The sequence below is a fragment of the Roseobacter sp. AzwK-3b genome, assembly GCF_000170875.1.
Lineage (GTDB): Bacteria > Pseudomonadota > Alphaproteobacteria > Rhodobacterales > Rhodobacteraceae > Roseovarius > Roseovarius litoreus.
Map to the genome: position 1 here is coordinate 1 of NZ_ABCR01000003.1, position 55749 is coordinate 55749.

A 55749-nucleotide genomic window follows, 5' to 3' on the forward strand; every position below is an offset into this window, starting at 1 on the left:
CGAATTCAACGATCTGCCCCATGCCATGCGCTTCGGTCGCACTCCAAGGCAGTTTGTCGACCTGTTCACCCAAACGTTGGATGGAATAAAATCGCAACCGGCCGAAACGATCATTCTCGACATCTTTGCCCATGGCCATTGCTATGGCCGTCCCGCCGCGGCTTGGGCAATCGACGAAATTTCCCGGGTCTGCAAGCAAGACGCAACGCTCTGGCTCACAACGCGTTCAGAGATTGCGTCGTATTGCACTCACGCCGGCCAGCAGGCCGCTTGAAGCCATTGAAGCGATCTGCGCTAGGGTTCGACCACTGCGCAGGGACGATGGGACTTTTCAGGGCTTTGATCCAGGCTTGGGATCAGGCGGGCGGCATTGGTTTCCAGACGGCACATAAGCAATCTACGCAGACCTGATGTCGCAGTTTCAGCGCCAGACCAATTCGCGTGGAGCTGGCGAAAAGATCCGCTTTGATGCAAGCGACGAACCGGCGTTGACCATCTTTCGACGTCTTATCAATGCCAATCCCCGCACCGGCAACCACAGCCTCCAGATGCGCGCGCGGCAACGCACATGGCGGAGGCACTCAAATACAGATGACTGTGGCGAGGATGGCGCGCACCAAGGGTGCGGTGACTGCCATTTCGGACAGTTGGAAGGCAATGGCACGGGTATCGCGGCCAAAACGTGTCCGCGCAGGACACGCGCTCCGGCACGTGTATCTTCAATTTCAAGACGGTGTCTGGCCCGGCTGAGGCAGGACTTTGCCACCGATCGGATATTGCCTCTCCAAAGATAGATGGGACCAAACCTGTTGCTGGTCTACCCAGTTTGCGAACTCGAAAGGCCGATATGTATTCGATCCGCACACGAGCACAGCCACTGGCACACACACCGAAGCCGGCCCTGCAAGCTGGGTCCGCAGCATGTCTGGGTCATGCAAGACCGGACGGGATAGCCCTTGCCGCGGGTTGACACCCACAGAGCGCCCCTACCCCACCGTGCCTTTTCTCTGAGCGCGGTCACAAGCCTTGTTACTATGCGTGGCACCGCGCGGGCGGTCGGGGCCGTGCCGCTGGAGGCGCGCGACGCCAGCGTGGCGCGACTTGAACGGTTGCTTGGCCGTGGATGATCTTGGAGTGATGACGCGTGCCGGGATCGCCGAGGCGCGCCCGTTCTGGCCCAGCGATTATTCCGGGCTGATCGTCCGGCATCTGATGCGGCATCCTGGCCTTCTCCATGGGCGTCAGGTCCTGGATCTGGGCACCGGGTCGGGGATTCTGGCTGGAACTGCGTTGCAGCTTGGGGCGGCGGGGGTCGTGGCGACCGATCTGGATCACGATGCATTGCATCTTGCCGACGACAGGTTGGCGCGGATCGCGCCCGAGGCCAGTGTGCAGCTTTGCCAGGGCGCCATGTGGGAGGCGGTCGCATCGGACGCCCGGTTCGATCTGGTGCTGGCCAATCTGCCCAATTTCCCCGCAAGGCAATTAGAAAGTGGAACCCGCGCCGCGTTCTGGTCGGTGGGCGGTGCGGATGGGCGCAAGGTGCTCGATCCGTTTCTGCTCGGGCTGCCAAGGCGGCTGCGGCAGGGAGCCAGCGCGGTCTTTACGCAAAACCGCTGTGTCGGGCTGCGGATGACGCTGGAACGTCTGGCGGCGGCGGGCTGTGCCGCGCGTGTCGAGGAGACCGCGCTGGTGCCAGTCGGGCCGGACAAAATCACGGCACTGTCGCGGGTCAACCACGAGCCGGAGGGCGTGATCGAGATGGCGGGTTTCGTGTTCCTGGAGGTGGCGTTGATCGTTGTGGAGAGCGAAGAGCCAGGGAGCCGGTCAATATAGGGACGGGAGAAGACAGGATGAGCAGGCTTCGAGGGTTTCGCGCGCTTTGCATGCTGGCGGCGCTGATATCGGTGGTCGCGCCGTCGCCGGGCGCGACGCAGACCACCGGGCTACCGGCGGTCGAGGCCCTGCATGAGAGTGTGACCCCAGGCTGTGAGACCCAAGCCGGCGAGACCCGGTCGGTGGAGGAACGGGTGGTATGCGAGCGCCTTCTCCGGGTCGGGCTGCGTGGGGACTATCCGCGCTTCGCCGAGATCGGTCCGATTGGCCACAGCGGGTTCGAGGCCGATATCGCCCGCGAGATCGCAGCGCGACTGAACGTGGCGTTGAAGGTTGTGCCGGTCACGCCGGTGAACCGGATCTCGAAGCTGGGCGAGGGAGAGGTCGATCTGGTCATCGCCACCATGGGGCATAACACGCAGCGCGATCCCACGGTTCATTTCCTGCGCCCGCATTATTTCCAGAGCGAGACGATCCTCCTGGGCGCGGCAGATCAGAACCCTCTGACCTGGAAGGATCTGGAGACCCGTCTGGTCTGCACGACAGTGGGGAATTATTCCAACGTGATCCTCGCGCCGGATGTGGGGCGCCTGATGCTGTTCTCGCGGTCACAACAACTGATCGATGCGCTGCTGAACGAGATGTGCCCCCTGATCGCGCAGGATGACACGCTGCTGTTGCCGCTGATCTCGTCCGAGACCGAGCCGAGCCGGTTCGAGCGCAAGCTGGGCTTTGCGCCGGTGCCCTGGGGGATGGCGATGCCCTTGGGGATATCCGCCGAGATGGCGACGGCGATGTCGGAGATCCTGAAGGAGATGCACCGCGACGGCAGCTTTCTGCGGCTTGCCCGCAAGCATGATGTGCCGGTGGCGTTCCTGACCGAGGAACAGGCGCGCTGGCAATCGGTGGAGTGTCGCGCCGCGCCTGAAACCTGCCTGTCGCCACCGCTGAACGTGCAGCTGGTTCGGAGCCCTGTGGCGGGTCTGGGCACGACAATCGAGAACGCGTTGAAGGCGCGGCTGGGGATTGAGGTGCGTCTGGGGTTCATGGAAAGCGATGTGGCGTGGCGGATGTTTCTGGGCGGTCTGGGGACATCCATGCTGGCAGTGTGCCTTGCGCTTATCTCGACGGCGCTGATCGGCCTATCGATCGGCAAGATGCTGGTCAGCCCGGTCTGGCTTCTGCGGGTGCTGGCGAAATCGGTTTTGACGATCTTTCAGAACGCGCCGGTCATGCTGGTGCTGGTGGTCATGGGGACGCTGACCGTCTGGACGTTTTCGTATTCTTACAGTTCCGCCATGTTGGCGGCCATTCTGGCGATTGCGGGGATTAACGGCAGTTTCGCCGGTGCCGCCGTGGCCGAAGCCTACAGGATCACCCACGCCCACGAGGGCACATCGCGGTTCATGCGCGCGCTCAGCCTGTCGTCGGCGCAACTGGACAGTTACCTGATCAACGCGGTGCGCGGCATCTCGGCGGCGAGCGTCGTGGGCGTGCCCGATCTGGTCAACGCGTTGAATGGCATTACCGCGTTTTCCGGGTCGCAGACGTTCTATTATTGGCTGTTGGTGCTGTTCTACATCGCCGCCGTGCTGTTCTCGGCACAGCTGACGCGGCGGGGGCTGGCGCGGCTTCTGCCCAAGGAAGGAGCCGTCACATGATGCTTTTGGAGGCGGTGTCGCCGGATTTTCTTCTGGCGTTCCTGAGGGGATTTTCCCTGAACCTGGGCGCATCGGTGCTGGCCCTGATGATCGGTCTGCCGCTGGCCTTCGTGACGGCGTTGGGGATACTGTCGTCGGCCAGGACCGTGTCGCGCTTGTTCAGAACCTATAACCGGCTTTTGCACGCGCTGCCGGTCTTCGTGGTCCTGTTCTTCTTGTCGGGCCTCTTGCCGAACGGGGGCACGTGGCTTGGTCCGATTTCCGAGATACGGCCGCTGGTTTTGCTGGTTCTCGGCAATATCCCCTACGTGGCGGCCTATGGCGCCGATCAGTTCGTCGCGATGTTCCGGCATCTGCGTAACGGTGACAGGCGCGCGGCGCTGCTGGTCATTCCCAGTTGCGGGCGAGCCTTGCAGATGGTGATCTCGACATCCTGTCTGGGGGCGGCGATCGGTGTGCCCGAGGCGATGTCGGTGGTGATCTTCACCGCCGAGCAGATGGCGGATGAGGCTGCGCGGCTGATGTTCTTCGTGGTGGTGGGCCTTCTGTTCGTCGTGGCGCAGCGGATTTGCGTCACGCCCTTTGTCATCCTGCACCGGGTCGCGGACCGGCGCGCCCTGTCGGCCGAGGTGACCGCGGACGCCGCCCGATGATCCGGCTCACGGGCGTATGGTAACACTGCAGACTGGCCAACGGACCGGCCAGCATGGCCATGGATGCTTAGCCATGCCTCAGTCCACGCTGCGCCCTGCAACGTTGCTGTGAAGTCGCCCTCCCCGAACCGTTCCTTAATCCAGCATTTGCCCGGAAGACTCGGTCAGTCTCCAGCGCTTGGTCCAGATCGAATCGTTTACAAAACTAGTATTGTAGTTATTTTAATCCAATGACCACGACCAGCCCCAATGCCCGTGCCCTTGCCGCTCTCGGCCATGATGCCCGCCTGTCGATCTTTCGGCTGTTGGTGAAGGCCGGGGACGACGGCCTGCGGGTCAGCGACATCGGCGAGCACCTGGGGCTTGCCCCATCGACGCTGGCGCATCACCTCTCGGCGCTGGTCGATGCGGGGCTGGTGCTGCAGGAGAAGCAAGGGCGGGAGGTGTTCAACCGCGTCGATTATCCCGCGATGCGTCGCTTGATGGATTTCCTGACCTCGGAGTGCTGCGCCGGCGTCACGATCAACTCTTCGGAGGATGCAACGTGAGATGCAAGCGCCCTATTTCTTGCCTTAAAACAACTGCAATTCCGGAATTTTAGAGATGACTGATACAAGCCTTTCAGCACCCGCCCCCCGGTCCTTGCTGCGCCACGTATTGCGGAACCAGCGGGTTTGGCTCGCCTCGGCGCTGATCCTTTCGACGCTGGCGGTGGTCGACACATCACAGGCTCTGGCAAGCACGCTCTTCGCAGGCGGCGCACTCCTGAACACGACGCCGTTTCTGATCCTGTCCATCACCATTGCCGCCTGGGCCAACGCCACTGGCGCCGACAACATGATCGCCAAGGCATTCACCGGCGCCCCGCTTCTGATGATCGGGCTCGGCGCGCTGGCCGGAGGTATTTCGCCCTTCTGCTCCTGCGGGGTGATCCCGCTGATCGCAGCGCTCCTTGCCATGGGCGTGCCGCTGTCGGCGGTCATGGCCTTCTGGCTGGCCTCACCGATCATGGACCCGTCGATGTTCGTGCTGACAGCTGGCATGCTCGACCTGGAGTTCGCGGTCGCCAAGACGTTCGCCGCCATCGGGCTGGGCGTCTTTGGCGGCACGGTGGTGCATCTGCTTATGAAAGCCGGGGCCTTTGCAGATCCGCTGCGCGAAGGGATCGGCAATGGCGGCTGCGGTGGCGCAAAGATCCGCGCGCCGAAGCCCGTCGCCTGGCGCTTCTGGGCGGATGCCGACCGGCGGGCGATGTTCGGCAGGACGGCGATGAGCACGACGCTGTTTCTGGCGAAATGGCTGACACTGGCCTTTATCCTCGAAAGCCTGATGCTGGCCTGGATCCCGGCCGAGACCGTGACCGCGAACTTGGGTGGCGAGGGCCTGTTACCGATCCTCACTGCGACGCTGGTGGGCGTGCCGGCCTATCTGAACGGCTACGCGGCCCTGCCGCTGGTCGGCGGGCTGATCGATCAAGGCATGGCGCCGGGCGCGGGCATGGCCTTTCTCGTCGCGGGCGGTGTCACCTCGATCCCGGCGGCCATGGCAGTCTGGGCGCTTGCGCGACCGCAGGTGTTTGCGGTCTATATCGGCCTGTCGCTCAGCGGGGCCTTCGCGTCGGGACTGCTGTTCCAACTCTGGGCCTCAATGACATGAAGCGTCGCGTCCGGGCACACAGGCCTGATATTCTGATCGACGCATCATCATGATTTCACGACTGTCGTCAGCGCGGCGCGGGCTGATCGTCACCGCGCTCGGATCCTCGCTCACCGTAAGCTGGGCCTCGAGCTACTATATTCCAGCAGTCCTGGCCGTGCCCATGGCCGAGGAGCTCGGCCTGTCCCCTGTCTGGGTGTTCGGCGCCTTCTCCATGGCGATGGTGGTCTCGGCCATGGTTGGACCCTGGGCCGGTGCACGGATCGACGGCGTCGGCGGGCGCGGGGTTCTAATGCTCTCGAATCTCGTCTTTGCGGTGGGGCTCGGGCTGCTCGCACTGGCTCCGACGCCTGTGATCCTGTTCGCCGGCTGGGCTGTGATCGGGCTCGGCATGGGGATCGGGCTCTACGAGGCGGGCTTCGCCACGCTCGCGGGGATTTATGGCAAGGACGCGCGCGGGCCGATCACCGGCATAACCCTGATTGCAGGATTCGCAAGCACGGTCGGCTGGCCGCTCTCAGGGCTGATGTTGGCAACATGGGGCTGGCGCGAGGCCTGCGTCGGCTGGGCGCTGATCCATCTGGTCGTAGCCTTGCCACTGAACGCTTGGCTGCCCAAGGGCAGCGAAAGGATCGTCGCCCCAAGCCCCCCGGAAGAAGACGGGCCGCCGCCTTCACGCCTCGCGCTCTGGCTCCTCGCCTTTGTCTTCGCCGCCACTTTGTTCAACTCAACCGCGATGGCTGCGCACCTGCCGGGCCTCCTGCAAGCCGCCGGGGCGAGCACGGCCGTGGCGATCGCGGCGGGAGCCCTCATTGGCCCGGCGCAGGTCGCCGCAAGGGTGCTGGAGTTCGGCCTGCTGCGCCGGTTCCATCCGCTGATCTCCACGCGCGCGGCTGCCGCAGCGCATCCGGTGGCCGCCGTAGCACTGGTGATCTTCGGCGCACCGGCGGCCTACGCCTTCACGCTTCTGCACGGCGCGGGGAACGGCATTATGACCATCGCCAAGGGCACGCTTCCTCTGGCCCTGTTCGGCGCGGCGGGCTATGGACGGCGAACCGGCTGGCTCAATGCCCCGGCCCGCATCCTGCAAGCGGCCGCACCGCTGATCTTCAGCGCCGCGCTGACGGACTGGGGCCTCTCGGCCATATGGCTGACGGCTGGCTTAGGCGTCGCCTCATTCATCGCCCTGCTGATACTCAAGCGCAGCTAAGTCGCCCAGTTTCCAGTCCAAAGACCAAGACTACAGGTTTTCCGTGGCCTTGCGCCTCGCCTCATGAGTCCCTGCCCCACTGTGCAGACTGAGCAAAACAAGATCATGATCCTGTGCAAATACCGCCTCGCCAACACCCCTGCCCGCGGCAGTGTGGCCGCGGGGCTGGTCAACATGTTCGCGCCCTCGGGCGGTGGTCAATGGGCCGTGCAGGGGCCGATCATGATCCAGGCGGCGCAGGAACTGGGCGCCGACATACCGAGCGTGGCGCTTGGCCTCGCCTGGGGCGAGGCGTGGACAAACATGATCCAGCCGTTCTGGACCCTGCTGCCCATGCTGGCCATCGCGGGCTTGGGCATTCGCGATATCATGGGCTATACGGCTGTTGTGCTGCTGGTCAGCGGTGTGGTCATTGGTGGTATCCTGCTCGCAGTCTGAGCATCATCGGGGTGCCTGTTCAACAGGTGTCCCCCCCGAAACCCGAGGATAAGCCGTGCCCCATACCGATGACATCACCCAGCTTTCCGCCGTGGAGCTTGCCGCGCTGATCCGGGCTCGGCGCATCAGCTGCCGCGAAGTGACTGGCGCCTTTCTCAACAAGATCGAGACGCACAATCCAGCGATCAACGCGATCTGCACGCTGGATGCCGACCGCGCGCTGGACACGGCTGATGCGCTTGATCGTGACATCGCGGCGGGCCTTGGCGCGGGGCGCAGCCTTATGGGCCTGCCCATCGTGCTCAAGGATCTCACGCCGACGGCAGGCATCCGCACGACACGCGGCTCGCGGCTTTTCGAAAACTGGGTCCCGTCCGAGGATGCGGCCCTCGTCACCCGGCTCAAGGATCAGGGCGCCGTTGTTCTGGGCAAGACCAACACGCCCGAATTCGGGCACAAGGCAATCACCGACAATGCGATCTTCGGCCCCACGGCCAATCCCTGGCGGCGCGACCGGATCGCAGGAGGGTCAAGCGGCGGATCGGCAGCGGCCGTGGCGGCAGCCCTCGTGCCTTTCGCCGAAGGCAGCGACGGGGCCGGATCGATCCGCATTCCCGCCAGCATCTGCGGCACTGTGGGCTTCAAGCCCACCTTCGGGCGGGTGCCGGATGTGGCGCAAAGCTTCTTCAGCCACACGCCCTATTTCCACAACGGGCCGATCGCGCGCAGCGTGGCGGATGCCGATCTGCTGTACCGCGCGATGCTCGGCCCCAGCTCCGGCGGCATCTTCTCGCTCCCTGTCGAGCAACCGAACGGGCTTGCGCAGAAACCGCTTTGCGACATCCGCGTGGCCTTCAGCCCCGATCTCGGCCTCTTTCCCGTGCGCGCCGATATCGTGCGGGCCTGTCGCAAGGGTGCCGAAGTTTTCGAGACGCTTGGCTGTCAGGTGGTCGAGGCCGATCTGACGCTGCCCCCGGACACCGAAGCGGCGTTTCTCGATCTCTGGCGCGCCAAGGTCGCGGGCCTTTATGGAGACCTCGGCGCGGGCGATCTCGATCTTCTCGAACCGGTCGTCCAGACCCTGATCGAAGAAGGGCGCGCCATCGACATGGTGCGCTTCGGCAAGGCCCTCAAGACCCGTGACCGCGTATGGCAGGCGATGACCGCACTTTTTGACAAGGTCGATATCCTGCTCTGCCCCACCACCTGTGTCACGGCTTTCAGCCAGTCGGACGGCCCGCCGGCCAAGATCGCGGGACAGCTGGTCAATCCGCTGATCGGCTGGTTCCTGACCTACCCGATGAACATGACAGGCCACCCGGTGATCTCGGTGCCCTGCGGGCTCTGCGACGAGGGGCTGCCCGTCGGCCTGCAGATCGCCGGACGCAGGCTCGAGGATGATCTCGTGCTCCGACTTGCGGCGCATTTCGAAGCCGCGCACCCTTGGCCCAAGATCGCACCGCTGTAACAATGCCACGGGACCGGATCACGGTTCTTGCCCCCTATGATGTCATCGGCATGGTCGCGGCAATCGGCCACGAGTTCGGCAGCTGCGCATTCCATCTCGATGCCTATAGCGATTCCCGCGATATCGTGGATCTCTTCCACAAGCACCGCGCCTCGTCCGACGCGATCCTGATCGGCGGGCCTCTCGCCCATGATTACCTCATGCAGCAGATCACCGGCCTGCCGCGCACCAACGATGTTCCGATCGGCTTCGTGCCCTATGACGAGACGGCGATCTTCCGCGTCCTGTTCGAAATGGCGCGCGACCGCTCCGACATCGATCTCGAGCCCATGCGCATCAGCATCGACCACCCCGCGGGCGATCATATCCGCGAATGCGTCGAGGAAATCGATCTTGGCGTCGGCAACACCTTTTGCAAGGAATGCTCCTCCGCCGAGAATGTCGCCGCACTGACCGCGTTTCACTCGTCCCTTTGGCGCGAAGGCCATGTCAGCGCCGCCCTGACCAGTGTGCATTTCGTATACGAACGACTTCGCGAGCTGTCGGTTCCGGTCTACCGGATCCAACCCTCGAAATCCGCGATCCGCACCGCCATCACGGCACTCGAAGACCGCCTTCGCGAACGGCAGCTTCAGGACCGGCAGATCGCCCTTGTCGCCATCCGCTTCAAGGATGCGGCATCCGGCTCAGGGCGCGTGGATATCCGCAGCAACCTCGACCGGCGCAGATTGCCGGTCGAACGGCGCCTGAATGCCCTGGCCGAACGGTTGTCCGGCGTCGCGCAATGGGTCTCGCCCACCGAGGTCCATATCCTCACGACACGCCACCATGTCGAGCAGGACGGCTGCATCGCCCAAACCGCCCGTCTCGCCGCGGATTTACGGCGCGATTACGGGCTCGATACGGCCATCGTCGCCGGCATTGCCGATGCCGCGAACGACGCCCTGTCGCTGGTTCGACATACGCTGGCGCGCAGAGCTGACCCACCGGACAGGGATATCTGGATCGTGGATGCCGACCGCATCGTGCAGCATGACAGCACCTCCGATACCTGCCTGCGCTATGACACCGCAAGCAGCGACCCCACCCTCCTGAAAAAGGCCGAAGGCGCGCATATAGGGATTGCATCGGTCAACCGCGTGCTCGCCTGTCTGACGGACAACCAGATCGACCATTTCTGTACCGATTATCTGGCAAAATGGCCCGGCCAAAGACCGATGATACGGGCATAAACCTTAGTCATATATCGGGGTTCATTTAGTCATTCCGACTTCAGTCCAATGGCTTTCCACAGCCTGACGGGAAACATGTCCGACAAACGAGGCACGAGCAGCCTCCCGTTTGCGGAGATATGACATGCAAACCACAATTGCCGAAGATGGCGACCCGGCAACCCAACCCCTGTTTGACGCCGCCGTGCTGCATATCGTGCGCAGCTACAAACAGGCCTTTTGCGCCGACAACCGGACGCGGCCCTCGCGTCTCGTAATCACAACGACCCGTGCCGGGGACGTGGCCTGCGCCACCAGCATATCGTGCCACTCCGAAGGGTTCTTTTCGCAGCAATATCTCGACGCCCCCATCAGCCAGTTGCTCGCCGGGCGGACCGGCCTGAACGTCGCCCCAGAAACCATCCTCGAAGTCGGCGGCCTGGCCTGCACCTCGCCCTTCGCGGCCTATCCCACCTTGCGCTCCGTGTTCCAATGGGGACGCGAGCGTGGCATCGGCTGGGGCATCTTCACCGCCACAACCGAGGTCCGGCGCCTGATCACGCGCGCGCGGATCACGCCTCTCATGCTTGCCCCCGCCCAGGCCAGCCGGGTGCAGGACCCCGCGCAATGGGGCGATTACTACGAGCATGATCCATGGGTCTGCGCCTTTCGCGACCCGGCTCAAGCGACGGACGCCCCCCTACCCGCAGCCGAGACAGCCTGATGACCGACCGTGTGTTCAACGCCCTTTCGCGGCATGCCGCCCAAAGCCCCGAGAAAACCGCGCTGCGCTCCGGCACAAGATGCATCGCGTATCGCAGCCTTGCGGCCTTTCTTGCGCAGAATGCAAAGACACTGACGGGACCTGCGCGGGTCATCGGCATCAGCACAAGCGACCCGCTGGACGCCGCCTTGGCCGATCTCGCCCTGACCTATAGCGGCCATGTATCGGTTCATGTCCCGCCGTTCTTTTCAGCGTCCCAACAGGCGCATCTTGTCGAAGCGGCCGGTGTCGAGACGGTCATCGGCACCTCTCAAGCGCCCGTGACACCGCTGGATCTCTGCCCGCCCGAATCCTGTCCGCGGCTAGCCGCGCCGCTTGATCCGCCCATGGCAGGCGCGCGCCGGATCATCTTCACCTCGGGGTCATCCGGCACCCCCAAGGGCGTGCTGATCGGCGAACGTCAAATGGCCGCCGCACTCGCCGCGCTTGAAAAGGCGATTGCCCCCGTCCGCGAGGATATTCATCTCTCCCTTCTGCCCGTGGCGCAGTTGCTCGAACAGGTTGCCGGTCTCTATCTTCCGCTTCTGGCCGGGGCCGAGGTTCATTTCTGCCCCGAGGCGCTCGCTGCGCTGTTCGGCGGGCCGATGGCGCCCATCGTGGCGGCCATGGCCTCGGCACGCCCCACAACAAGCATCCTTGTTCCCGCACTCCTGTCGCGCCTCGTCTCGGAGCTCAGGACAACCGCGACGCAAGGCCCGGCCAGCCTGCGCCTGATCGCTGTGGGCGGCGCCAGAACCTCCCCGGCCCTTCTGGCCGAGGCCGAGGCCCATGGCTTGCCCGTCCATGAGGGGTACGGCCTGTCGGAATGTTGCTCGGTCGTGTCCCTGAACGGGCCGCTTGACGCGCGTGCAGGCACGGTGGGCCGGGTTCTGGACGGGGTCGAGGTCCGTATCGACGATGGTGAAATCGTCGTGTCCGGCCCGACCGTCATGGAAGGGTATATCGGCCATCCCCCCGTCACCGGAGAGTGGCGCACCGGCGATTTGGGCCGGTTCGAAGAGGGCCGGCTGATCGTCGAAGGCCGCAAGGACTGGCTGATCGTCACGCCGCAGGGCCGCAACATCAACCCCGAATGGGTTGAGGCCGCTCTGTGCGCCGACCCGCGCATCCCCGCGGCGGGGCTTTATCTTGCGCCCGATGACCAGCTCGAGATCATCGCCGTTCTCGCCGCCCCGGTCGCGCCTGCACAGATCGACGCCCTTCTGTCCGACCTGCCCCCATATGCGCGCCCAAGCCGGGTGCGTTTCGCACCCGCCTCGCAAGCGGGGCTTCTGAAACCCGGCGGTGGCATCGACCGCAGCCAACTGGCGCAGCTGTCCGGAATCCTCCCATTTTTTCCACTTTCCCATGACATGAAGGACTGCGTCGCATGACCACCTCCCCTCCCAAAGCCCTGATCACCGGGGCCGGTTCCGGCATCGGTCGTGCGCTCGCCATCGAGGCCGCGCGCTCGGGCCATGATCTTGTGCTGGTCGGTCGCAGACAGGCCCAGCTCGAAGACACGGCGGCCCTTCTGGGCCATGCCCCGGTCCGCCTTGTCGCCGCCGATATCACGACCCCCGAGGGGCGCGCAGAGATCGTTGCCGCCACCGGCACCCGGCTGGATGTACTGGTGAACAATGCCGGGCGGCTGGCCGTCGGGCGGCTCACCGATCTTGACGACGCAGAAATCGCTGACACCGTCAGCACCAACCTCACCGCCGCCGTGCAACTGACCCGTGACCTCGTCCCGGCGCTTTGTGCCACGCAAGGGCGGATCGTCAATATCGGCTCCATGTTCGGGCTGATCGCCTTTCCCTATTTCTCGGCCTATTCGGCCACGAAATTCGCCATGCGCGGCCTTTCCGATGCCCTGCGCCGCGAATTGGCGGAATTCGGCATCTCGGTCACCTATGTCGCCCCGCGCGCCACACGCACCCCGGCCCAAGGCAGCTTCGCCCATCTGGTCGAACCCTTCGGAATGGCCCTCGACGATCCCGACCGCGTGGCCCGACGCGCATGGCACGGGATCATGGCGGGCCGCAAGATCATCTATCCGGGGCTGGGCGAACGGGTCTTTGCGCTGCTGCAGGCCCTTGCCCCTTCGATCATCGACATGGCGTTGACCCACAAGGCAGGCACCGCCAAGGCGCAGGCCGCGCTCAACAGCTATACAAAACAGAAAGAGGCTTGATCCATGAGCTACAACATCATTCGCCCCACCGCCGAAGCGCAGCCCGTCACCGACCCTGCCGTGGTGGCGCAAATTCGCACCAACCTGTCCGAGGATGGCTGGACGCTGCTGCGTGGCTTTCGCCCCGACATGACCGCGTTCAGCTCCCTGACCACCGCCCTTTGCCGGAAAATCACCTTCGACCCGGCGCGCGACTACGGCGATGAAAACACCCAGAAGGTCGACGCCGGAACCGGCCCGATCGGGCTTCATACGGAAAACGGCAATACGCCGGTCTGCCCCGATATCGTCGCCTTCTACAGCCCCGTCGCCGCCTTCGAGGGATCGCAGACCACGATTTGCGACGGTCGCGCCGTGTACGAGGCGATGACCGACGCGCAAAAATCCCGCTGGCGGCGTGACATGGTCGTTGAACGCTACCTCCCCGAGCAATTGTGGAAACGCTATCTGGCCAACGAACACCCCGCCATTTCCAGCCCCGAAGAGGTCACCGCGCGCCATGTCGAAGAGTTTCGCGCCGCGATCCCGAACCAGGATTTCGACATGCTCGAGGATGGCGGCATCACCTATCGCCTGACCCTGGCCCCGGTGCGCGCCTCCGCCCTGTCGGGTGGCGAGGGGTTCGCCAACGCGGTGCTTGGTCCCTCACATAACTACGCACCGCCGCGCTATCGCTTCGGCGACGACGATGTCGTCAGCCAGGACGAGATCGAAGAGCTTCGCGACCTGGCCGAGGCCTCTACGCACGAGATCAACTGGCAGGACGGCGATATCGCGGTTCTCGACAACACCCGGATCATGCATGGCCGCCGCGCCATCGTGGACACCAACCGGCAACTCTTCATCGGCATGGGCAATCTCTGATGCGGCCCGACCGATCCAGTCCCGACCATCTGACGGAGAAAAAGACATGAAACCTATCGCAAGCCTCTTCCTTGTGGCCCTGTTCGCCGCCGGCCCCGCGCTGTCCGACCCGATCGAAGGTCTATGGCGCACGGCACCGGACGATCACGGCGATATCGGCTATATCCGCGTCGCCTCCTGCGGCAATACCTATTGCGGCGTGCTGGAGCGCGCCGAAAATCAACAGGGCGAGGCGATCCAGCCCGACACGCTGGGGCGCAAGATCGTCTGGAATCTGAAACCCTCAAAGTCCGGGGAATACGAGGGCCGGATCTATGCGCCGGACCGCGACAAGGAATACATGTCGAAATTGGAGCTGTCGGGAAACCGCATTTCCGTCAACGGCTGTATCTTGGGCGGAATGATCTGCCGCAACGGCGGTCACTGGTCTCGGGTGCAATAACCCCAACGCCGCATCCGCGTCTGGATGCGGCCCCCCGGCACCACCTTTCAGGCCCCCGATCAAGGGGGCCTTTGCGCTGCGTCCCCGCCCTCAGGTTGGCATTGCCTTTGGATCGCACTTGTTCTCTTATGGGCACCGTAACCCGCAAGGATATGTCCCATTCAGCACATAGGCGCCATGCAGGCCAGCACCCTGAAATACGTGACACTGTTCCTGATCGGCAGCGTCGTCTTTTTCGTGTTCGACGTTGCCAGCGATATTTATGAACGTGTGATTGCAAACAGCGCGCCGGGCTTTCTCGACGCGATCCACCTGTGTTTCGAGGTGTTCTCGGCCGTGGCGCTGGTTCTGGCGATCCGCATTCTTGTCCAGCAGCTGCGCTGGCTCGAAGCGCGCAACAGACAACAATCCGAGTCGCTGAGTTTCCTGCGCGGCGAAATGGACAGTTTCGTACGCGGCAAGTTCGAAGAATGGAACCTCACCTCAGCCGAGCGTGATATCGCGATGTATATGCTGAAAGGCTTGAGCATCGCCGATATCGCCGCCGCACGGTCCACCGCCGAAGGCACCGTCAAGGCGCAGACATCGAACATCTTCCGCAAGACGGGCGTTGCGTCGCGCATGGAGCTGATGAGCCTTTTCATGGACGAGTTCCTCGATGTCGGCATCAGGCTTGGCGACGGTCAGAAATCATAAGACGCGCCGCCTGCCGCCTGTGTGAGCGGTGCTTCTCCGGTGACGTAAAAGTGCCGCTTGCCGCGACAGTCAGAGCGAGATCACCAACCCGTCTTCCGCTTTTTCGAACTGCCCAGCAAGATCGCGTGACAGCATGTCCTCGTTCATATGGGTCAGGATCAGGCGTTTTGGCGCCAGACGCGGAAGATGCGACCCGAGCGTCACGAGATCGAGATGGAAAGGCACTTTCTTTTCAAAGAAATACGCCTCGGCAATCAGACAATCCGCATCGCTGCACACATCATAGAGCGTATCCACCCATTCGGTATCGCCGGTATAGGCAAGGCGCTTGCCCTCCACCTCAAAGCGATATGCCAGGAATGGCCCGTCCACGGGACCATGCCGCACCCGCGCCGCCTTGACCGTCACGGACCCGATCACAAGCGGCTCTCCCGGTTGCAGCTCGATCAGCTGCAGGTCGAATTTCGGCACCGTACCGCTCGAGCCCGCAAAGGCCGTTTCCATCACCTGCACGAACGCCTTTTGCAGACCTTCGGGGCCGACAATGGTCAGCGGCGCCCGGCGCTTGGCGAAAAACTGCGCATCCAGCATGAAATACGGCAGCCCGCCGAAATGATCCCCGTGAAAATGGGTGATGAATATGGTGTCGATCGCGGCGCGGTCGATCTGCATGGCCTTGAGCGCAATCATCGACGACGCCCCGCAATCAATCAGAAAACGGGTCTCTTCGGTGGCCACATGGAAGCATGTATTGAAGCGTCCCCCACTGCCGAAAGCGTCGCCCGTCCCTACGAATGTGATCTGCATCTGGTGCCTTTTCCAGTGTCTCGCCCCGGCGGAATACAAGCTCCAGATCGTTTGAGTGTCAATTGACGGCCAGAAGACCGCCTGAAGAAACACCCGCAAGCAGTTGTTTATATGAAATAAACAAAAACCGCCCCTCCACCGACAGCGACCGAACTCTTCCAATCCCTCAATATTCCACATATTGGAACACTGTACTGAATATCAGAATACATTTGCCCCATCCAAAATGTTCTGCTATTCAGGCTGCAATTCCAAATAACGGGACGATTCATGGACTCGACCGTCGTCAAAGCCTTCTCCCTTCTGGAGATCCTCGCCCAAAGCGACCAGCCACTCGGCGTGACCGATCTGGCAGGTCGGCTGGGCCTGGGCAAAAGCAACGTCCATCGTCTTCTGCAGACCCTCATCGCGCTCGATTACGTCCAGAAAACCGACGGCGCGGGCTATATCGCGACGCTCAGAATGTGGGAGTTCGGCAGCAGAATCGTGTCGCGCATCGTCTTGCGCGACGTGGCACAGCCCACCATGCGGCGCCTCTCGACGCTCACCAAGGAAGCGGTGCACCTGTCTCAATACGAACACGGCGAGGTCATCTATCTCGACAAGATCGAAAGCAAGGAACCCGTGCGCGCCTACACGCAACTCGGTGGCCGTGCGCCCGCCTATTGCACCGCCACCGGCAAGATCATGATGGCCTACCTCCCCGAGACCGAGATCCGGCAGGTCTATGACAGCGTCGAAAAATGCACGCCGAGCACCGTCACGGACGTGGAAACCTTTCTGGCGCAATGCTCCGAGGCCCGGCTCCGGCGCTACGCGCTCAACACCGGCGAATGGCGCTCGGACGTGATCGGCCTTGCCTCACCCATCGCGGACCGCAGTGGCGTGGTCGTATCGGCCATCGGCATCTCGGCGCCCGCAAGCCGTCTCGGGGCGGGCGAGATCGAACGCTACGCGCCCGAACTGGTCGCGGCGGGCCGCGACATTTCCCTGCAACTGGGCTGCACCGCCGACCTCTGGGACCGGCTGGGGGCCGTGCAATGACCCTCCGCCGCGCGCCGACACCCGACTGATCCCTCAAATATCAAGGATTGAACCAGACCATGTCCTCACTGAATGGCATCAAAGTCATCGAGTTTTGCGAAATCGCGGCCGGCCCCTTTTGCGGGATGCTGCTGGCTGACATGGGCGCCGATGTTATAAAGGTCGAGCGTCCGACCGGCGATGCGATGCGCACATGGCCGCCGCTCAGCGACGGCTACAGCGAAAATTTCGCCTCGGTCAATCGCGGCAAACGCTCGATCTGCCTGAACCTGAAGGATGCGGACGACATTGCCCACGCGCGCCGGTTGATCCTTGGCGCGGATGTGGTGCTCGAAAATTTCCGCCCCGGCGTGATGCAGCGCAACGGCCTCGATTACGCCACCATGTCCGCGCTGAACCCCGGCCTCATCTATTGCTCGATCTCCGCCTTCGGTCAAACCGGTCCCCGGTCCAAGGAAGGCGGCTTCGATCTCACCATGCAGGCCATGAGCGGCGTGATGAGCGTCACCGGCGAACCGGGCGGCGCGCCCGTGAAATGCGGCGTGCCCCTGTGCGATTTCGTCTCCGGGCTTTACGGGGCCTATGGGATCGCCGCGGCCCTCAATGCCCGCGCAAACACCGGCAAAGGCCAGCATATCGACGTTTCCATGCTGGGGGCGACGCTTGGGGTCTCGGCCCTCCAGACCAGCGAATTCTTCGGCACCGGCAAAGCCCCCCGCAAGCTGGGATCGGCCCATCCGCGCAACGCCCCCTATCAGGCGTTCGAGGCCGAGGATGGCCATTTCGGCATGGCGGCGGGCAATAACGGCCTCTGGGCCTCGGTCTGCCGCGTCGTGGGGCGCGAAGATCTTGAACAAGATCCCCGCTTCATCGACCCCACAACCCGCGCACAAAATCAGGACACGCTGCGCGATCTGCTCGAGGCGATCTTCCGCACGAAACCCATCGCGCATTGGATCGCGGCCTTCAGCGAGGCGGGCGTTCCCTGCAGCCCGATCAACACCTATCCCGAAGTTCTGCAGGACCCACAAGTGGCGCATATGGGCTGGGTGCAGCAGATCGAGCTGCCCAACGGCGTGAACACCCAGACCTTCGGCCCGGTCTTGCGCATCAACGACGCGGCGCAGTCGGTCACCCGCAGACCCCCGGCCCTTGGCGAGCATACCGACGAAATACTGGCCCAACTGACAGCCAGCGGCGAGGCATAGAACAACCGATGACCGCTCCCGCCCCCAAACTTCTGGTCGATCAGCACGAGGATGTGCTCACCCTCACGTTCGACACTCCGACCAAGGCGAACGCGCTGGCGCCCGATGTCGTCGAGCAGATGATCGACACGCTCGACACTGCACAAGGCGTGCGCCTCGCGGTCCTCCGGGGCAATGGCAGGAATTTCTGCGCGGGCTTCGATCTCTCCGGTCTCGAAGACATGAGCGACGGGGATCTTCTGTGGCGCTTCGTGCGGATCGAGATGCTGTTGCAGAAGGTGCACAAGGCGCCCTTCCCCACCCTTGCCCTGGCCCAGGGCCAGGTGGTCGGCGCAGGCGCGGACCTTTTCGCCGCCTGCTGGAAGCGCATCGCGACCCAGGACACCAGGTTCCGTATGCCCGGCTGGAATTTCGAGCTGGCGCTCGGCACAAGGCGGCTGGCGCAGCTGATCGGTATGGACGGCGCGCGCGACATGCTGATCGACACCCGCGCCGTGTCCGCCCCGGAAGCCGTCTCGCTTGGGCTGGCCACGGACATCGCCGAGCCCGCCGACTGGCCCGCGCTGATCGACCGCCTCGCCGCCCGCGCCCGCAGCCTGCCTGACGGCGCCACCCGCGACATGCTCCGGCTCACAAGCCCCGACACCGATGATCTCGACCTCGCGGCAGTGGTCCGAACCGCCGGACGACCCGGCCTCAAGGATCGCATTCTCGCCTATCGACGACGGATGGAGGCCAAAAGCAAAGAGAAACCCGCGGCATCCCCTGCAGGGTGACACAGCCGCGACCGCAGACACATCGCTCGGGCGTGAGGCCCGACGATGTCGAGACTGCCCCGGAGGAGGAGCACAGGTGACGGGCGCTGCCCGCCACGCAACGAAGGAGGAGACACCATGACCAAGACCTTGTTGAAATTCGCCATATCCGGCACGTTCGCCGCCCTGATGAGCACAGCCGCCATCGCAGAAGAGATCAAACTGGACAAGCCCGCAGGCTACGGCAACCGTCCCTTGACCGTGATTGTGCCCTATGGCGCCGGAGGCGGCTCCGACCAGCTGTCGCGCGCCATGGTCAAGGCGGTCGAGGAAGAAACCGACCTGACATTCCAGATCGTCAACAAGCCCGGCGGCGGTGGAACGGCCGCGATTCCCGACTTCATGATCGCACCTGCGGATGGGCATACCATCATGCAGCATATCGACACCGCCGTGGCCGCCTATGCCAAGGGCGATATCCGCGAGAACCCAGCAGAAGACTGGATTCCGCTCTGCACCACGCAGATCACCTTCAGCCAGATTTATATCCGTCCCGAAGAAGACCGCTACACCGACTGGGAGAGCTTCTTGGCCTATGCCCAGGAAAAACCGGGCGAGCTGTCGATGGGCCTTCTGGGTAAGGTCGGCTCGATGGAGCTGGTGACGATGCGGCAGCTTTCCTCGGCTCTGGGCCTCGATCTGCGTCAGGTGACATTCGACAAGCCCGCGGAAACCTATGGCTCGCTGATCGGCGCACAGGTCGACGTGCTGTTCGAGCAGCCCGGCGACGTCCGCAGCTTCCTTGATGCCGGTCAGATGAAACCGATCTTGACCATTCTGAACGAGCGTCCCGCAGCCTTCGCCGACGTGCCAACGCACCGCGAAGTCGGTGCCGATTTCGACCCTCTTACCCGCTTCCGCGGCTTTTACGTGAAGGCAGGAACGGCCCCCGACCGGGTGGAATATCTCGAGAATGTCTGCAAGGTCGGTTTCGCCAACGAAGGCTACGCCGCGTTCAACGAATCCAAGTACATGAACCTGATCGACAGCTTCCGCGACAGCGAAGGCTCCAAAGAGCTCATCGCCAAGACCATCGAAAGCTACCGGACGATCTACAAGGAAATCGGCCTGATCCAATAAGGCAGGCGCCTCGCAATGCAGGTCCGGAGTGCGCGCCACTCCGGGCCAGCACCCGCCTTTGCCAGCCGCCGTTCGCCTCGGGAGATAAAGCCAGATGAGTCACTCAGACCAAGCCGCCCAAGCACCGGCTCCATCATCGTCGCGCTACATGCGTTTCATCGCGGAATGGTGCTTTTGGGCCGTGCTGATCGGGATCTACTATCAGCAGACCACGTATTTCGAGAACCATATCGAAAACTACAATTTCGGCGCCGCAGGCTGGCCACGCGTCATCGCGCTTGCGGCCCTCGCAGGCGCGACATTCCAGCTTGTGTTGCAGGTGCATACGCTGCGCTCCGGCCTGCCCTTCGAGGAGAGCGCACAGATCTCGCTGAATATGCCCGCCCGCGACTGGATCCATCGCATCGCGATCTTCTGCTGGCCCTTCGTGTTCCTCTATGCCACGCCACGCATCGGCGCTTACGTGTCGCTGCCCCTGTTCATCCTGGGCCTTCTGTTGCTGCTCGGTGTGCGCCGGATCAAGCCGCTCGTGCTGGTTCTGGCGGTGGTCTACGGGCTGATGCTCATCGTCTTCACCCGCTACTTCTATGTCGCCCTGCCCGTCGGGGCCGAGGGCATTTTCTACAACATCAATATCGCGATCATCGAGTTCGCACGCATGGGAAGGTAATTTGATGCTCGAGCAGTTCATTCAGGGCACACTGACGCTCTTCGGCAGCGGCACCTCGGTGATGATCTTTTTCCTCGGCCTGATCGGCGGGATGCTGTTCGGCGCCATTCCCGGCGTCAACATGCTGACCTTGGGGGCGGTGCTCCTGCCCTTCACGGTCGCGATGAGCCCCGACAACGCGATCATGCTCTTTTCGGTCATCTATTGCGCAGGCGTGTTCGGCGGCGCCATAACGGCGATCCTGTTCAATATCCCCGGCGCCCCCGAAAACGCGCCCACCTGCCTTGATGGCTACCCGATGACACTCAACGGGCAGGCCGGCAAGGCCATCGGCGCGGCGGTGAGTTGTTCGGCCATCGGCGGGACCGCCTCGGCGGTGGTGATGATGCTCTTTACCGGGGTCGTGGCCTCTTTCGCCGTGCGTGCCTTCGGTCCGCCCGAGATCTTTGCGCTCATCATCTTCGGCCTCACGGTTTCGGCCTCGATCGGCGCCAAGACGCTGTGGAAAGGCTGGCTGTCGGTCTTCGCGGGCCTGATGATCGCCGCCGTCGGAACCGATCCGATCGGTGGAACGCCGCGCTTCAGCAACGGCAACATCCTCGGGATGGAGTATCAATCCTACTACCTCTCCGCAGGCGTGCATTTCATCCCGATGATCCTCGGCTTCTTTGCGGTCTCCGAAGTTCTGGGACAAGCGATCGCCATCTCCAAGGGCGAACGCAAACGCCCCAAGGCGAATATCGAATTCCCCACCATCGCCGAATTCGTGGCAGTGCGCTGGACGATCCTGCGCTCCACGCTGATCGGCATGTTCGCCGGTGTCCTTCCGGGGATCGGCGCCACGCTCGCAGCCTTCCTCGGCTACAGTCAGGCCAGGCAATGGTCCAAGAACCGGGCCAATTTCGGCAAGGGCGAGATGGAAGGCGTCGTGGCCTCCGAAACCGCCAACAACGCGGCGACCGGCGCGGCCATGATCCCGCTTCTGGCGCTCGGCCTGCCGGGCGGGGCGCTCACGGCCATGATCATGGGCATCTTCCAGATCCATGGCATGGAGCCGGGTCCGCTGATCTTTATCACGTCGGGCGATCTTGTCTGGGTCACCTTCGCGGCGATGTTCTGGGCCAATATCCTCATCATCTTCCTGGGCTGGCTGCAGACCAAGACCGTGGTTCACATTCTTCGGGTGCCCTTCCGGTGGCTCGCACCGGGCATTCTCGTGCTGGCGATCATCGGCTCTTATGCGCTGCGCAACCTGTTCATCGACGTGTGGGTGATGTTCCTGGCCGGTGTGATCGGCTACATGCTTCGGACCACCGGCTATTCCGCGGCAGGCGTCGTGCTCGGCCTCATCCTCGGAGGCATCGGCGAGTCGGCCTTTGCCAAATCGATGCAGTTGCTCGATTATCAGGTCCTGGAATTCTTCCAGCGTCCGATTGCGGCAACCCTGCTGATCTTGTCGATCGTCATGCTCGTGGTCAGCGTCGTCAGCGAATGGCGACAAGGGCGCAAGACGCAACCCATCGAGATCTGACGCCACACACGCGTACGGCCCGCAGCCACACTAGGCCCGGGCATGACACGAGCCAAACACAAAACACTCCCGGCCTCACCGCCGGGAGTGTTCCATTTCGGAAAACGCGAGTCCCGCCCGCGCCGGATCGCAGCCCACTTTTTCGCACATGCGTGATTGATGCGTACAGGTCTGCGCAACTCCCTCCCCGCACGCCATCCCGGAAAAAGACAAGCAACAGCGTCCCACCCATAAAAAGCGGACGCATGTGGACACATCAGGACAATGCGGATTTCGGATGGTGCCCAAGGTGGGATTCGAACCCACACGCCTTGCGGCGGGGGATTTTGAATCCCCTGCGTCTACCGTTCCGCCACTTGGGCACAGTATCCGTCTACCCAAGCCTCGCGCCCTCGTCCAGAGCCACTGACGGAAATTTGCACAACTCGTGCTTGACCGCCCGGCCCCTGCATGCTCAGACGCCCTCACCCCGGCAACAGGATGCCCCATCATGCTCAGACGGCTTTATGACTGGACGATCCGCATGTCCGACCACCCCCGCGCACTTTGGGTGCTGGCGGCGGTGTCTTTCGTGGAAAGCTCGGTCTTCCCGATCCCGCCGGATGTGCTCATGATCCCGATGATCCTGGCGCGGCCCTCTCGGGCATGGCTGATCGCTCTGGTCGCCCTTGTCAGTTCCGTACTCGGCGGGATCCTGGGCTATGCGATCGGCGCGCTCGCCTATGAACAGGTGGGCCAGCCGATCCTCGAATCGCTCGGCAAGGGCGACGCCATGACCGAGTTCAACACCCGCTTCAACGATTTCGGCTTCTGGGCGGTGCTGACCGCCGGGATCACGCCGTTTCCCTATAAGGTCATCACCATCATGTCCGGCTGGACCGGGATGCCGCTGGTCACCTTCATCGCCACCTCGATTCTCGCGCGGGGCCTTCGGTTCTTTCTCGTCGCCGCCCTGCTGTGGAAATACGGCGCGCCGATCCGCGATTTCATCGAGCGGCGTCTGGGCCTGATGGCCATCCTTTTCATAGCGCTGCTGTTTGGCGGCTTCTATCTGGTGCGGCACCTGTGATGCCGTCGCGCCGCATATGGATCCTGCTCGCGGCGGGCGGGTCGGCGGCGCTGATGCTGGGCGCCCTCGGCTTTCAGTATCTCGGTGACATGCCCCCCTGCAAACTGTGCTACTGGCAGCGCTATCCCCATTGGGCCGCTATCGGCATCGGCGCGGCAGCCCTGCTGGTGCCGATTGCGGCGCTGACGCTGCTTGGCGCGCTCGCCGCCCTCACCACCGCCGCCATCGGTTTTTATCACACCGGGGTCGAGCGGGACTGGTGGGAAGGCCCGGCCTCCTGCTCTGCCGGTGGCGCCTCGGGGATGAGTGCCGATGACCTCTTCGCGCAGATCATGGCCGCCCCCCTCGTGCGCTGCGACGAGGTGCCCTGGCAGATGTTCGGCCTCTCCATGGCCAGTTGGAACACGCTCGCCTCACTGGCGCTTGTCGCCTGCTGGATCATGGCCTTCCGCCGGGCCTGATTTGGGTCTGCCGGGCCGCGTTGTGTACAAGATGGACACAAATTGCGCCAAACGGATCCCGGTTCGTCCCAATCGCGTGTAGGTTTCGTACAAATCCTACACATCGCCCCCCGATCAGTTGCCGGATTTGCGGGTGTTGAGCAAAAGGCTGGTTTCCGAGCTGGCAATCCCGTCAAATCTCCGGATTTGCCCCAGAATCGCGTCGAACCCTTCCAGCGTCTCGGTCCCGATCTCAACAATCAGATCCCATCGCCCATTCGTGGTATGCACCGCCCGAACCGCGCTCAACCCATTGATCTGACGTATTATTCTATCCGTGCCGCGACCTTCGATCCCGATCATCATCAGCCCTCGCACCGGGTCTCTGGCGGTATCCGCCTTCAGGACGACTGAAAAACCAAGGATCTCCCCCGAGGCTTTCAACCGCTCGATCCGCCCCCGCACCGTGGTCCGCGACACCCCCAGCATCATCGCCAGATCCGACAAGGACGCCCGCGCATCATGCCGCAGCGCCGAAATCAACTTGCGATCCGTTTCGTCCATATCGTCCGTTCCGGCTGTCATTTCGGAGATTATACCATCTAAATGTGCAATTTGACCGCTGTAAATCAACCCATATCGGCGAAATATTTCCCAAGTCTTTATATGGGATTTTCCGTACCATGCCTCGAAACTGCGTTCTGATCGGCGCCCCGGTGGATAGCGGCAAACGCCGCCAAGGCTGCCTCATGGGCCCCGACGCCCTCCGCATCGCCGGTTTGCACGATGCCCTGACAGGCCTCGGCCACCATGTCACCGACCTTGGTAACCTCTCCCCGCGGCCTGTCGCTGAACCCTGCGACATGCCGGCCCATATCCACGCCCCGCACCAAACGAAGTCTTGGGCGCAAGCCATTGCAAACGCAATAGAATCCATCTCCGCAGATGACCTGCCGATCTTCCTTGGCGGCGATCACAGCCTGTCCTTGGGGTCAGTCCCCGGCATGGCCCGCCACGCCGCCGCACAGGGCAAACCCCAATTCGTGCTCTGGCTCGACGCCCATAGTGATTTTCACACACCGTCAAGTTCGACCTCCGGGAACCTGCATGGCACCCCCCTCGCCTATGCCACGGGAAAAAAAGGATTTTCCGGTTTCCCACGGGTGCAGCCCCCGGTCCCCGAGGACCATATTTGCATCCTCGGCCTGCGCTCGGTGGATGCGGCGGAACGTGACATGCTGCAAGCCTCCGGCATCCGCCGTCACGATATGCGCGACATCGATGAGACCGGCATCGCCCGCCCCCTCGCCGCCTTCCTCGACACGGTCGCGCAGGCAAATGGCGCGCTGCATGTCTCGTTCGACGTGGATTTTCTGGACCCCGGCTTCGCCCCCGCCGTCGGCACCACCGTCCCCGGCGGCGCCACCATCCGCGAGGCGCATCTGGTCATGGAGATGATCTGCGACAGCGGGTTGATGAGCTCTCTGGACCTTGTGGAGCTCAATCCGTTTCTCGACGAGCGCGGCCGCACGGCACAGGTGATGGTCGATCTCGTGGCCTCGGCCCTTGGTCGCCGCGTCTTTGACCGCCAGACACAAGCCTTTGGATAAAAGGAAAAAAACCATGACACATTCTGCACCTTCAGCCAAAGCTCTAGTGCCCTTCGTCTCGGTCGAGGCGATGATGAAGCTTGTTCATCACATCGGCATCGAGCCGATGCTGCGCGGTCTGGCCGACTATATCGAACAGGATTTCCGCCGATGGGAGCTTTTCGACAAGACCCCCCGTGTCGCCAGCCATTCCGCCCAAGGTGTGATCGAACTGATGCCCACCTCCGACGGCGAGGTCTATGGGTTCAAATATGTCAACGGCCACCCCGGCAACACCCGTCAGGGGCTGCAGACCGTCACCGCCTTCGGTCTTCTGGCGGATGTCGGCAATGGCTACCCTGTGCTTTTAAGCGAGATGACGATCCTCACCGCGCTGCGCACCGCAGCCACCTCGGCGATGGTGGCGCGGCACCTTGCGCCGAAAGGCGCAGACACGATGGCGATGATCGGCAATGGTGCGCAGTCAGAATTCCAAAGCCTCGCCATGAAGGCGATCTGCGGCCTCAGATCGGTGCGCCTGTGGGATATCGACCCCGCCGCGACACACAAAGCAGCAAACAATCTCAAAGGCTTGGGGCTAGATGTTCATGTGTGCAACAGCGCCGAAGCCGCGATCGAAGGCGCGCAGATCATCACCACCTGCACCGCCGACAAGCAATACGCGACGATCCTGACCGACAACATGGTCGGCGCCGGTGTCCATATCAACGCGATCGGCGGCGACTGTCCCGGCAAGACGGAACTGGCCCCCGCCGTCCTTCTACGCAGCGACATCTTCGTGGAATATCCCGACCAGACCCGGATCGAGGGCGAAATCCAGCAATTGCCCTGCGATCACCCCGTCACGCAGATCTGGGAGGTCATCGCGGGCCGCAAACCGGGGCGCACCAGCACCGGGCAGATCACGCTTTTCGACAGCGTCGGCTTCGCCATCGAGGATTTCAGCGCCCTGCGCTATCTGCGGGACGCGATCAAGGGGACCGATCTTTACATGGAGCTGGATCTACTGGCCGACCCCGATGATCCGCATGATCTGTTCGGGATGCTGCAGCGCGCGGCCCCCTGAACGCGTTTCGCTTATGCTCAGATCAAAGGCGGAACGCTTCAGGCCGCATCCCTCATCAGCGCCACCAGATCCGCCACCTCCAACGGCACCGGATTGCCCTTCATCGACGAGGACCCAACCGCTGCCTGCGCCAGATCCTTGTGATCCGCTGCCCGAACGCCCATTGCCGCAAGGCCGGGAAGACCCGCGGCCTCGGCCCAGTGGACAAGCCGATGGGGCGCCTGATCGGCGGTGCCGCCCAAGGCATCGGCGATCCATTCCGACACTTGCGCCAGACGCCCGCTTGCATCCCCCGTCGCACGCTCGGCATTGCACTCCAGAACGAAGGGCAGCAATCGCCCGCAGACCGCACCATGCGGCGCCCCGGACATCCCACCGATCGGCCCGGCCAGCCCATGCACCGCCCCAAGCGCCGCGTTCGCCAGCGCCAAGCCGCCGTAAAGACTGACCAATGCCATCGCGTCACGCGCCTCCGAGGACTCCCCCTCCTGCAGACGGCAGAGGGCCTGCAGACCACGCGGAATGGCATCCCGGCAGAGCGCATCGGTCAGGGCATTGGCCTTGGGGCTGACATAGGGCTCGATCACCTGCGTTACGGCGTCCAGTCCACTGGCAAGGGTCACGGCCCATGGCGTGCCATCTGTCAGAGCCGGATCGACAATCGCCACATCCGCGATCATGCGCGGATCACGCAGCGACACCTTGCGCCGCGCCTCCGGCACGGCAATCACCGCATTCTTCGTCACCTCGGCCCCAGTTCCGGCCGTTGTGGGAATCGCGACGAAGGGCAAGGGCGCATGATCCAGCGGAAGGCCCTGCCCGACCACCTCGAGATGCTCGAGCATGGGCCGTGTCGCAGGCACCAACGCCGCGATGGCCTTGCCCGCATCGATTACAGATCCACCGCCACAGGCGACGATCACGCGCGCGCCGCATCTGCGCGCTGCGGCCACCCCCGCCTCGATCAGGACGACATCGGGCTCTTGGGGAACGGCAAACCCCTCGACCTGAACGCCAGATGCGGCCAGATCATTGCGCAACCACGCGACACGGTCGGCAGCGGCCCCATGCACCAGCAAGACGCGATCAGCCCGCTGCGCGATCCGCGACGCCGCCTGTTGCGCCATGCCCCGCCCAAACAGGATTTCCCCCGGCGACAGGAACGAGAAAGCGGCAAGCGTCATGGTGATGGTCCTTTTCATGGTGCGTGATCCTGTCTGTCACAGGGTTAGCGCGCAGAAAAGCGTCTGCTGGCCGATGCGCGCAAGAAAAAAGGGGCGCCAGCATGGCGCCCCTGAGGTTCACGAGATCAGGCTCACTCTTTGTACCGCCCGGTTTCTGCCTGCGGCCTGATCCGCGTCGGGGACGAGCGCACTCGCCCCGGAACACGATGAGTCGAAGCTGGTTCGCCCCCACCCTGTTTCTGTGACCTCACAGGACCACCCGGCCCCGTGCTGTCCACGCGCCCCCCGTCGGGGGCGCGATCTCCTTAGCTACAGCCCGAGGTGGAGCCGCAGGTGTTGCACTTCATGCAGGTGCCGTTGCGCACCAGCGTGTAGTTGCCGCATTCCCCGCAGGCTTCGCCCTCATAGCCCTGCATCCGCGCTTTGGACGCCGCATCCATCGACACCGACCCTGTCGCATAGGTCGCCGTCATGGTGGTCGTGGTGGACGCCATCGCAGCCCGTGCTGTGGAGGTTTCGGGCACCGGGGTCTGCAAGGTCTGCACCGGATCGCCCGATGTCTGATAGGCCATGGCCCCGGCCTGTCCGCCGTTCAGCACCACCAACTCCTGCGGCAGACGTTTGCGCAGATAGCCCGTCGAGCTGATCTGCTTGAGCACCTCCAGCGACCGCGAGGCGGCGGCATCGCTCATCTCGCTGACATTGGACACGCCCTCTTCCTCGCCGCGTCCCAGATCGTCGAAGGACGCGCCCTGCGGCTTCACATGCGCGAGGTCCGTGCGGTCCAGATAGCTGACCGCCAGTTCCCGGAAGATGTAGTCGAGGATCGATGTGGCATTCTTGATGCTGTCATTGCCCTGCACCATGCCTGCCGGCTCGAACTTGGTGAAGGTGAAGGCATCAACGAACTCTTCCAGCGGCACACCATATTGCAGGCCAACCGACACCGCGATGGCGAAGTTGTTCATCATCGCGCGGAAGCCGGCGCCTTCCTTGTGCATGTCGATGAAGATTTCGCCAAGTTGCCATCCTCGTATTCGCCGGTGCGCAGATACACCTTGTGCCCGCCCACGATCGCCTTCTGGGTATAGCCCTTGCGGCGTTCCGGCATTTTCTGGCGATGCGATCTGATGATCTCCTTGACGATGACCTTCTCGACGATCTTCTCGGCCAGAACGGCGGCCTTTTCCTGTGCCGAGCCGTTTTCAAGGATCTCGGCGGCGTCCTCGTCATCCTCGACAAGGCTTGCGGCGAGCGGCTGGCTGAGTTTCGAGCCGTCGCGGTAAAGCGCATTGGCTTTCACCCCGAGCGACCAGCTCAACTCATAGGCCTTCTGGCAATCCTCGATCGTGGCGTCGTTGGGCATGTTGATCGTCTTAGAGATGGCCCCCGAGATGAAGCTCTGTGCCGCGGCCATCATGTAGATGTGGCTGTCCACGCTCAGATAACGCTTGCCCTTCTTGCCGCAGGGATTGGCGCAGTCGAAGACGGTCAGATGCTCTTCTTTCAGATGCGGTGCACCTTCCAGGGTCATCGTCCCGCAGACGTGATCGTTGGCCGCGTCGATATCGGCTTTCGAATAGCCCAGATGCGCGAGCATGTCGAAGGTCGGATCGTTGAGTTTCTCCGCCGGAATGCCCAGAACATTGGTGCAGAATTCTGCGCCAAGCGTCCACTGGTTGAACACGAAGCGGATATCGAAGGCGCTGCCAAGGGCGGCATCGACCTTCTGCAGCTCGTTCGGGCCAAACCCATGCCCCACAAGCGAGGTATGGTTGATCCCCGGCGCATTGCCAATCGTGCCATGACCGACAGCATAGCTGACAATCTCTTCGATTTGCGCCGACCCATAGCCCAACTTTTCAAGCGCCGCAGGCACCGAGTGGTTGATAATCTTGAAATAACCACCCCCGGCCAGCTTCTTGAACTTGACCAGCGCGAAGTCCGGCTCGATCCCGGTGGTGTCGCAATCCATCACCAGGCCGATCGTGCCGGTGGGCGCGATGACGGTGGCTTGCGCATTGCGATAGCCGTGCTTTTCACCAAGGCGCAGCGCCTCGTCCCAGCTGGCCATCGCCAAATCCACCAGCCGCGCATCCGGGCAGTTCTTCTGGTCAAGGGGCAGCGGTTTGATCGCCAGCGCCTCGTACCCGTCCGAATTGCCATAGGCCGCGTTGCGGTGGTTGCGGATGACCCGGAGCATATGTTCGCGGTTACGCTCATAGCCCGCAAAGGCACCAAGCTCGCCCGCCATCTCGGCCGAGGTGGCATAGGATACGCCCGTCATAAGCGCGGTCAGTGCACCGCACATCGCGCGGCCTTCGTCGCTGTCATAGCCAAGGCCCATATTCATCAGCAGGCCGCCGATATTGGCATAACCAAGCCCGAGTGTCCGGAACTCGTAGCTGAGCTGCGCGATTTCCTTGGACGGGAATTGCGCCATCATCACCGAGATTTCCAGCGTCACGGTCCACAGCCGGGTGGCGTGGACATAGCTTTCCGCATCGAACGCGCCATTGTGGAAGAATTGCAGAAGGTTCATCGACGCAAGGTTGCAGGCCGTGTCGTCAAGGAACATGTATTCGGAACACGGGTTCGAGCCACGGATCGCACCATCCTCGGGGCAGGTATGCCACGCATTGACGGTGTCGTGATACTGGATGCCCGGATCGGCGCAGGCCCATGCCGCATGGCCCACCTGCTCCCAAAGATCGCGCGCCTTGATGGTCTTGGCGACGCCGCCATCGGTGCGGTTGATCAGCGCCCAGTCCTCGTCCTTGCGCACCGCTTCGAGGAACGCATCGGTCACCCGGATCGAGTTGTTCGAGTTCTGGCCCGATACGCTCGCATAGGCCTCGCTGTCCCAATCGGTATCATAGGTCGGGAACTCGATGCTGACATAGCCCTGCTTGGCGTAATCCAGCACGCGCTTGACATAGGTTTCGGGGATCTGCACCTGCTTGGCGCTGCGGATCGCAGCCTTCAGGCTAGGGTTCTTCTTGGGGTCAACAGCGTCTTCGCTGCTGCCGTCCCATTCGCGAATCGCTGTGAAGATCTCGTTCAGCTTCTGCTCGTGCATCTTGGAGCCCGCGACGATCGACGCCACTTTCTGCTCTTCGCGCACCTTCCAGTTGATGAACTCTTCGATGTCGGGGTGGTCCGCGTCGCAGATCACCATCTTGGCCGCCCGGCGCGTGGTGCCGCCCGACTTGATTGCGCCCGCCGCGCGGTCGCCGATCTTCAGAAAGCCCATCAGGCCCGACGACTTGCCACCGCCCGACAGTTTTTCACCCGCGGCGCGCAAGCTGGAGAAGTTGGTGCCAGTGCCCGAGCCGTATTTGAACAGGCGCGCCTCGCGCACCCACAGATCCATGATGCCGCCATCGCCCACCAGATCATCGGCGACCGACTGGATGAAACACGCATGAGGCTGCGGGTGCTCATAGGCGCTGCTCGATTTGGTCAGTTCGCCCGTCTGGTAATCCACGTAGTAATGACCCTGGCTGGGGCCGTCGATGCCATAGGCCCAGTGCAGTCCGGTGTTGAACCACTGCGGGCTGTTGGGCGCCGCCATCTGGCGGGCCAGCATGTAACGCATCTCGTCGAAATAGGCGCGCGCATCTTCCTCAGTGGTGAAATATCCACCTTTCCAGCCCCAATAGGCCCAAGCGCCGGCCAAACGGTCGAACACCTGCTTGGCGCTGGTTTCGCCTTCGAATCCAGTGTTGTCATCCGCCGGAACCGAGCGCCACAGGAACTTGGGAACGCCCTTTTCCTTGACGCGCTTCACTTTGACAGGAACGCCGGCCTTGCGGAAATATTTCTGTGCGATGACGTCGCTGGCCACCTGACTCCAACGCGAAGGCACCTCGACGTTATCCAGCTTGAAAACGGTCGTGCCATCCGGATTGCGGATTTCCGAGCTGGTGGTCACGAAATCCAGCTCGGCGTAAGCGTCCTGCCCTGCTTTGGTGAACTTTCTTTCTATCTTCATGTTCTTGCTGCCCCATAATTCAGCGTTTCACGTCAAAGTCGTCCGATCCCGCAGCCCCGTCGGGCCGTGTCACTCGGCAGAAACGTCCCCCGCTCCGGCACGGCGCAACGCCGTACAGGTTTGTTGTCCCGATCACGTCGGGTATCTGATGGGGTTCTGTCCCTGACCGACCGCCGCACACTATATCTTGTGGCTTCAGCGTCGGCCCATACAAAGTGACGTATACAGAGGGGGGCGGTCAACGGAATTTTTACCAGTTTGGACCTAAAAATTTCATTGACCTGCAACCGGCGGTTTGGACCGGGCTACGCGATGTGATTCACCCGCGCCTCGTTGCTGCTGTGCCGCGCGGCCACGACGGCACCCCGGCATTGTCGAAAGCGGCGTGTTTTTAGAGGGTTATAGCCCGGATTTGAGGTGCGATCCTAACGACCCCCACTACGAACGAACGCACTCCATTGCGTCGGACAGGCAAAAACACTGCGCCTGCCCGTCCACTACATGTAGTGGTCACTTCCTGGGCATCCCACCATAGGCAGCGCATCACGGGGCAAAAATGCCACGGCCCGCACAGAATCGGCGAGCCATCATGGCGGCAATCATCAATGTGGAGAAGTGGTCGGGGCGGCGAGATTCGAACTCACGACCCCCTGTACCCAAAACAGGTGCGCTACCAGACTGCGCTACGCCCCGGACCGTGTGCGTGTCTACTCTGCCAGATCAGGATTGAAAAGGCCTAACAGGACCATGCCGCGCGATCTTGGGCGATTGCGGGATGCCGCAACTGAGTACCGCGCGCGATCCCCATCTGCCTCGAAAGGCCCCCATTGATCTCAAGCACATACTGGATGTTATCGCCGCCAAATTTCGGGCGCAGATCCCCCGGCTGTGCTTGGTGATGCACATGTTGCACCATGCCGGTATTGTCCATGAAGATGATATCCAGCGGGATCAGGGTGTTCTTCATCCAGAATCCCACCCGTTTCGGCGCAGGATACACGAACAGCATGCCCGCACTGCGAGGCATGCTTTCGCGATTCATGAGGCCCTGAGCACGTTCGGCATCGTCATCCGCCACTTCGACGGAGAAACGTGCCTCGCCCCAGGACCCCCTGAGATTGACCTGGTCTTGCCGACACTCGGATGCCCAGGCCGGCAGGCCCAGACAGACAATCAGAACCAAAGCGCTTAGCGCGGTTCCTTTACGGCCATTTCCCATCCACACACCTCAGTGGCCATACGGCCACGTTTGCCTTCGATCACACGCATGGCAAGCGCTTCACCCGGCTGCAAATCTGCCAGACCCGAGCGACGCAGAACCTCGACATGCACGAAGACATCCTCGTCACGGCCGAACGTATTGGCAAAACCGAAGCCCTTACCCTTATCGAACCATTTCACTCTCGCCGGCTCCAATGGAGCCGAGCGCATCACCTCGGGATCGATCTCATCGAGATCGGCCAGACCGGTGCCTTCCATGTCATCAGGCGGCTCGATTGAATGAACCTCAACCGCCTGAATCCCTCTTTCCGTATCTTGTACGTCGATTTCAACGCCTGCGCGGTCGGCAACAGAACTTTGGCCGAAGTTGCGCAACACATTGGCATGTAAAAGAATATCAGGACCGCCTTCATCGGCGACAACAAAACCAAAGCCCTTTACAGGGTCAAACCACTTAACACGTCCTTTTATCCTACGAGTGAATTCATTTTCCTTGGTCACTTCTTTCCTACCCAAACAGTCTTAATCCCCCAAGACTGCCTAGAGTCTTGCGATACATCAGCACTGAGTTTCAAGCTGAAAATCCATTTTTATCAGCGCCTTGCATTTTGCGTCACGTGAATATCAAGGGTTGAGACGGTGAATTTCCCATTCATTTTCAGGGTCTTCGCGTCGCCAGACAAACCTGTCATGCAGTCGAAATGCGCCATCTGCCCAGAATTCGATTTCTACAGGCGACAGACGAAAACCGCCCCAAAACGGCGGGCGCTCGGGATTCGGTCCCTTTTGGGCGGTGATTTTGGCGACCTTCGCCATCAATGCCGTGCGCGATTCCAAAGGCTCCGACTGCCGCGAGGCCCAGGCCCCCAAACGGCTCTTGAGCGATCGCGACGCGTAATAGGCATCCGCCTCGGGCCCATCCTCGCGGGTCACGGTGCCGCGAATGCGCAACTGCCGGCGCAGCGATTTCCAGTGCAGCACCATGGCGGCCTTGCCGGATTGCTCAAGCTCGTGCCCCTTGGCGCTGTTGTAATTGGTGTAGAACCAGAAGCTGTCGGGACCGATCTCCTTGAGCAGCACCATGCGCACATTGGGAAGCCCGGTCGCGTCCACCGTGGCCAGCGCCACGGCATTGGGGTCGTTGATCTCGCTCTGTTCGGCCTCTTCCAGCCAATGCTGTGCGATGACGAAGGGATCATCCCCGGCGAAAATGCCTGTTCTGTCGGTCATGTCCTGTTTTCCATTTGCGTGTCTCATGCCGGCGCCTAGCTCGTCGCCCGCCATCAGGCAAGTGTTCCTTGGTCTTGAAGCGCGCGCGACGCGGGCGCGTTTCGCTTGATGCCCCATCGGCGATCGCCTAAAGGGAACAGCAGAACGAAAGCTGGGCTGGGGGCAAGAAATGTCAAATCAACTGATGGCGGGCAAGCGCGGTCTCATCATGGGTCTTGCGAACGACAAGTCCATCGCTTGGGGAATCGCCAAGGCCTGCGCCGATGCCGGCGCCGAGCTTGCCTTCTCCTATCAGGGTGAGGCGCTAAAGAAGCGCGTGGGTCCCTTGGCCGAACAGCTTGGCTCATCCATCGTTCTGCCCTGCGATGTCGGCGACATGGACACGGTCGATGCGCTTTTCTCGGATCTCGAAGCCCGATGGGGCAAGCTGGATTTCGTCGTGCATGCCATCGGCTTTTCCGACAAGACCGAATTGCGCGGGCGCTACGTCGATACCAGCCGGGCGAATTTCCTGAACACGATGGACATTTCGGTCTATTCCTTCACCGCCATCGCGCAGCGCGCCGAAAAGATGATGAACGAAGGCGGCTCTATGCTGACGCTTACCTATTATGGCGCCGAGCAGGTGATGCCGCATTACAACGTGATGGGCGTCGCCAAGGCCGCTCTCGAGGCCAGCGTGATGTATCTGGCCGAGGATCTGGGCAAGGACGGCATCCGCGTCAACGCGATCAGCGCCGGTCCGATCAAGACGCTTGCCGCCAGCGGCATCGGCGATTTCCGCTATATCCTGAAATGGAACGAGCTGAACTCGCCGCTGCGGCGCAACGTGACCATCGAGGATGTGGGCAAATCCGCGCTCTACCTGCTCAGCGATCTGGGCAGCGGCACCACTGGCGAAGTCCTGCATGTCGACGCGGGCTATCACGTCGTCGGCATGAAGGCGGTGGACGCGCCCGATATCGACAAGACCTGACACCGGCTCGTCTGGGCCTGCCGTTGACCGTGCCAGCCTGCGGATCACGGCGCCCCCTGCCGCAAGACACCAAGGACCACCCCATGACAGACCGCCTGCCCCATGAAAAAGGCTTCCACGTCAGCTGGGATCAATTGCACCGTGATGCGCGCGCACTGGCGTGGCGGCTGCAGGATGTCGCACCGGCGGGCGGAGAATGGCGCGCCGTGATCGCAATCACCCGCGGCGGCATGGCCCCTGCGATGATCGTCGCCCGCGAGCTGGACATTCGCACCGTCGATACGATCAGCGTGAAATCCTACAACCATCAGACCCAGTCCGAAGCCCAAGTCATCAAATCGCCCGACATGGATCTTGTCGGTGACGGTGAGGGCGTGCTGATCGTCGATGATCTGGTCGATACCGGGCGCACCCTCAAGGTGGTGCGCGAGCGGATGCCCAAGGCCCATGTGGCGACCGTCTATGCCAAACCCATGGGGCGCGACATGGTCGATACCTTCGTGACCGAAGTCAGCCAGGACACCTGGATCTTCTTCCCCTGGGACATGGCCCTTCAATATGTCGAGCCCTATCGCGGCGCCTGACCCCCTATCGGAGACACAGATGATGCGCCTGCCCCGTACCGCCACTACCTTTGCCCCTCCGGTGATGGAAGCGCGGCGCTGGCTGGACGGCGTCACATTCCCCGAGGATCGCCCGCTGATCAATGTCAGTCAGGCAGCCCCTGTGGATGTGCCCCCCGAAGCCTTGCGCCAGGTGATTGCCGAGGCCGCGATGTCAGACCCTCAGGCGCATCTTTACGGGCCGGTTCTGGGCAATCCCGAGTTGCGCGCCGAACTGGCCGCACAGTGGTCCACCTCCTATGGCGGCGATGTCAGCTCGCGACAGGTCGCGATCACCTCGGGGTGCAATGAGGCGTTCTGCGCCAGCATCGCGACGCTCTGCACCGATGGCGACGAAGTCATCCTTCCGACGCCTTGGTACTTCAATCACAAGATGTGGCTGGATATCAGCGGCGTGCAAACGGTCCCACTGGCCACAGATGCCGAACTGCTGCCAGATCCCGACGAGGCCGCACGTCTGGTCACCGATCGTACCCGCGCCATCGTGCTGGTCACCCCGAACAATCCCGGCGGCGTGGAGTATCCCGCCGATCTGGTGCGTGCCTTCTTAGAATTGGCCAAATCGCGCGGCATCGCGCTCATCATCGACGAAACCTATCGCGATTTCGACGCGCGCCCCGGTGCGCCGCATGATCTGTTTGCCGATCCCGACTGGGGCGACACGCTGATCCATCTCTATTCCTTTTCCAAGGCCTACCGGCTGACCGGACACCGGGTCGGCGCGATGGTCACCGGAGCCGCGCGACTGGCCGAGGTCGAGAAATTCCTCGATGCAGTCACCATATGCCCCAACCAGCTGGGCCAGATCGCAGCGCTTTGGGGGATGCGCAACCTGTCGCAATGGCTGGCGGGGGAACGGGCCGAGATCCTGGACCGCCGCACCGCGATCCATGACAACATGCCCAAGCTGCGCGAGGCCGGATGGCGCTTGATGGGGTGTGGTGCATATTTCGCCTATCTCGAACACCCTTTCGCGCTGCCATCCAATGAAGTGGCCCCGAAACTCGTGCGCGAGGCGGGCATTCTGCTCTTGCCCGGCACGATGTTCCAGCCCGAAGGGTCCGCCGCAGGCGCGCGGCAGATGCGCGTGGCCTTCGCCAATGTGGACCGGCCCCGGATCGGGGTGCTGTTCGACCGTCTGGCGTCACTGGGCTGGCCTCTTGCCCCTGCCACGGACAGCGCGTAGACAGGTCCGAACCACGAGTATCAAGCCATTTCACGAGGGGGCCGCATGGCAGCCAAGGGCATATCGAGAACGTTTGTCTGGATCCTGATGGGTCTTCTCATCATCGGTCTGGCGGGCTTTGGCGCGACCAATCTGGGTGGCGCATTCGGCACTGTCGCCCGCGTCGGCACCGCAGAAATCCGCACGAACGACTATGCCCGCGCCCTACAGAACGAAATCCGCGCCCGCGAAGCCGAACGTGGCGGGGCCATTTCGTTCCAGCAGGCCCGCGAGATGGGCATCCCCGATCAGGTGCTGGCACAGCTTGTCACCACCGCCTCCTTCGATCACGAGGCGACCCGGCTGGGGGTCTCGATCGGTGACGACAATCTGCGCCAGCAGATCCTCGGCATCCCGGCATTCCAGGGGATCGACGGCAATTTCGACCGCGAGGCCTATGCCTTCACGCTGGACCGGATCGGGCTGACCGAAGCCGAGTTCGAAGACGACATGCGCGAGGAAACCGCCCGCGCCCTCGTGCAAAGCGCCGTGATGGCCGGTGTGACCGTGCCCGACGCCTATTTCGAGACCCTGCTGACCTATCTGGGCGAGGAGCGCGATGTCACCTGGGCCGTGCTCGAGCGCGCCGATCTCGACACCGGATTGCCAACCCCGACCGAGGAAGACCTGCGCAGCTATCATCAAGGCAACCTGCCCAGCTTCACGACACCTGAAACCAAGCGGCTCACCTATGCCTGGCTCACGCCCGAGATGATCATCGACACGGTCGAGGTGGAAGAACAATCCCTGCGCGACGCCTATGAAGAGCGCATAGACGAATTCAACCAGCCCGAGCGCCGCCTTGTCGAGCGTCTGGCCTTTGCGGACACGGGCACGGCTGAAACAGCGATTGCCGGAATCAACGATGGCAGCACAGACTTCGAAACCCTCGTGGCGCAACGCGGTCTCGATCTGGTCGACGTGGATCTGGGCGATGTCGCCCGCGAGGATCTGGGCACCGCCGCAGAGGTTGTCTTCGCAGCCCAGGCCGGTGACGTGGTCGGCCCGGTCGAAACCGATCTCGGGCCGGCGCTCTTCCGGATCAACGCCATTCTGTCCGCACAGGAAACCGCCTTCGAAGAGGCCGAACCGCTTCTGCGCGACACGCTTGCCGCCGACCGCGCCCGGCGCGTCATCGACAGCCGCATCGACCGCATCGCCGATCTGCTGGCCGGTGGCGCCACGATCGAGGATCTGGCCGCCGAGACCGACATGGAACAGGGCCAGATCGACTGGCATCCCGGCGTGACCGAAGGGATCGGCGCCTATGACGCCTTCCGGCAGGCCGCTCAGGCGATCACCGAGGATGATTTTCCCGATGTCGAACAGCTTGGCGATGGCGGCATCTTCGCCATGCGCCTCGACCGCGTGGTCGACCCCGAAATCCAGCCGCTCGACGAGGTGCGCGATGCGGTTCTTGCCGGTTGGCGCCAGCAGGCCACCGTCGCGGCGCTGACCGAAAAGGCCGAGCCGCTGGTGGCCGACCTTCGCAACGGCCGAGACTTTGCCGATCTGGGTCTGGACACCCTCGATGCGCAAAACCTGACACGGCAAGGCTTTCAACCAGATACCCCGACTGAGTTCATCGAGACCGTCTTCGACATGGAGCAAGGCGGCATCGCCCTGATCGAAGGCACTACGCGCGTGTTCATCCTGCGGCTCGACGCCGTCCGCCCGCCTTCCTCCGACAACGAAGAACTGGCCCGGCTTCGGACCGCGCTTCGCGACCAGTCCGCCTCCAGCATGGCGCAGGATTTCTACCAGCTGCTCGCAACCGACATCCGGACCCGCGCCGAAATCGAAATCGATCAGCAGGCGATCAACGCCGTGCACGGCACTTTCCAGTAAGGGGCGCGGTTCGTGGAGCTGACACCAAGTTTTGAGGAATTCGCCACTGGGTTCGAAGCCGGGCGCAATCAGGTTGTCTATGCCCGTCTTGCGGCCGATCTCGACACGCCTGTGTCGTTGATGCTCAAGCTGACGGGGGCGGCGCGCGATGCCTTCATACTGGAATCGGTGACCGGCGGCGAGGTGCGCGGGCGCTATTCGATCATCGGCATGAAACCCGATCTGATCTGGCAATGCCATGGCACCACCAGCCGCATCAACCGACAGGCGCGCTACGACACCGACAGTTTCGAGCATCAACAGGGCGATCCCCTGACAAATCTGCGAGCGCTGATCGCTGAAAGCCGGATCGACCTGCCCGAGGACCTGCCCGCGGCCAGCGCGGGGCTCTTCGGCTATCTTGGCTATGACATGATCCGGCTGGTCGAGCATTTGCCGGATGTGAACCCCGATCCACTGGGCCTGCCCGACGCCGTGATGATCCGTCCCTCGGTGGTGGCGGTGCTCGATGGCGTCAAGGGCGATGTGATCGTCGTGGCGCCCGCATGGGCGGCAGACGGGCAATCGGCGCGCGCGGCTTACGCGCAGGCCGCCGAACGGGTGATGGATGCGGTGCGCGATCTGGATCGCGCCCTGCCCCGGCAAGCCCGCGATCTGGGTAAAGCGGCCCCCGAAGACAGCGCGCCCGTGTCGAACTTCACCCATGAGGGCTACAAGCAGGCGGTGGAGAAGGCCAAGGACTACATCCGCGCAGGCGATATCTTTCAGGTGGTCCCCAGCCAGCGCTGGACACAGGAATTCCGCCAGCCTCCCTTCTCGCTCTACCGCTCGCTGCGGCGCACCAACCCGTCGCCCTTCATGTTCTATTTCAACTTCGGCGGCTTTCAGGTGGTGGGCGCCAGCCCGGAAATCCTCGTGCGGGTGATGGATGGCGAGGTCACCGTCCGCCCGATCGCGGGCACCCGCCCGCGCGGCGCCACCCCCGAAGAGGACCGCGCCAACGAGGCGGATCTTTTGTCCGATCCAAAGGAACTTGCCGAACATCTGATGCTGCTCGATCTGGGCCGCAACGATGTGGGCCGGGTTGCAAGGATCGGCACCGTCCATCCGACCGAGGAATTCATCATCGAACGCTACAGCCACGTGATGCATATCGTCTCGAACGTGGTGGGCGAGCTGGCCGAGGATCAGGATGCCCTGTCGGCGTTGCTGGCCGGGTTGCCTGCGGGGACGGTCTCAGGCGCGCCCAAGGTCCGCGCCATGCAGATCATCGACGAGCTGGAGCCGGAAAAGCGCGGCGTCTATGGCGGCGGCGTGGGCTATTTCAGTGCGGGGGGCGATATGGATGTCTGCATCGCGCTGCGCACCGCGGTGGTCAAGGATGAAAAGCTTTATATTCAAGCCGGTGGCGGTGTCGTCTATGACAGCGACCCCGAGGCGGAGTATATGGAAACGGTGCACAAATCCGGGGCCATCCGGCGGGCGGCGGCGGATGCCGCGCGCTTCAGCGGCGATGGTAATCTTTGAACCGCGCTTGATACAGATCAAAGCTACACTGCCGGATCACCTTTAGACAGGCCTCACATTCCCATCCCGGAATGTATCTTATCGGAGGCCAAATGACCGTTTTTTCCCGTTTCCTCACCATTCCCGCCCTTGCCATGGCGGTGGCGCTGTCCACCCCAGCCCTGCCCGTCTGGGCCGACAGCCCGGCTGCCACCATCGCCAGTTCCGTTGTCGTGGCAGAGCTGCCTGAAAAGAAGATCAACAAGACCGGGCTTTACGTCACAGCCGCCGATTCCATCGCCGCTGTCGCCGCCCGCGACGATGTTCTGCTGGTGGATGTCCGCAGCCCCGAAGAGGCGATGTTCGTGGGCTATGCGACGCCGACGGATATCCTTCTGCCCTTCAAGCTGGTGAACCCGGACCATCCCTACAATGCGAAAAAGCAAATCTTCGGAATGATGGACAACCCCGATTTCGTCCCGCAAATGAAGGCCTTTCTTGCAGACAAGGACCCGGCGGCGGTGCTCATCATGTGCCGGTCAGGATCGCGCAGCGCGGCGGCTGTCGATGCGCTGGTCGAGGCCGGGGTGACCGCGCCGCTTTATACGGTGGTCGACGGGTTCGAGGGCGACAAGGCCGAGACCGGGGCGCGAAGCGTCAATGGCTGGAAAAATGCAGGCGGAGACTGGACCTACAAGATCCGCGCCGACCTGATGCCGCAAGGTGCTGCCACCAACTGATCGCTTGCCAGCCATGGCGCGCTCGGGCATGAGGGCGTCATGGCACGGCTGATCCTGTTCAACAAACCCTACGGTGTCCTGTCGCAATTCACCGACAAGGGCATGGCCGACAGCAAGCGGGCGACGCTGTCGGATCACATCGATCTGCCGGGGGTCTATCCCGCCGGACGGCTGGATCGCGACAGCGAGGGGCTCTTGCTGCTGACCGATGACGGAAAGCTTCAAGAACGCATCGCAAGCCCCCGTTTCAAAACAGAAAAAATCTATCTCGTACAGGTCGAGCGCATCCCGGACGATGCCGCTATCGAGGCGCTGTGCCGGGGCGTCACCCTTAAGGACGGGCCGACACGCCCGGCCCGTGTGAGCCGCATCGCGCCGCCCGATCTGTGGGAGCGCGATCCGCCCGTCCGCTTTCGCAAATCGGTGCCCGATTGCTGGCTCAGCATCACCATATCCGAAGGCCGCAACCGGCAGGTGCGGCGCATGACGGCGCATGTGGGGCACCCCACGCTCAGGCTGGTGCGCTGGCGGATCGGGGCGTGGTCACTTGACGGGCTGGCGCCCGGCACATGGCGCGACGCACCCCCTGAGACCCTCGGCACACCGGTCAAAAACCGGGGTCGGTAAAACGTCGGTATCGCGTCGGTATTGCGTCAGTGCGGTATCGGTGCCGAGAATCAGTACCGCCCGATGGTGAAATCCTTAATCTCGGCGAGAACCTTGCCCGCCTTGTCCACCGCCTTGAGGTCCACCGAATAGCGATTGTTGCGCCCCCCCGAACAGGGCGGCAGATAGCCGGGGCTGGCGAATTTGCCGGTCGATTTGGCCGCCGCCATCACCTGCGCGCCGCCCGGCAGGGTCTTGGTCATGCCGGGCACCGCCGGCAGATCGGTCACGGCACCGCGCACCGGAAAGGCGATGGTCCCATGCCCGCCATTGCGCGACAGCGGCTGGTAACTCTTGTCGTTGAATTGCGCCACGATCCATGTGGCCCCTGCCGGAATGCCCGAGACGCGCATCGGCGGTGTGCCCCCCTTGCCGCCCTGAAGCTGGCAATGCTGTCCTGCGGGGATCTTGCCGCCAGTCCATCCGCCCATCAGCTGCGCGGACATTTCAGCCGAAGCAACTCCTGCGGACAAGAGAAGCCCAAATGCGGCTGTGACACAGATTTTCATGATCAAGACCTTTCCAAAACTCATTCACCGGCGCACGGATCCTGCCGCTTTAGGGAACCAGACTAAGCCCGGCCCGTCCAGTGACAGTTCTATTTTTTGGCCTCAAAGGATCATTGACCCGTCAATAGAGCCGATACCGGCGCAAGCGCCACCCGGCTGGCACGGTCCTGCAAGCCCCACAACAGCAGGGCGCTGATCGTGTCGGGGCGCAAGCGACCCACCATGATGACCCCCACCTCTTCCTGACCGGCGCGGAAGGCCGCCTGATCGAGAAAACGCCGGATCGCCGCGTCATCCTGCCCGGCGCTGTCGAAATCCCGAAACACCGTGGCCGAGGGCACGCCGGCTTTCGCCGCCAGCTTTTGCGCGGTATCAAGCCCATCGGGGAACATCACCAGACCATGCCCGGTTTCCAACAGGATCGCCGCCATCTGTTCGCTGGCGTCACGATTGGCCTGCAGCGCGTCACCGGGCGCTTCCATCACGGCCACCGCTTCGGGCACAGCCTTGAGGAACGTCTCCATCGCCACCTCTGTATCAATGGCACTGGCGCCGTCGGGCAGATCGGTGATGGCCAGAACCTCGAATCCGGCCGCGCGATAGGCGCCTGAGCGCTGCAGCGCGCCGGGCCAGGACGCATCGACCGCCATGCTGATCGGATAGGGGAAATCCAGCACCGCATCCGGGCCGATCGGGCTGCTGCCATCGTCGATCAGGACGATGGACATGAGCGGCTTGTTGTCCGGATTGGCGAACTCCACCGCGAAACGCTCGATCGCGGGACGGGATGTGTCATCGACCGCCTCGGGGGTCTGGGCGCTGTCGGCGCCCTGCCCGGCCTCCGGCGCGGCCTCGGGCGCAGGATCTTCCGGGGTTTCCCGCAGCGAGGGCAGACGATCGGTCGTCACGCCCTGTGCCAGATTGTCGATCGTGCCCGAAGGTTCGCCAGTGCCGATGGTCCGTGGCGCGGGCTGCTCCGTCCGGGCGGTCTCGGGCACAGCAGGTTCGGGCGCGGGTGTTTCCGGTTCGGCGGTCTCGGGCGCAGCAGGCTCGGGCGCGGCTATCTCAGGCTCGGGCGCGGCATCTGCTGGCGCCTCCGCAGGGGCCGTGCCGACGCCAGGGAACGCGCCGCTATTGTCTTCGATCTCGGGCGGTGCGGGTTGGGCAGGCTCGGTCGAGATCGACAGCGCCCCCTCGCTCGGGGGGGCTTCGGGCGCCATGGATTGCGGACTGGGCAGCACCGGGCTTTCGCTTTCCACCGCAACCCCCGAGGCCGCGTCTCCGGTGGCGGGCGGCGCAAGGCTCTTGTCTGCGGTCACGGCGTCCGGCGGAGCGGCCGGGCTTATGTCCGCCCCTTCGAGCGAGGCCAGATCATCCGGTTCGGGCGGCGGGGCCTTGGGGGCGGCATCAGGGGCCGGTGCCTCTTCGACCGTCGGCAATTCGGCCTGACGGTCTTCTCGCGACTGGTTGAATTCGGACCCTGCAGGCATGTCCAGCGCCGCCGCATCGGGCGGTGCGGATGCCGGCGGAAAACTGAGAACCGACACGGTGCCCACAGCCAGCCCCGATAGAACCGTCCCCACAAGAAAGCCCGAAAACGCCCCGCGTGCCACTGAATGCCCCCTGTTACAGGTTTTTCTCACCTATGCGCCCCTTGACGGTGCCGCGCAACCCTGAACATGTATAGCCCGACCGCGACCCGCGCCTCCAGACCCCAATGCCGCGAGGACAGGCAAAATGCTGCTCTTGATAGATAACTACGACAGTTTCACCTACAACCTTGTGCATTACGTCGGCGAACTTGGTGCCGATGTCGTCGTGCGGCGCAATGATGCGCTGGATGTGCAGGAGGCGATGGGCATGAACCCGGCTGGCATCCTGCTCTCGCCCGGCCCGTGCGATCCCGATCAGGCGGGCATCTGCCTTGCGCTGACGCAAGCCGCAGCCGAGACGCGCACGCCGCTTCTGGGGGTGTGCCTTGGCCATCAGACCATCGGACAGGCCTTTGGCGGCAAGGTGGTGCGCCATTCCGAGATCGTGCATGGCAAGATGGGCCAGATGCATCATCACGGTCAGGGCGTGTTTGCCGGCCTGCCCTCGCCCTTCGAGGCGACGCGTTACCATTCGCTGGTGGTCGAGCGGGACAGCTGCCCTGATGTGCTGCAGATCACCGCCGAGCTGGAGGATGGCACGATCATGGGCCTGCAGCACCGCGACTTGCCGATCCACGGCGTGCAGTTCCACCCCGAATCGATTGCCTCGCAGCATGGTCATGCGCTTCTGAAGAATTTCCTTGATCTGATGAAGGTGCCGGCATGAGCGACCGTCTCAAGCCGCTGATCGGCACGGCCGCCGAACGCGCCCTGACCCGCACCGAGGCCGAAGAGGCGTTCACCTGCCTGTTCGAGGGCGAGGCGACACCGGCGCAGATGGGCGGGTTTCTGATGGCGCTGCGCACGCGCGGCGAGACGGTGGACGAATATGCCGCCGCTGCCGCCGTGATGCGCGCCAAATGCAACAAGGTCACGGCCCCGGCAGGCGCGATGGACATCGTCGGCACCGGCGGCGATGGCAAGGGCACGCTCAACATCTCGACCGCGACCGCCTTCGTGGTGGCGGGCGCAGGCGTGCCGGTGGCCAAGCATGGCAACCGCAACCTGAGTTCCAAATCCGGGGCGGCCGATGCGCTGACGCAGATGGGCATCAACGTGATGGTCGGCGTCGAGACGGTGGAACGCGCGCTGCGCGAGGTGGGGATCGCCTTCATGATGGCGCCGATGCATCATCCGGCTATGGCCCATGTCGGCCCCGTGCGGGCCGAATTAGGCACAAGGACCATCTTCAACATCCTGGGGCCGCTGACCAACCCGGCGGGGGTGAAGCGGCAATTGACCGGCGCGTTCTCGCGCGATCTGATCCGACCCATGGCCGAGACGCTCGGACAGCTTGGATCGGAACGCGCCTGGCTCGTGCATGGCAGCGATGGCACCGACGAGATCGCGATCTCGGGCGTGACATGGGTGGCCCAACTGGACGAGACCGGCGCTGTGACAGACACCGAGCTGCATCCCGAGATGTTCGGCCTGCCGGTGCATCCGTTCGAGGACATTCTTGGTGGCACGCCTGAACACAACGCGGCAGCCTTCCGCGCGCTTCTGGACGGCCAGCATGGCGCGTATCGCGATGCGGTGCTGCTCAATGCGGCGGCTGCCCTTGTGGTGGCGGGCCATGCAGGCGATCCTCATGAAGGGGTTGCACAGGCCGCCGAAAGCATCGATTGCGGGGCTGCGCGCGGCAAGATCGAGGCCCTCGCCAAAGTGACATCGGAGGCGACATGACGACCCCAACCATTCTCGAAAAGATCAAGGCCTACAAGCTGGACGAAATCGCCGAGGCCAAGGCCGCGCGACCGCTCGACGAGATCGAGGCCGCCGCGAAAGAGGCCAGCCCCGTCCGCCCCTTCGCAACTGCACTGCTGCAGGCCTCGAAACAGGGCTATGGGCTGATCGCCGAAATCAAGAAGGCCAGCCCGTCCAAGGGGTTGATCCGCCCAGAGTTCGACCCGCCCGAGCTGGCGCGGGCCTATGCGGCCGGTGGCGCGGCCTGCCTGTCGGTGCTGACCGATACGCCCAGCTTTCAGGGCGAGCCCGAGTATCTTCAGCAGGCGCGCGCCGCCTGCGATCTGCCGGTGCTGCGCAAGGATTTCATGTATGACCCCTATCAGGTCGCCGAGGCGCGCGCCTGGGGTGCGGACTGCATCCTGATCATCATGGCGTCGGTCAGTGACGCCCAGGCCGCCGAGCTTGAGGCCGCGGCAAAAGACTGGGGCATGGACGCTCTGATCGAGGTGCATGACCGCGCCGAACTGGACCGCGCGGCACATCTCAAATCCATGATGATCGGCATCAACAACCGCAATCTCAACACCTTCGAGACCACGCTCGACACCACGCGCAGCCTGGCCAAGTTTGTGCCCGAAGGCCGGATGATCGTCTGCGAAAGCGGGCTGTCCACGCCTAAGGATCTGGCCGAAATGGCGAAATACGGCGCGCGCGCCTTCCTGATCGGTGAATCGCTGATGCGCGAGGACGATGTCGAGGCCGCGACCCGCGCGATCCTTGCCAATCCGCTGACGCCGGGGGGGATGTAGCATGACGGGTCTCACGCATTTCGACGGCAAGGGCGATGCGCATATGGTCGATGTCTCGGATAAGGCGGTCACCTCGCGGATTGCCGTGGCCGCGGGTTACGTAAAGATGGCCGCGCAAACCTATGATATCGTTGCAGAAGGCCGTGCAAAGAAGGGCGATGTCCTGTCGGTCGCGCGGCTGGCGGGCATCATGGGCGCCAAGAAAACGCCCGAGTTGATCCCGCTCTGCCACCCGCTGCCGATCACCAAGGTGGCGGTCGAGCTGACGCTCGATCCCGATCTGCCCGGTGTGCGGATCGAGGCCACGGTCAAGACCACGGGTCAGACCGGCGTCGAGATGGAGGCGCTGACCGGCGTCTCGACCGCGGCGCTGACCGTCTATGACATGGTCAAGGCGGTGGACAAGGCGATGGAGATCGGCGGCATCCGGGTTGTTCTGAAGGATGGCGGCAAATCGGGCCGCTTCGAGGCGCGATGATCTCCGTCGACGAGGCGCTGGCGCATCTGTTCTCGCTTGTGGCGCCACTGGACACCGAAGAGGTGCCGCTGCAGCAGGCATCGGGCCGCGTCATGTGTACTGATGCCGTGGCACGCCGCGATCAGCCGCCCTTTGCGGCCTCGGCCATGGATGGCTATGCGGTGGCGTCGGATGCCGTGCGCCCAGGTGCCCGTTTCACCGTGATCGGCGAGGCCGCCGCAGGCCATGGCTTTGGCGGGGAGGTCGGCAAGCATCAGGCGGTGCGCATCTTCACCGGCGCGCCGGTTCCCGCGGGCACCGATCGCGTGGTGATCCAAGAGGATGTCATCCGCGACAGCGACACCATCACATTGGGCGATGCGCTTGACGACAATGCCTATGTGCGCCCCGCAGGCGGCGATTTCCGTGTCGGGGATCGGATGCAGGCCCCTCGTATCCTTGGCCCTGCCGATATCGCCTTGCTGGCGTCGATGAACATTCCCGCCGTGACCGTGCGGCGCAAGCCGCGTGTGGCGCTGATTTCGACCGGGGACGAACTGGTGATGCCGGGTGACAGGCCCGGCCCCGACCAGATCATCGCGTCGAACACGTTCGGGCTCAAGGCGATGCTGGACGGGATCGGCGCCGAGGCGCGCATCCTGCCCATTGCCCGCGACACCCGCGCTTCGCTGAGTGCGGCGTTCGATCTGGCGGTCGGGTCCGATCTGGTCATCACCATCGGCGGCGCGTCGGTGGGCGATCACGATCTGGTGGGCGTTGTCGCCTCCGAGCTGGGGATGGAGCGCGCGTTCTACAAGGTACGGATGCGCCCGGGCAAGCCGCTGATGGCGGGCCGTATGGGAGACGCTGCCATGATCGGCCTGCCCGGTAACCCCGTCTCGGCGATGGTCTGCGGCAAGGTTTTCGTCGCGCCGATGATCCGCGCCATGCTGGGCCTTGGGACCGAGCGCGCGCCGCGCCTCACGGCGCGTCTTGCCCATGACCTGCCCCAGGGCGGTCCGCGCGAACATTACATGCGCGCACGGCTCGACGACGGGGTGATCGCGCCGGACACCCGGCAGGACAGCTCGCTTCTTTCGGTGCTGGCGGGGGCCAATGCGCTGATGATCCGTCCCGTGGACGACGCCCCGCGCAAGGCCGGGGAGCTGATCGACTACCTGCCGCTGTGACAGCAAGAGGGCCGTGCCGCCCTCGCGCAGCCCGATCCGGGCCTGAAGCGTTTCGCGAAAAACCTGGTTCACGGAGTGTCGCGCAACACGGTGCTTCGTTCAATCGTGGGACAGGTTCCGCCTTTGGCTGATGACTCAGGGTAAAGGCGGAACGCTTTATTCCGCGGCGGGACGATCCGCCTCTTCGGCTGTTTCGGCCTCGATCTCGGCGGCGCGCTTTTCGACCTGTTCGACGATATGCTCGATCATCTGGTCATTGGACATCTTGTGGCTCGCCTTGCCCGCAAGATAGACCATACCGCTGCCGGCACCGCCCCCGGTAAAGCCCAAATCGGTCATCAGCGCCTCACCGGGGCCGTTCACGACGCAGCCGATGATCGACAGGCTCATCGGGGTCTTGATATGCTCCAGCCGCGCCTCCAGCGCCTCGACCGTGCGGATCACGTCAAAGCCCTGCCGCGCACAGCTTGGGCAGGAGATGATATTCACGCCCCGATGCCGCAGACCGAGCGATTTGAGGATCTCATAGCCGACCTTGACCTCTTCCACCGGATCGGCGCTGAGGCTCACGCGGATCGTGTCGCCGATGCCCATCCACAAGAGATTGCCAAGCCCGATCGCTGATTTGATCGTGCCGCTGGTCAGCCCGCCCGCCTCGGTTATCCCGAGATGAATGGGCGCGTCGGTGGCGTCGGCGATGCCCTGATAGGCGGCCGCGGCAAGGAACACGTCGCTGGCCTTCACGCTGATCTTGAACTCGTGAAAGTCATTGTCCTGCAGGATGCGGATATGCTCGAGACCAGATTCAACCATCGCCTCGGGGCACGGCTCGCCATATTTTTCCAAAAGATGCTTTTCAAGACTGCCCGCGTTGACGCCGATCCGCATCGAACAGCCGTGATCGCGCGCGGCGGCGATCACCTCGCGCACCCGGTCCTCGGAACCGATATTGCCGGGGTTGATCCGCAGACAGGCCGCCCCCGCCTCGGCGGCCTCGATCCCGCGCTTGTAGTGGAAATGGATGTCGGCCACGATCGGCACCGGGCTTTCGGCGACGATCTGCTTGAGAGCCTTGGCGCTCGCCTCGTCGGGCACCGAGATGCGCACGATATCGGCCCCTGCATCGGCGGCGGCCTGCACCTGCGCCACGGTTGCGGCGACATCGGTGGTGGCCGTGTTGGTCATGGTCTGCACGCTGATCGGCGCATCGCCCCCCACCGGCACGCTGCCGACCATGATCTGGCGGCTTTTGCGGCGGTAGATATTGCGCCAAGGGCGGATATGGTTCAGCGACATCGCATGTTCCCCGGGGTGTTCGCATCGGAGCGGGTGGATTGGTGACAGGCGCAGGATAAGCGCCAAAGCGCCCCGCTGCAATCACTGGCTGCGATCACTGCTGCGGGGCCGCCGCCGGCTGCAGTTCGGCCACGTAGCGCAGAAGATCCTCGTCCTGGGTGAGGTCCGCCACCGCATAGGCCCCCGTCAGCGCCTCGGCATCGAGCGCAAGCCCCGAGGTGACCGATCCGCTGGCCCCCGCCGGGCCGTAATGCTGGCCGTTCACCGTGAAATAGACCGCGCCGGATTCGCCCACGCGGATCGTCGGCGGCTCTTCGGTGGTGGGCACGTCATAGGTGTCGCCGGCGTTCATCACGCCTTCGAAGATCACGCTGCCATCGCCCGCGCGCACCCGCACCCATGCCGGGCGCACCGCCACGACGCGCACGCCGGGCAGAGGATCTTCCACCACTTGTGGCGTGCCGGGAACCGCGCTTGGCTGATTGCCCGCGACAGCAAAGCTGCTCGAACGGTCGGTTTGAGGCAATTCGGGGCGCAGCGTGCCCACTTGCGCCGGATCGAGCGTCGAGATCGGGGCGTCGCGCGCGACCATGACGGGCACATCCAGCGCTTCGGGGCGATAGAGCCGGTCGATGCTGTCGCTCTCGGGCGGCAGGAAGCCTCCGGCAGTCCGGACCGGATCGCTGTCGCCATCGGGGGCCGGGGTGATCGCGCCCTCGAGCGGGTCAAGATCGGCCAGCACGTCGGGCGTGTTCTCGACCGGAGCGAATTGCACGCGCTGCACCTCGTTCAGAACGGCCCAACCGCCATATCCGATCGCACTGATGAGCGCGACCAGCACCATGACCGACCCGATCGCACCGGGTTCCACGCGCGCCAGAATCCCCTCGGAGGCGGGCGCGAAGGGCGTGCCCGGTGACATCAGGGGGTCTGACTTGCGATTTGGTGCGGCGGTCTTGAAGCTCGATTTCTGCTTGCGGATCGACGAGGCCTCGGCGGACATGCCATGCGCGATGGAGAATTTGCTTTCCTTGCAGAAGGCGTCAAAGGCGCGGTCCGGGTCCATGCCGAGATAGCGCGCATAAGAGCGCACATAGCCAGGAATGAAGCCGGGTGTGTCGAAGGCATCGGGATCGGCATTCTCGATCGCGGCCACATACGCGGCCTTGATCCGCAATTCGCGTTCCACATCGAGCAGTGATTTTCCAAGGGTCGCGCGCTCGCCGCGCATCAGGTCGCCGAGTCGGATATCGAAATCGTCGAACCCTCGGGGCTCAGCCTCTTCCTGTGCGGTCCTGCGTGAAAACCGGCGACCTATCATGTGCCCTGCCCCTCGTACCGTATGGGTTGCAGCCGAATGTCCCGATTCGGATGCCCCGCTTTTCTTCAATCGTTACTAGCACATTACAAGGGGTATTGCACCTGCGCAGGCTTTAGCCCGCCATTTCGGCACGATTCAGCGCGCAATGGCTCCAGAGGGCGTCCATGGCGTTGACCAGCGCATCCATTTCGCGCGGGCCGTGGACCGGCGAGGGGGTGAAGCGCAGGCGCTCGGTGCCCCGCGGCACGGTCGGGAAGTTGATCGGCTGGACATAGATGCCATAGCCCTCGAGCAGCATGTCGCTCAGCTTCTTGGTATGCACCGGATCGCCCACGATCACCGGCACGATATGGCTGCCGTGATCGATCAGCGGCAGGCCCATGCCCTTGAGACGGGTCTTGAGGATCTTCGCCTGCGTCTGGTGCGCCTCGCGCAGCGACCCGTCGCGCTTGAGATGCGCAACACTGGCCGCAGCCCCCGCGGCCACCGCGGGCGGCAGCGAGGTGGTGAAGATGAAGCCCGGCGCGTAACTGCGCACGGCGTCACACATTTTCGCGCTCGCCGCGATATAGCCGCCCATCACGCCATAGGCCTTGGCCAGCGTGCCGTTGATGATGTCGATGCGGTGCATCAGGCGGTCACGCTCGGCCACGCCGGCGCCGCGCGGGCCATACATGCCCACCGCGTGCACCTCGTCGATATAGGTCAGCGCGCCAAACTCGTCGGCCAGATCGCAGATCGCCTCGATCGGTCCGAAATCGCCATCCATCGAGTAGACCGATTCGAAGGCGATGAGCTTGGGCGCGGCGGGATCGTCGGCCGCCAGCAGCTCGCGCAGATGCGCCATGTCGTTGTGGCGGAAAATGCGCTTGGCCCCGCCATTGCGGCGCACCCCCTCGATCATCGAGGCATGGTTGAGCGCGTCCGAATAGATGATCAGGCCGGGGAACAATTTGGGCAGCGTGCTCAATGTCGCGTCATTCGCGATATAGGCCGAGGTGAACAGCAGCGCCGCTTCCTTGCCGTGCAGGTCGGCCAGCTCTGCCTCGAGCCGCTTGTGATAGACCGTGGTGCCGGAAATGTTGCGCGTGCCGCCCGAGCCCGCGCCAGTGGCATCCAGCGCCTCGTGCATCGCCGACAGGACCTCGGGGTGCTGGCCCATGCCCAGATAGTCGTTGCCGCACCAGACGGTGATCGGCTGTTCGGTGCCGTCGGGACGGCGCCATGTGGCATGCGGAAACTGGCCATTGCGGCGTTCGATGTCGATGAAGGTCCGATAGCGGCCTTCCTGATGCAGACGATCGATCGCGTCGTCCAGCTTCGCCGTGTAATCCACTGGCGTCCCCTCCTTCGTAGCTCCCGCCTGACCATTCGGCCCCTGCGGATGGCGCACATAGTGCGACATATTCATTAACGGTGATGCATATAGAACCAGCACCTTGCACGCAACAGGTTACAAATTGCCGCGCGCCGGTCCTTGACCTGGATCAATCGCGCTGGACAGCAGACTCGGTCCTGTTACCCTTGTTAGCACATAGCAGTTACACAAGGATTGACCATGTCACTGGACGCCGTTCTGGCCCGCATTGACGACCAGTTGCCCGCCGCCACCGACCGGCTGCTCGAGCTGTTGCGCATCCCCTCGATCTCGACCGATCCGGCCTACACGCAGCCCTGCTCCGAGGCCGCCGATTGGCTGGTGGAGGACCTCAAATCCCTTGGAATAAAGGCCGAAAAGCGCATCACCCCCGGTCACCCGATGGTCGTGGGGCATGTCGCGGGCGACGGCCCGCACCTGCTGTTTTATGGTCATTACGACGTGCAGCCCGTCGATCCGCTGGAGCTGTGGGACAGCGACCCCTTCGCGCCCTGCGTCGAAGAGACGCCCAAGGGCCGCGTGATCCGGGGCCGGGGCAGTTCGGACGACAAGGGCCAGCTGATGACCTTCGTCGAGGCCTGCCGCGCCTGGCGCGAGGTCAACGGCGCCCTGCCCTGCGCGATCACCTTCTTCTTCGAGGGCGAGGAAGAATCAGGGTCGCCCTCGCTCGTGCCCTTCATGCATGAAAACGCCGACGAGCTGCGCGCCGATATCGCGCTGATCTGCGACACCGCCCTCTTCCAGTCGCGCACGCCCGCCATCGTCACCATGCTGCGCGGCATGGTCGGCGAGCAGATCACCGTGCAAGGCCCCGACATGGACCTGCATTCGGGCTTTTTCGGCGGTCTGGCGATGAACCCGATCCGCGCCCTGTCGAAGATCCTCGCCGATATCCATGATGACGAGGGCCGCGTCACGATCCCCGGCTTTTACGACGGCATTCCTGACCTTTCGCCCGAGATCCGCGCCCAATGGGAGGCTTTGGGATTCGACTGGCAGGGGTTTCTGGGATCGGTCGGCCTGTCGCAGCCTGCGGGCGAAGCGGATCGCACCCCGCTCGAGATGATCTGGTCGCGCCCCACCGCCGAGGTCAACGGCATCTGGGGCGGCTATACCGGCGACGGCTTCAAGACGGTGCTGCCCGCCAAGGCCCATGCCAAGATCAGCTTCCGGCTGGTCGAGGGGCAGGACCCCGACCGCATCCGCGACGCATTCCGCGCCTTCGTGCGCGCCCGCCTGCCCCAGGATTGCACGGTCGCGTTCAAACCCCATGGCGGATCGGCGGCCTCGGTCATGGAAACCTCCGATCCCGCCTTCGAGGCCGCGCGCCAGGCTCTGTCCGAAGAATGGCCCGAGCCTGCGGCCTATGTGGGGTGCGGCGGGTCGATCCCGATCGCGGGGCATTTCGGCTCGATCCTGGGCATGAACGCTATGCTGATCGGCTTTGGCAAGGATGACGACGCAATCCACTCGCCGAACGAGAAATACGATCTGGAAAGCTTCCACAAGGGCATCCGAAGCTGGGCGCGCATTCTTGACGCCCTGTCGCGCAAAGGCGCTGCATGAGCCTGATCCCCGGCTTCACCGATCACACCGCACGGGTGAACGGTGTGACCATCGCCTATAGCAGCGGCGGGGATGGCCCGCCGCTGGCGCTTTTGCATGGCTTTCCGCAGACCCGTGCGATGTGGGCGCATATCGCGCCGGGGCTGGCCCGAACGCATCGGGTGATCTGCCCCGATCTGCGCGGCTATGGCGCCTCGTCCAAGCCGGACGACGTGGGCGAGTACAGCTTTCGACAGATGGCGCGGGATATCTGCGCGCTGATGGATCAGCTGGGCCATGCGCGCTTCGCGCTCGCGGGGCATGATCGCGGCGGGCGCGTGGCCCACAGGCTGGCGCTCGATGCGCCGCACCGGCTGACGCGGCTATGCGTGATGGATATCGTGCCAACCCACACGCTGCTGGCCGATCTCAAAGTCGCGGTGGCGCGGGCCTATTACCACTGGTTTTTCCTCGCACAGCCCGCCCCCTTTCCCGAAACCATGATCGGGCACGACCCCGACGCCTATTTCCAGTCGTGCCTTTTGGGATGGGGTGGCGCGCGGCTGACGGATTTCGACCCGGGCCAGCTTGCGGCTTACCGCGCGGCATGGCGCGACGCCGACACGATCCGCGGCATGTGCAACGATTATCGCGCAGCACTCGATCATGATGTCACCGATGATGCCTGTGATCTCAACCAGCGGATCGCCTGTCCGTTTCTCGTGCTCTACGGGGCGGATGGGGCGATGGCGCGCCAATATGACGTGGCCGCGACATGGGAGGCCAAGGCGCTCGAGACGCAGGCCCAAACCATCCCGGGCGGGCATTTCTTCCCTGACACCGCCCCCAAGGCGACGCTTGCCGCGCTCAGCGCGTTTTTCGACTGAGCACCCGCAGCCCCTTGGCGGCCAACAGCAGCCAGGGCAGCCCGTGCAACGCCAGATCGAACCAGTCGATGGGCCGCACCAGATCGCCCGCCGCCAGCATCTTGAGCTTTTCCCAAAGATGCGGCTCAGGGCTGAACGGCGCCAGCCCAAGCGTGGCGCAGAGCACCAGCACGACCCAAAACGGCAGCTGATCCAGTATCCGCAACATGGCATCGCTCCGGCATGAGGTAAGGGGAAGAAGTGGCGCGGTTGACGGGGCTCGAACCCGCGACCCCCGGCGTGACAGGCCGGTACTCTAACCAACTGAGCTACAACCGCGCAATCACGTCTTGGTCGATCATCTGGGCAGCGGTGGCGCGGTTGACGGGGCTCGAACCCGCGACCCCCGGCGTGACAGGCCGGTACTCTAACCAACTGAGCTACAACCGCTCGCTGCCCGCCCGATCGTTCAGGCGTGATGCGCTTCTTAGGGGCAGCGCCGCGTGGCGTCAAGCGCCCGTTTCGGAAAATTCGCGATCCACCCCGCCTGCCCTTATGGCCTTGCGCAACACCGCCCAAATCCCGGGGGTGCGGCGCTGCGGCGCAGGCAGTAGCGCCGCTCTTGCTTGGTGCCTGCGCGAGCCTATTTCGGCATGGTCCAACAACAAAGGAGATGCGCGATGTTCAAGGGACTGTTCAGCGCCATGCTGATCATCACCGGTTTCCTGGTGGTTCTGCCGGCCCTCATGATCCTGGCCGTGGAAGGCCCCGACTGGTTCGAACGCTGGCAGCAGATGTCACCGATTCTCTGACCATGACACCCACGGCGCGGCATCACCCGGATCGCCGCGCCGCCCCATGCACAGACCCGCCACATGGCGCGCGCGGCACCTGAGCAGGCAGAACCGGTGATTGGGAATCATGGTGGGTCGTGAGGGACTCGAACCCCCGACATCTTCGGTGTAAACGAAGCGCTCTACCAACTGAGCTAACGACCCGCGCCGAAGCCTCTTAGCCAAGTGCGCCCCCCCGCGCAAGAGGCAGAGCCCCGCAATCGGACGCTCCACCGGGAGGCACGCGCCGTCTTTCCCGCGCGCGCATGTGCGCGCCGCACGGAAGGCGCGACGGTCAGTCTCCGTTCACGCGGTGCCGCTCTCGCCAGGGCCAGACATCGCGCCGAATGATAGCCTAGTCTTCGCCGACAGCCTCACGCGTCCAAAGGGTCCGCCGACTGCCCTTGGACCCGCCTTCTATCCATTTCGCAGCCACCGAAACGACGACAACAGCCTAACGTTACGTCACCATGACACGACATTACGCAGTGCTGCGCATATCACTTTCCGTCACGATCCCGACGGCCCCCGCAACACCAAAGGTGTTTAGAACGCTGTT

Annotated in this window: 52 protein-coding genes, 5 tRNA genes and 2 pseudogenes; 41 read left to right on the top strand and 18 right to left on the bottom strand. The window is 63.4% G+C overall.

Going from position 1 to position 55749, the window contains the following annotated elements; translation table 11 throughout:
• The 16 genes and pseudogenes from RAZWK3B_RS20515 to RAZWK3B_RS06330 all read left to right on the top strand — a co-directional run.
• Positions 1 to 274: pseudogene (locus tag RAZWK3B_RS20515) on the top strand (polysaccharide deacetylase family protein); the annotation flags it as partial.
• A gap of 845 nt (positions 275 to 1119) precedes the next feature.
• Positions 1120 to 1836, top strand: coding sequence for a 50S ribosomal protein L11 methyltransferase (locus RAZWK3B_RS20140; protein WP_157132182.1), 717 nt, complete (start codon positions 1120 to 1122; stop codon positions 1834 to 1836).
• Between the two features lie 17 nt (positions 1837 to 1853).
• Positions 1854 to 3497, top strand: a complete 1644-nt coding sequence (locus RAZWK3B_RS06265) for a transporter substrate-binding domain-containing protein (RefSeq protein WP_007813328.1) — start codon at positions 1854 to 1856, stop codon at positions 3495 to 3497.
• Complete coding sequence (locus RAZWK3B_RS06270; protein ID WP_007813330.1) at positions 3494 to 4150, top strand: ABC transporter permease; 657 nt, start codon at positions 3494 to 3496, stop codon at positions 4148 to 4150. The genes RAZWK3B_RS06265 and RAZWK3B_RS06270 overlap by 4 nt, the downstream gene beginning before the upstream one ends.
• A 230-nt stretch (positions 4151 to 4380) precedes the next feature.
• Positions 4381 to 4698, top strand: a complete 318-nt coding sequence (locus RAZWK3B_RS06275; RefSeq protein WP_007813331.1) for an ArsR/SmtB family transcription factor — start codon at positions 4381 to 4383, stop codon at positions 4696 to 4698.
• A gap of 55 nt (positions 4699 to 4753) precedes the next feature.
• Complete coding sequence (locus RAZWK3B_RS06280; protein ID WP_037295217.1) at positions 4754 to 5806, top strand: permease; 1053 nt, start codon at positions 4754 to 4756, stop codon at positions 5804 to 5806.
• Positions 5807 to 5855: 49 nt separating this feature from the next.
• Entirely contained in the window at positions 5856 to 7016 is a 1161-nt protein-coding gene (locus tag RAZWK3B_RS06285) for an MFS transporter (RefSeq protein WP_007813333.1), read from the top strand.
• Between the two features lie 105 nt (positions 7017 to 7121).
• Positions 7122 to 7454, top strand: coding sequence for a TIGR00366 family protein (locus tag RAZWK3B_RS06290; RefSeq protein ID WP_007813334.1), 333 nt, complete (start codon positions 7122 to 7124; stop codon positions 7452 to 7454).
• Between the two features lie 55 nt (positions 7455 to 7509).
• Positions 7510 to 8922 carry an amidase gene (locus RAZWK3B_RS06295; RefSeq protein ID WP_007813335.1) on the top strand — a complete coding sequence of 471 codons (1413 nt, stop codon included), beginning with the start codon at positions 7510 to 7512 and terminating at the stop codon, positions 8920 to 8922.
• 2 nt (positions 8923 to 8924) lie between these two features.
• Positions 8925 to 10154: a hypothetical protein gene (locus tag RAZWK3B_RS06300; protein ID WP_007813336.1), complete on the top strand. Its 1230-nt coding sequence runs from the start codon at positions 8925 to 8927 to the stop codon at positions 10152 to 10154.
• Between the two features lie 124 nt (positions 10155 to 10278).
• A complete protein-coding gene (locus tag RAZWK3B_RS06305; protein WP_007813337.1) occupies positions 10279 to 10857 on the top strand; it encodes a thermostable hemolysin in 579 nt (192 codons plus the stop codon).
• A complete protein-coding gene (locus RAZWK3B_RS06310) occupies positions 10857 to 12290 on the top strand; it encodes an AMP-binding protein (protein WP_007813338.1) in 1434 nt (477 codons plus the stop codon). The genes RAZWK3B_RS06305 and RAZWK3B_RS06310 overlap by 1 nt, the downstream gene beginning before the upstream one ends.
• On the top strand, positions 12287 to 13090 hold the full coding sequence (locus RAZWK3B_RS06315) for an SDR family NAD(P)-dependent oxidoreductase (RefSeq protein ID WP_007813339.1): 804 nt from the start codon (positions 12287 to 12289) through the stop codon (positions 13088 to 13090). Before RAZWK3B_RS06310 ends, RAZWK3B_RS06315 begins: the two co-directional genes overlap by 4 nt.
• Positions 13091 to 13093: 3 nt before the next feature.
• A complete protein-coding gene (locus RAZWK3B_RS06320; protein ID WP_007813340.1) occupies positions 13094 to 13954 on the top strand; it encodes a TauD/TfdA family dioxygenase in 861 nt (286 codons plus the stop codon).
• A 46-nt stretch (positions 13955 to 14000) separates the two neighbouring features.
• Complete coding sequence (locus tag RAZWK3B_RS06325) at positions 14001 to 14396, top strand: DUF2147 domain-containing protein (protein WP_007813341.1); 396 nt, start codon at positions 14001 to 14003, stop codon at positions 14394 to 14396.
• Between the two features lie 177 nt (positions 14397 to 14573).
• Positions 14574 to 15092: a helix-turn-helix transcriptional regulator gene (locus RAZWK3B_RS06330; RefSeq protein ID WP_007813342.1), complete on the top strand. Its 519-nt coding sequence runs from the start codon at positions 14574 to 14576 to the stop codon at positions 15090 to 15092.
• Between the two features lie 69 nt (positions 15093 to 15161).
• Here the strand turns inward: RAZWK3B_RS06330 and RAZWK3B_RS06335 are convergent, their stop codons facing one another.
• Positions 15162 to 15899, bottom strand: coding sequence for an MBL fold metallo-hydrolase (locus RAZWK3B_RS06335; RefSeq protein ID WP_007813343.1), 738 nt, complete (start codon positions 15897 to 15899; stop codon positions 15162 to 15164).
• A 270-nt stretch (positions 15900 to 16169) separates the two neighbouring features.
• On the opposite strand from RAZWK3B_RS06335, the gene RAZWK3B_RS06340 reads away from it, so the two are divergent.
• The 6 genes from RAZWK3B_RS06340 to RAZWK3B_RS06365 all read left to right on the top strand — a co-directional run bounded on the left by RAZWK3B_RS06340 (position 16170) and on the right by RAZWK3B_RS06365 (position 22247).
• Positions 16170 to 16943 (top strand): IclR family transcriptional regulator, encoded by a 774-nt coding sequence (locus RAZWK3B_RS06340; protein WP_007813345.1) that lies wholly within the window; start codon positions 16170 to 16172, stop codon positions 16941 to 16943.
• A gap of 59 nt (positions 16944 to 17002) precedes the next feature.
• Positions 17003 to 18151 carry a CaiB/BaiF CoA transferase family protein gene (locus RAZWK3B_RS06345; protein ID WP_007813347.1) on the top strand — a complete coding sequence of 383 codons (1149 nt, stop codon included), beginning with the start codon at positions 17003 to 17005 and terminating at the stop codon, positions 18149 to 18151.
• An 8-nt stretch (positions 18152 to 18159) separates the two neighbouring features.
• Positions 18160 to 18927 carry an enoyl-CoA hydratase/isomerase family protein gene (locus RAZWK3B_RS06350; RefSeq protein WP_007813349.1) on the top strand — a complete coding sequence of 256 codons (768 nt, stop codon included), beginning with the start codon at positions 18160 to 18162 and terminating at the stop codon, positions 18925 to 18927.
• Between the two features lie 117 nt (positions 18928 to 19044).
• Positions 19045 to 20046, top strand: a complete 1002-nt coding sequence (locus RAZWK3B_RS06355; protein WP_007813351.1) for a tripartite tricarboxylate transporter substrate binding protein — start codon at positions 19045 to 19047, stop codon at positions 20044 to 20046.
• Between the two features lie 94 nt (positions 20047 to 20140).
• A complete protein-coding gene (locus RAZWK3B_RS06360; protein ID WP_198133259.1) occupies positions 20141 to 20716 on the top strand; it encodes a tripartite tricarboxylate transporter TctB family protein in 576 nt (191 codons plus the stop codon).
• A gap of 4 nt (positions 20717 to 20720) precedes the next feature.
• The gene (locus tag RAZWK3B_RS06365) at positions 20721 to 22247 is read left to right on the top strand and encodes a tripartite tricarboxylate transporter permease (RefSeq protein WP_007813354.1); all 1527 of its coding nucleotides are present in this window, start codon (positions 20721 to 20723) and stop codon (positions 22245 to 22247) included.
• Positions 22248 to 22525: 278 nt separating this feature from the next.
• On the opposite strand, the gene RAZWK3B_RS06370 is transcribed toward RAZWK3B_RS06365, so the two are convergent.
• Positions 22526 to 22609 (bottom strand) — tRNA-Leu (locus RAZWK3B_RS06370).
• A gap of 128 nt (positions 22610 to 22737) precedes the next feature.
• On the opposite strand from RAZWK3B_RS06370, the gene RAZWK3B_RS06375 reads away from it, so the two are divergent.
• Both RAZWK3B_RS06375 and RAZWK3B_RS06380 read left to right on the top strand, forming a co-directional pair.
• Complete coding sequence (locus RAZWK3B_RS06375; protein WP_007813357.1) at positions 22738 to 23316, top strand: YqaA family protein; 579 nt, start codon at positions 22738 to 22740, stop codon at positions 23314 to 23316.
• Positions 23316 to 23777 (top strand): disulfide bond formation protein B, encoded by a 462-nt coding sequence (locus RAZWK3B_RS06380; protein WP_007813360.1) that lies wholly within the window; start codon positions 23316 to 23318, stop codon positions 23775 to 23777. Before RAZWK3B_RS06375 ends, RAZWK3B_RS06380 begins: the two co-directional genes overlap by 1 nt.
• A gap of 114 nt (positions 23778 to 23891) precedes the next feature.
• Here RAZWK3B_RS06380 and RAZWK3B_RS06385 read toward each other — a convergent pair whose 3' ends face one another.
• The gene (locus tag RAZWK3B_RS06385) at positions 23892 to 24320 is read right to left on the bottom strand and encodes an Lrp/AsnC family transcriptional regulator (protein ID WP_007813361.1); all 429 of its coding nucleotides are present in this window, start codon (positions 24318 to 24320) and stop codon (positions 23892 to 23894) included.
• Positions 24321 to 24439: 119 nt separating this feature from the next.
• Between RAZWK3B_RS06385 and rocF the strand changes: the two genes are divergently transcribed.
• Both rocF and ocd read left to right on the top strand, forming a co-directional pair.
• Positions 24440 to 25366: an arginase gene (gene rocF, locus RAZWK3B_RS06390; protein WP_037295221.1), complete on the top strand. Its 927-nt coding sequence runs from the start codon at positions 24440 to 24442 to the stop codon at positions 25364 to 25366.
• 13 nt (positions 25367 to 25379) lie between these two features.
• A complete protein-coding gene (gene ocd / locus RAZWK3B_RS06395) occupies positions 25380 to 26432 on the top strand; it encodes an ornithine cyclodeaminase (protein ID WP_037295223.1) in 1053 nt (350 codons plus the stop codon).
• A gap of 38 nt (positions 26433 to 26470) precedes the next feature.
• Here the strand turns inward: ocd and RAZWK3B_RS06400 are convergent, their stop codons facing one another.
• From RAZWK3B_RS06400 to pdxH, 6 genes and pseudogenes are all read right to left on the bottom strand, one after another.
• Positions 26471 to 27634 (bottom strand): iron-containing alcohol dehydrogenase, encoded by a 1164-nt coding sequence (locus RAZWK3B_RS06400; protein WP_007813372.1) that lies wholly within the window; start codon positions 27632 to 27634, stop codon positions 26471 to 26473.
• Positions 27635 to 27921: 287 nt separating this feature from the next.
• Positions 27922 to 31610, bottom strand: a pseudogene (locus RAZWK3B_RS06405) (vitamin B12-dependent ribonucleotide reductase).
• A gap of 616 nt (positions 31611 to 32226) precedes the next feature.
• Positions 32227 to 32303 (bottom strand) — tRNA-Pro (locus RAZWK3B_RS06410).
• Positions 32304 to 32346: 43 nt separating this feature from the next.
• Complete coding sequence (locus tag RAZWK3B_RS06415) at positions 32347 to 32829, bottom strand: DUF192 domain-containing protein (protein WP_050774194.1); 483 nt, start codon at positions 32827 to 32829, stop codon at positions 32347 to 32349.
• On the bottom strand, positions 32799 to 33332 hold the full coding sequence (locus RAZWK3B_RS06420; protein WP_037295224.1) for a cold-shock protein: 534 nt from the start codon (positions 33330 to 33332) through the stop codon (positions 32799 to 32801). Before RAZWK3B_RS06420 ends, RAZWK3B_RS06415 begins: the two co-directional genes overlap by 31 nt.
• A 123-nt stretch (positions 33333 to 33455) precedes the next feature.
• On the bottom strand, positions 33456 to 34061 hold the full coding sequence (gene pdxH / locus RAZWK3B_RS06425) for a pyridoxamine 5'-phosphate oxidase (protein WP_037295280.1): 606 nt from the start codon (positions 34059 to 34061) through the stop codon (positions 33456 to 33458).
• Positions 34062 to 34230: 169 nt separating this feature from the next.
• Here pdxH and fabI point away from each other — a divergent pair, with 169 nt between their 5' ends.
• The 7 genes from fabI to RAZWK3B_RS06460 all read left to right on the top strand — a co-directional run bounded on the left by fabI (position 34231) and on the right by RAZWK3B_RS06460 (position 41606).
• A complete protein-coding gene (fabI, locus tag RAZWK3B_RS06430) occupies positions 34231 to 35037 on the top strand; it encodes an enoyl-ACP reductase FabI (RefSeq protein ID WP_007813386.1) in 807 nt (268 codons plus the stop codon).
• 83 nt (positions 35038 to 35120) lie between these two features.
• The gene (gene gpt / locus RAZWK3B_RS06435) at positions 35121 to 35621 is read left to right on the top strand and encodes a xanthine phosphoribosyltransferase (RefSeq protein WP_007813387.1); all 501 of its coding nucleotides are present in this window, start codon (positions 35121 to 35123) and stop codon (positions 35619 to 35621) included.
• A gap of 19 nt (positions 35622 to 35640) precedes the next feature.
• Positions 35641 to 36846, top strand: coding sequence for an aminotransferase (locus RAZWK3B_RS06440; protein WP_007813389.1), 1206 nt, complete (start codon positions 35641 to 35643; stop codon positions 36844 to 36846).
• A gap of 45 nt (positions 36847 to 36891) precedes the next feature.
• Positions 36892 to 38733 carry a SurA N-terminal domain-containing protein gene (locus RAZWK3B_RS06445; RefSeq protein ID WP_007813391.1) on the top strand — a complete coding sequence of 614 codons (1842 nt, stop codon included), beginning with the start codon at positions 36892 to 36894 and terminating at the stop codon, positions 38731 to 38733.
• 12 nt (positions 38734 to 38745) lie between these two features.
• Entirely contained in the window at positions 38746 to 40260 is a 1515-nt protein-coding gene (gene trpE, locus RAZWK3B_RS06450; protein ID WP_007813395.1) for an anthranilate synthase component I, read from the top strand.
• 92 nt (positions 40261 to 40352) lie between these two features.
• Complete coding sequence (locus RAZWK3B_RS06455; protein WP_007813397.1) at positions 40353 to 40979, top strand: rhodanese-like domain-containing protein; 627 nt, start codon at positions 40353 to 40355, stop codon at positions 40977 to 40979.
• Positions 40980 to 41018: 39 nt separating this feature from the next.
• Positions 41019 to 41606 carry a pseudouridine synthase gene (locus tag RAZWK3B_RS06460; RefSeq protein ID WP_007813398.1) on the top strand — a complete coding sequence of 196 codons (588 nt, stop codon included), beginning with the start codon at positions 41019 to 41021 and terminating at the stop codon, positions 41604 to 41606.
• Between the two features lie 50 nt (positions 41607 to 41656).
• On the opposite strand, the gene RAZWK3B_RS06465 is transcribed toward RAZWK3B_RS06460, so the two are convergent.
• Together RAZWK3B_RS06465 and RAZWK3B_RS06470 are read right to left on the bottom strand one after the other, a co-directional pair.
• A complete protein-coding gene (locus tag RAZWK3B_RS06465) occupies positions 41657 to 42091 on the bottom strand; it encodes a hypothetical protein (RefSeq protein WP_007813399.1) in 435 nt (144 codons plus the stop codon).
• 173 nt (positions 42092 to 42264) lie between these two features.
• Positions 42265 to 43767 (bottom strand): divergent polysaccharide deacteylase family protein, encoded by a 1503-nt coding sequence (locus tag RAZWK3B_RS06470; RefSeq protein WP_007813400.1) that lies wholly within the window; start codon positions 43765 to 43767, stop codon positions 42265 to 42267.
• A gap of 124 nt (positions 43768 to 43891) precedes the next feature.
• Between RAZWK3B_RS06470 and RAZWK3B_RS06475 the strand changes: the two genes are divergently transcribed.
• The 5 genes from RAZWK3B_RS06475 to RAZWK3B_RS06495 are packed head-to-tail and all read left to right on the top strand — an operon-like array spanning position 43892 to position 47951.
• The gene (locus tag RAZWK3B_RS06475) at positions 43892 to 44473 is read left to right on the top strand and encodes an anthranilate synthase component II (protein WP_007813401.1); all 582 of its coding nucleotides are present in this window, start codon (positions 43892 to 43894) and stop codon (positions 44471 to 44473) included.
• Positions 44470 to 45492, top strand: coding sequence for an anthranilate phosphoribosyltransferase (gene trpD, locus RAZWK3B_RS06480; RefSeq protein WP_007813402.1), 1023 nt, complete (start codon positions 44470 to 44472; stop codon positions 45490 to 45492). The genes RAZWK3B_RS06475 and trpD overlap by 4 nt, the downstream gene beginning before the upstream one ends.
• Positions 45489 to 46304 carry an indole-3-glycerol phosphate synthase TrpC gene (gene trpC / locus RAZWK3B_RS06485; protein WP_007813403.1) on the top strand — a complete coding sequence of 272 codons (816 nt, stop codon included), beginning with the start codon at positions 45489 to 45491 and terminating at the stop codon, positions 46302 to 46304. The genes trpD and trpC overlap by 4 nt, the downstream gene beginning before the upstream one ends.
• Before the next feature lies 1 nt (position 46305).
• Entirely contained in the window at positions 46306 to 46782 is a 477-nt protein-coding gene (moaC, locus tag RAZWK3B_RS06490; protein WP_007813405.1) for a cyclic pyranopterin monophosphate synthase MoaC, read from the top strand.
• The gene (locus RAZWK3B_RS06495; RefSeq protein WP_007813407.1) at positions 46779 to 47951 is read left to right on the top strand and encodes a molybdopterin molybdotransferase MoeA; all 1173 of its coding nucleotides are present in this window, start codon (positions 46779 to 46781) and stop codon (positions 47949 to 47951) included. The genes moaC and RAZWK3B_RS06495 overlap by 4 nt, the downstream gene beginning before the upstream one ends.
• Before the next feature lie 156 nt (positions 47952 to 48107).
• Here RAZWK3B_RS06495 and ispG read toward each other — a convergent pair whose 3' ends face one another.
• The 3 genes from ispG to hemA form a co-directional block, all read right to left on the bottom strand.
• Positions 48108 to 49247, bottom strand: coding sequence for a flavodoxin-dependent (E)-4-hydroxy-3-methylbut-2-enyl-diphosphate synthase (gene ispG / locus RAZWK3B_RS06500; protein WP_007813408.1), 1140 nt, complete (start codon positions 49245 to 49247; stop codon positions 48108 to 48110).
• A 94-nt stretch (positions 49248 to 49341) separates the two neighbouring features.
• Positions 49342 to 50568 (bottom strand): helix-turn-helix domain-containing protein, encoded by a 1227-nt coding sequence (locus RAZWK3B_RS06505; protein WP_007813409.1) that lies wholly within the window; start codon positions 50566 to 50568, stop codon positions 49342 to 49344.
• Between the two features lie 112 nt (positions 50569 to 50680).
• Positions 50681 to 51904, bottom strand: coding sequence for a 5-aminolevulinate synthase (gene hemA / locus RAZWK3B_RS06510; RefSeq protein ID WP_007813411.1), 1224 nt, complete (start codon positions 51902 to 51904; stop codon positions 50681 to 50683).
• Positions 51905 to 52126: 222 nt separating this feature from the next.
• Between hemA and RAZWK3B_RS06515 the strand changes: the two genes are divergently transcribed.
• Positions 52127 to 53512 carry a M20/M25/M40 family metallo-hydrolase gene (locus RAZWK3B_RS06515; protein ID WP_007813412.1) on the top strand — a complete coding sequence of 462 codons (1386 nt, stop codon included), beginning with the start codon at positions 52127 to 52129 and terminating at the stop codon, positions 53510 to 53512.
• A complete protein-coding gene (locus RAZWK3B_RS06520; protein ID WP_007813414.1) occupies positions 53509 to 54378 on the top strand; it encodes an alpha/beta fold hydrolase in 870 nt (289 codons plus the stop codon). Before RAZWK3B_RS06515 ends, RAZWK3B_RS06520 begins: the two co-directional genes overlap by 4 nt.
• On the opposite strand, the gene RAZWK3B_RS06525 is transcribed toward RAZWK3B_RS06520, so the two are convergent.
• The 3 genes from RAZWK3B_RS06525 to RAZWK3B_RS06535 form a co-directional block, all read right to left on the bottom strand.
• Positions 54359 to 54586 (bottom strand): hypothetical protein, encoded by a 228-nt coding sequence (locus RAZWK3B_RS06525; RefSeq protein ID WP_007813416.1) that lies wholly within the window; start codon positions 54584 to 54586, stop codon positions 54359 to 54361. The genes RAZWK3B_RS06520 and RAZWK3B_RS06525 overlap by 20 nt on opposite strands.
• 33 nt (positions 54587 to 54619) lie before the next feature.
• A tRNA-Asp gene (locus RAZWK3B_RS06530) sits at positions 54620 to 54696 on the bottom strand.
• Positions 54697 to 54730: 34 nt separating this feature from the next.
• Positions 54731 to 54807 (bottom strand) — tRNA-Asp (locus RAZWK3B_RS06535).
• Positions 54808 to 55037: 230 nt separating this feature from the next.
• Here RAZWK3B_RS06535 and RAZWK3B_RS21790 point away from each other — a divergent pair.
• Positions 55038 to 55169: a hypothetical protein gene (locus RAZWK3B_RS21790; RefSeq protein WP_007813417.1), complete on the top strand. Its 132-nt coding sequence runs from the start codon at positions 55038 to 55040 to the stop codon at positions 55167 to 55169.
• A gap of 110 nt (positions 55170 to 55279) precedes the next feature.
• Here RAZWK3B_RS21790 and RAZWK3B_RS06540 read toward each other — a convergent pair.
• Positions 55280 to 55355: transfer RNA gene (locus RAZWK3B_RS06540), tRNA-Val, on the bottom strand.
• Between the last annotated feature and the right edge of the window lie 394 nt (positions 55356 to 55749).

Coding starts and splice junctions, on each gene's coding strand:
- RAZWK3B_RS06265 (WP_007813328.1), top strand. CDS start 1,854: ATGAGCAGGCTTCGAGGGTTTCGCGCGCTTTGCATGCTGGCGGCGCTG.
- RAZWK3B_RS06270 (WP_007813330.1), top strand. CDS start 3,494: ATGATGCTTTTGGAGGCGGTGTCGCCGGATTTTCTTCTGGCGTTCCTG.
- RAZWK3B_RS06275 (WP_007813331.1), top strand. CDS start 4,381: ATGACCACGACCAGCCCCAATGCCCGTGCCCTTGCCGCTCTCGGCCAT.
- RAZWK3B_RS06280 (WP_037295217.1), top strand. CDS start 4,754: ATGACTGATACAAGCCTTTCAGCACCCGCCCCCCGGTCCTTGCTGCGC.
- RAZWK3B_RS06285 (WP_007813333.1), top strand. CDS start 5,856: ATGATTTCACGACTGTCGTCAGCGCGGCGCGGGCTGATCGTCACCGCG.
- RAZWK3B_RS06290 (WP_007813334.1), top strand. CDS start 7,122: ATGATCCTGTGCAAATACCGCCTCGCCAACACCCCTGCCCGCGGCAGT.
- RAZWK3B_RS06300 (WP_007813336.1), top strand. CDS start 8,925: ATGCCACGGGACCGGATCACGGTTCTTGCCCCCTATGATGTCATCGGC.
- RAZWK3B_RS06305 (WP_007813337.1), top strand. CDS start 10,279: ATGCAAACCACAATTGCCGAAGATGGCGACCCGGCAACCCAACCCCTG.
- RAZWK3B_RS06310 (WP_007813338.1), top strand. CDS start 10,857: ATGACCGACCGTGTGTTCAACGCCCTTTCGCGGCATGCCGCCCAAAGC.
- RAZWK3B_RS06315 (WP_007813339.1), top strand. CDS start 12,287: ATGACCACCTCCCCTCCCAAAGCCCTGATCACCGGGGCCGGTTCCGGC.
- RAZWK3B_RS06320 (WP_007813340.1), top strand. CDS start 13,094: ATGAGCTACAACATCATTCGCCCCACCGCCGAAGCGCAGCCCGTCACC.
- RAZWK3B_RS06325 (WP_007813341.1), top strand. CDS start 14,001: ATGAAACCTATCGCAAGCCTCTTCCTTGTGGCCCTGTTCGCCGCCGGC.
- RAZWK3B_RS06330 (WP_007813342.1), top strand. CDS start 14,574: ATGCAGGCCAGCACCCTGAAATACGTGACACTGTTCCTGATCGGCAGC.
- RAZWK3B_RS06335 (WP_007813343.1), bottom strand. CDS start 15,899: ATGCAGATCACATTCGTAGGGACGGGCGACGCTTTCGGCAGTGGGGGA.
- RAZWK3B_RS06340 (WP_007813345.1), top strand. CDS start 16,170: ATGGACTCGACCGTCGTCAAAGCCTTCTCCCTTCTGGAGATCCTCGCC.
- RAZWK3B_RS06345 (WP_007813347.1), top strand. CDS start 17,003: ATGTCCTCACTGAATGGCATCAAAGTCATCGAGTTTTGCGAAATCGCG.
- RAZWK3B_RS06350 (WP_007813349.1), top strand. CDS start 18,160: ATGACCGCTCCCGCCCCCAAACTTCTGGTCGATCAGCACGAGGATGTG.
- RAZWK3B_RS06355 (WP_007813351.1), top strand. CDS start 19,045: ATGACCAAGACCTTGTTGAAATTCGCCATATCCGGCACGTTCGCCGCC.
- RAZWK3B_RS06360 (WP_198133259.1), top strand. CDS start 20,141: ATGAGTCACTCAGACCAAGCCGCCCAAGCACCGGCTCCATCATCGTCG.
- RAZWK3B_RS06365 (WP_007813354.1), top strand. CDS start 20,721: ATGCTCGAGCAGTTCATTCAGGGCACACTGACGCTCTTCGGCAGCGGC.
- RAZWK3B_RS06375 (WP_007813357.1), top strand. CDS start 22,738: ATGCTCAGACGGCTTTATGACTGGACGATCCGCATGTCCGACCACCCC.
- RAZWK3B_RS06380 (WP_007813360.1), top strand. CDS start 23,316: ATGCCGTCGCGCCGCATATGGATCCTGCTCGCGGCGGGCGGGTCGGCG.
- RAZWK3B_RS06385 (WP_007813361.1), bottom strand. CDS start 24,320: ATGGACGAAACGGATCGCAAGTTGATTTCGGCGCTGCGGCATGATGCG.
- rocF (WP_037295221.1), top strand. CDS start 24,440: ATGCCTCGAAACTGCGTTCTGATCGGCGCCCCGGTGGATAGCGGCAAA.
- ocd (WP_037295223.1), top strand. CDS start 25,380: ATGACACATTCTGCACCTTCAGCCAAAGCTCTAGTGCCCTTCGTCTCG.
- RAZWK3B_RS06400 (WP_007813372.1), bottom strand. CDS start 27,634: ATGAAAAGGACCATCACCATGACGCTTGCCGCTTTCTCGTTCCTGTCG.
- RAZWK3B_RS06415 (WP_050774194.1), bottom strand. CDS start 32,829: ATGGGAAATGGCCGTAAAGGAACCGCGCTAAGCGCTTTGGTTCTGATT.
- pdxH (WP_037295280.1), bottom strand. CDS start 34,061: ATGACCGACAGAACAGGCATTTTCGCCGGGGATGATCCCTTCGTCATC.
- fabI (WP_007813386.1), top strand. CDS start 34,231: ATGTCAAATCAACTGATGGCGGGCAAGCGCGGTCTCATCATGGGTCTT.
- gpt (WP_007813387.1), top strand. CDS start 35,121: ATGACAGACCGCCTGCCCCATGAAAAAGGCTTCCACGTCAGCTGGGAT.
- RAZWK3B_RS06440 (WP_007813389.1), top strand. CDS start 35,641: ATGATGCGCCTGCCCCGTACCGCCACTACCTTTGCCCCTCCGGTGATG.
- RAZWK3B_RS06445 (WP_007813391.1), top strand. CDS start 36,892: ATGGCAGCCAAGGGCATATCGAGAACGTTTGTCTGGATCCTGATGGGT.
- RAZWK3B_RS06455 (WP_007813397.1), top strand. CDS start 40,353: ATGACCGTTTTTTCCCGTTTCCTCACCATTCCCGCCCTTGCCATGGCG.
- RAZWK3B_RS06460 (WP_007813398.1), top strand. CDS start 41,019: ATGGCACGGCTGATCCTGTTCAACAAACCCTACGGTGTCCTGTCGCAA.
- RAZWK3B_RS06465 (WP_007813399.1), bottom strand. CDS start 42,091: ATGTCCGCGCAGCTGATGGGCGGATGGACTGGCGGCAAGATCCCCGCA.
- RAZWK3B_RS06475 (WP_007813401.1), top strand. CDS start 43,892: ATGCTGCTCTTGATAGATAACTACGACAGTTTCACCTACAACCTTGTG.
- trpD (WP_007813402.1), top strand. CDS start 44,470: ATGAGCGACCGTCTCAAGCCGCTGATCGGCACGGCCGCCGAACGCGCC.
- trpC (WP_007813403.1), top strand. CDS start 45,489: ATGACGACCCCAACCATTCTCGAAAAGATCAAGGCCTACAAGCTGGAC.
- moaC (WP_007813405.1), top strand. CDS start 46,306: ATGACGGGTCTCACGCATTTCGACGGCAAGGGCGATGCGCATATGGTC.
- RAZWK3B_RS06495 (WP_007813407.1), top strand. CDS start 46,779: ATGATCTCCGTCGACGAGGCGCTGGCGCATCTGTTCTCGCTTGTGGCG.
- ispG (WP_007813408.1), bottom strand. CDS start 49,247: ATGTCGCTGAACCATATCCGCCCTTGGCGCAATATCTACCGCCGCAAA.
- RAZWK3B_RS06505 (WP_007813409.1), bottom strand. CDS start 50,568: ATGATAGGTCGCCGGTTTTCACGCAGGACCGCACAGGAAGAGGCTGAG.
- RAZWK3B_RS06515 (WP_007813412.1), top strand. CDS start 52,127: ATGTCACTGGACGCCGTTCTGGCCCGCATTGACGACCAGTTGCCCGCC.
- RAZWK3B_RS06520 (WP_007813414.1), top strand. CDS start 53,509: ATGAGCCTGATCCCCGGCTTCACCGATCACACCGCACGGGTGAACGGT.
- RAZWK3B_RS06525 (WP_007813416.1), bottom strand. CDS start 54,586: ATGTTGCGGATACTGGATCAGCTGCCGTTTTGGGTCGTGCTGGTGCTC.
- RAZWK3B_RS21790 (WP_007813417.1), top strand. CDS start 55,038: ATGTTCAAGGGACTGTTCAGCGCCATGCTGATCATCACCGGTTTCCTG.